This window comes from Pseudomonas hormoni, assembly GCF_018502625.1.
GTDB classification, from domain to species: Bacteria; Pseudomonadota; Gammaproteobacteria; order Pseudomonadales; family Pseudomonadaceae; genus Aquipseudomonas; species Aquipseudomonas hormoni.
The window spans coordinates 1,090,374-1,146,738 of record NZ_CP075566.1 but is presented as its reverse complement, the minus strand read 5'-3'; the positions used below and the strand labels follow the sequence as shown (position 1 = coordinate 1,146,738).

Genomic DNA, 56,365 nt, shown 5'->3' with positions numbered 1-56,365 from the left:
TCGAGCACGTGCCGGACCCATCATCCGTGATCCGCGCCTGCTTCAAAATGGTCAAGCCGGGCGGCCAGGTGTTCTTTTCCACCATCAACCGCAACCCGAAGGCGTACCTGTTCGCCATCGTTGGTGCCGAATACATCATGAAGCTGCTGCCGCGCGGCACGCACGACTTCAAGAAATTCATCCGACCTTCCGAGCTCGGCGCCTGGAGCCGCATGGCCGGCCTGACCGTCAAGGACATCATCGGCCTGACCTACAACCCGCTGACCAAGCACTACAAACTGGCCTCCGACGTGGACGTCAACTACATGATCCAGACCCTGCGCGAGGAGTAAGCCGATGCGTATCAGAGCAGTCCTTTTCGACATGGACGGCACGCTGCTCGACACCGCGCCGGACTTCATTGCGATCTGTCAGGCGATGCGTGCCGACCGCGGTTTGCCGCCGGTAAATGACAAGCACATCCGAGACGAGATCTCCGGCGGCGCCAAGGCGATGGTTGCCGTGACGTTTTCGATGGACCCGGAATCTCCGGGCTTCGAAGAACTTCGTTTGGAATTCCTCGAGCGTTACCTCGCGGGTTGCGCCGTTCACAGCAAGCTGTTCGACGGCATGGCCGAAGTCCTGGCCGACATCGAGAAAGCCAACCTGATCTGGGGCGTGGTCACCAACAAACCTCTGCGGTTTGCCGAGCCGATCATGCAGCAACTGGGGCTGGCCGAGCGTTCGGCGCTGTTGATCTGCCCGGATCACGTGAAGAACAGCAAACCGGACCCGGAGCCTTTGATCCTGGCGTGCAAGATGCTCGACCTCGATCCGGCCAGCGTGCTGTTCGTGGGTGATGACCTGCGTGATATCGAGTCTGGCCGCGATGCCGGCACCCGGACGGCCGCCGTGACCTATGGCTACATTCATCCGGACGATAACCCGCGGCATTGGGGGGCGGATGTGGTGGTTGATCATCCGCTGGAGTTGCGCAAAGTGCTGGATAGCGCACTCTGCAGCTGCTGAGCCGAATCGCTTTTTGTGGCGAGGGAGCTTGCTCCCGCTGGGTCGCGCAGCGGCCCCCAAATTCGTGAATCAGTCGCACCAAGCTGACTGAATCACGACTGCTTCGCAGCCGAGCGGGAGCAAGCTCCCTCGCCACAAGTGCGATGCCTGACTACTGAATTGTTGTGAGGGTTTTTATGTTTGATTATTCCGCCCGCCCTGAATTGCTCAAGGACCGGGTCATTCTGGTCACCGGCGCTGGTCGCGGCATCGGCGCTGCCGCTGCGAAAACCTATGCTGCCCACGGCGCCACCGTACTGCTGCTGGGCAAGACCGAAGCCAACCTGACTCAGGTCTATGACGAAATCGAGGCTGCCGGCCACCCACAACCGGCCGTGATTCCGTTCAACCTGGAAACCGCCCTGCCCCATCAATACGATGAACTGGCGGCGATGATCGAAACCGAGTTCGGCCACCTCGACGGCTTACTGCACAACGCATCGATCATTGGTCCACGTACGCCGATCGAACAACTGTCCGGCGAAAACTTCATGCGTGTCATGCAAGTCAACGTCAACGCCATGTTCATGCTCACCAGCACGTTGTTGCCGCTGCTGAAGCTGTCTCAGGACGCTTCGGTGGTGTTCACTTCCAGCAGCGTCGGCCGCAAAGGCCGTGCGTATTGGGGCGCTTACGGTGTCTCCAAGTTTGCCACCGAAGGTCTGATGCAAACCCTGGCCGACGAAGTCGATACCGTGGCCCCGGTGCGCTCGAACAGCATCAACCCCGGCGCCACCCGCACCAGCATGCGCGCCCAGGCTTACCCCGGTGAAAACCCGCTGAATAACCCGACTCCCGAAGAGATCATGCCGGTCTATCTCTACCTGATGGGCCCGGACAGCACCGGCATCAACGGCCAGGCGTTCAACGCTCAGTAACGCCGTGCGTCGCTTTTGTGCCGTGGCGAATTTCCGTCACGGCACCTGACGAGCGTCATAACTGCGGTTTATTCCAGTCAAACAAATGTCACAAAATCAGCCGAACACCGCCGGCACGCCTCCCAAGATATTGATTTACAAGCCTTTTAATCCAACTGAACCGAATGGCACGACTTTCGCTCTATATCTGCTCAGACACGCCGTGTGAAAGCAGACGGGCCGACGCTCGCGTCGATAGGTTACTAATCTTCGACAAAGCAGATTAGACTTGCTCCAAATGTCCTACGGGACTGATGGACCAGTATGACGCGCAGCCCAAAGCCGCTCTCACCCAGCCTGTAAGACAGCCTTACTGCTTAGGGGCGCACGCCATATGAAATCACCTTCCCAGACCAACGCAATTGACTTCGATAGCGCCAAATTGCAACGCCTGGGCTTTGGTCAACAGCCCCCGCTTCTGAAGAGGCCGGTCAGTCTTGCGCAAGTGCGCCAGCAACTGAGCCTGCAACTGCAAACCAGTCTTGAACCACAACGCATTCTCGGGCTCTTCTACCGTGAAATTCACCGACTCGTGCCGCTCGACGCCTTGAGCTACCAGCACAAGGCCAGCGACTTGCGCCTGGAGTTCGGTCTGCGCGGTCACCACTCGATCAGCTACACCCTCAGCCATGAAGGCGAGCACCTGGGCGAACTGGTTTTCCGCCGCAATCAGCGTTTCAGCGAGGAGGAACAGGGCAACCTCGAGTCGCTGCTGTCCGCATTGCTGTACCCGATGCGCAATGCCCTGCTCTACCGCGCCGCCACCCAAAGTGCCCTGCGCGACCCCCTCACGGATACCGGCAACCGCATTGCCATGGACCAGACGCTACAACGGGAAATCGACATGTCGCGTCGGCATCTGCAACCCTTGTCGCTGCTGATGCTGGACATCGACCACTTCAAACAGATCAACGATACCCACGGCCACAGCGCCGGCGACGATGTACTCAAAGCCGTTGCGGCCTCGATCAAAAGCCAGTTGCGCAACGTCGACATGGTGTTTCGCTTTGGTGGCGAAGAGTTCCTGATTCTGCTGTCCAACACCGGCCGCGAGGCGGCGGCCCTGGTTGGCGAGCGGCTGCGGTTTGCCGCGCAGGCCAAGGATTATATGGCCGATGGCAAGCGGATCGAGCTGACCGTCAGCCTCGGCTGTTCGACCCTGCTGCCCGGCGAGTCAGCCGAAAGTCTGTTGCGACGGGCCGACAGTGCGCTGTATGTGGCCAAGCGTGAAGGACGCAACCGATTGGCGATGGCGGGCTGAAGACTCGCCGGCGGGCTCGCAACCGTAGCGGCCCGCATCGACAGGTATCAGCGCGCAGCGCCACGCAACTCCCCGACCATCCCTTGCAACCTGGCGGGCTCTGCCACCTCGACCGCCACCGCCGGCCCCGCCACCAGGGTCACCCGCGACCACAACCGACGGAACACGCCTTTGTCGGGATCGCGACTGAAGAAACTCCCCCACAGCCCCTGCAATGCCAACGGAATCACTGGCACCGGCGTCTCTTCGAGAATCCGCGTCAGCCCGCCCTTGAATTCGTTGATCTCGCCATCGGCGGTCAATTTGCCTTCAGGGAAGATGCACACCAGTTCACCGTCCTTCAGGTATTGAGCGATGCGCGTGAAGGCCTTTTCGTAAATCTGAATGTCTTCCTGACGCCCCGCAATCGGAATCGTCCCGGCCGTGCGAAAGATGAAGTTCAGTACCGGCAGGTTGTAGATCTTGTAGTACATCACAAAGCGAATCGGCCGACGCACCGCGCCGCCAATCAACAATGCATCGACGAAGGACACGTGATTGCACACCAGCAGCGCCGCGCCTTCATCCGGAATTGCCTCCAGATTGCGATGCTCCACGCGGTACATGGAGTGGCTGAGCAGCCAGATCATGAAGCGCATGCTGAACTCGGGGACGATTTTGAAGATGTAGGCGTTGACGCCGATGTTCAGCAGCGACACCACCAGGAACAGATGCGGGATAGACAACTTGGCCAGGCTCAGCAACACGATCGAAACAATCGCCGAGACCACCATGAACAGCGCGTTGAGAATATTGTTGGCGGCAATCACCCGCGCCCGCTCGTTCTCCGGGGTGCGTGACTGGATCAGCGCGTACAGCGGCACAATGTAGAAACCGCCGAAAACCCCGAGGCCGAGAATGTCGATCAACACCAGCCAGGTGTGACCAAAGCCGAGAATCTCGATCCAGCCATGGCCATTGGCACTGTCGGGAATTCCGCCGGAATGCCACCACAGCAGCAAGCCGAACACCGTCAGACCGAACGAGCCGAACGGCACCAGGCCGATCTCGACTTTGCGTCCGGACAGTTTTTCGCAGAGCAGCGAACCGAGTGCGATACCCACCGAGAATACGGTAAGAATCAGCGTCACCACGGTTTCGTCGCCGTGCATCCACTCCTTGGCATACGCCGGGATTTGCGTCAGGTAAATCGCCCCGACAAACCAGAACCATGAGTTGCCGACAATCGAGCGCGACACCGCCGGGGTTTGCCCCAGGCCCAGTTTCAAGGTGGCCCAGGACTGACTGAAGATGTTCCAGTTCAGGCGCATTTCCGGCGACGAGGCCGCCGCCCGTGGAATGCTGCGACTGGCCAGATAACCCAACACTGCAATGCCGATGATCGCCGTAGACACGATGGGTGCGTAATGCGCGGACGACATCATGATTCCGGCGCCGATAGTCCCGGCGAGGATCGCCAGGAAGGTGCCCATTTCCACCAGACCGTTGCCGCCCACCAGTTCTTCTTCGTGCAAGGCCTGGGGCAGGATCGAGTACTTCACCGGCCCGAACAGCGCCGAATGTGTCCCCATGGCGAACAGCGCCACCAGCATCAGCGACAGATGATCGAAAACGAACCCGACCGCGCCGACCGCCATGATGGCAATCTCCCCGAGCTTGATCAGGCGAATCAACGCGTCCTTGGCGAACTTCTCGCCGAACTGCCCGGCCAGCGCCGAAAACAGAAAGAACGGCAGGATAAACAGCAGCGCACACAGATTGACCCAGATCGAACGATCGCCCTCGATTGTCAACTTGTACAGAATGGCGAGGATCAGCGACTGCTTGAAGATGTTGTCGTTGAACGCCCCGAGGGACTGGGTCACGAAAAACGGCAGGAAGCGCCGGGTGCGAAGCAAGCTGAACTGTGAGGGGTGACTCATCTTCCATGTTCCTGAAGTTGGGAAGCCTGATGATGGCGTGGATACTGTGTTGGAATGTCGATCGTCGATCCAGGCCACACCTTACCTAATCTTTGCAGGTTATTTGTTTAATCCTGCAATGCACGGCGAGACAAACAACTCGCCCCGCCATGCGCCTTGCACCGTGCGTTTGGCAACGATCAGCCACATCACCGTCAGCAGCGCCACCAGCACACAGCCAAAGGCACTGAAAAACGTCAGGTTCAAGGTGCTGGCCAGTTTCAACGTTGCCAGAGAATAGACGCCCAGCGGAAAGGTGAAACCCCACCAGCCAAGGTTGAAGGGAATGCCGGCGCGCAGGTAACGGCCGGTGATCAACAACGCGATCAGCATCCACCACAAACCAAAGCCCCACAGTGTGATCCCGGCCACCAGCCCCAGCCCGGCGGCGATCTCACCAATACCCGGCAAACCGTTGGCGGCAAAGATCGCCGGCGCGTCGGCACCCAGCAGCAACATGCCCAGCGCCCCGGTGCCAATCGGGCCGAGCGCCAGCCAGCTCGAAGCGGCCATGTTTTCGTGGGGCAGCTTGTGCAGCGCCATGCGCAGCAACAGGATCGTCAGAATGCTGAACGCCACCGGCAGGGAAAATGCCCAGAGCACGTAGCTGGTGACCAGCACCACCAGTTGCGAATGAGCGTCGGCCAGGTGCGGCGCCAGCAGACCACCGCTGGCCGCTGCCACTTCTGCAGCCACCACCGGCAACAGCCAAACGGCAGTCATCTGATCGATGCTGTGTTCCTGGCGGGTGAACATCATGTAGGGGATCAGCACACCGCAGGCCAGCGACATCGCCACGTCCAGCCACCACAGCACCTCGGCAACATGAATCACGCCTTCACCCCAGCGCGGCAGACCGAACAACAGGAAACCGTTGATGATGGTCGCCAGCCCCATGGGAATCGTGCCGAAAAACATCGATACCGTGGAATGGCCGAAAATCCGCCGCGCTTCATCGAAAAACAGCACCCAACGTGCCGCGTACAGCGCCGTGAATAAAGCGAACAGAAAGATATTGAACAGCCAGAGGGATTCGGCAACCGCGTGCAAACCTGGGCTCGCGACCGGCAACTGCGCCAGCGCCAGCGCTAAAACGCCGGTGCCCATGGTCGCGGCGAACCAGTTCGGGGTGAACTGACGGATCACCTCGCGCGGATGCTGCAAATGACTGAAGGGTTTGATGCCGGGTCTGGCGGCATTAGGGCATGTCATAGTCGAACTCCTATCCTCTGTTGAGGTGGAGTCCATGGTAGATCCCAATCGTATATCGATATAACGGGTAATATCTCTAACTGTTATCTGTTTTGCAGATATAGCCTCAGACACTGCCTTCCGATTCGATCACCAATATCCTCGCCACACCCAGTGGATGCGCCACATGCTCGGTGCCCACGGAGGCGTAAAAGATATCGCCTACTCTCAACACCACCTCTTTCTCCAGACCCTCTTCGCGGTAGTGCATCCGCACCTGGCCATCGAGCACGACGAACACTTCCTGACCGTCATTGATGTGCCATTTGTAGGGCTGATCGGTCCAGTGCAAACGGGTGGTGATGCCATTCATGTTGGCGATGTCGAGCGCGCCCCAGGCACGGTCAGCGGTGAAGGATTGGCTGCGGATGATTTTCATGGGCGGTCCGTCGATATGAATGGCGGTGCCAAGGCTAGCGATCATTAAACATTGGCGCTACAGACTTTGATGGACTGCTCACGCAGCAACGCCAGTAACGCACCGACAGACAGGATGATCAGCACCGCGCCATAACCATCGGTGGTCGCTACCAAGCCAAACGTCCGCGTCAGACTCCCCGCCAGCAATGACGGCAAACAGAACGCCAGGTAACTGAGCACATAAAATGCCGACATCAACCCCGCCCGTTCATGGGGCAGCGCCAGTGGCACCAGACTGCGCACTGAGCCAAGGAAACCGGCACCGAATCCGCAACCGGCCACCAGCGTGCCAAGGAAAAACAATGGCAGGCTGGCGCTGTGTACGCCCAGTAAAAGCAACACGACGCCCGTTGGCAGGAAGGTGCCGCCCAACCGCAACGCCTTCACGGCGGGTTGGTTACGCAGGGTGAAGATCATCAGCGCACCGGTCAGAGTCAATGCCGCTACTGCCGCCCCACCCATCAGATTCGAGGTCGAGCCGGTGGCCGTGCGTAACAACGAGGGGGCGAGCGAGGCATAAAAACCGCCGAGCGCCCAGGTCGAGAGATTCAGCGGCAACACCCGCCACAAGGTGGAGCGTGCCTGGGTCGGTACATGCAGGGTCGGACGCAACGAGGCCCATGCCCCCGGTTGCGGACTGACGCTTTCCGGCAGGCGCCAGACGTACAGGGCCTGCATCACAAACAGCGCGAGCAGCACCCAATAGGTCAACTGCAACGGCAGCGGCGCAAACTCGGCCAGCAACCCGCAGCCCATGCCGCCAATCGCCATGCCGAGTAACGGTGCAACGCTGTTGACCAGCGGCCCCTGCTGGCGATCGGTGTCCAGCAGCGCGGCACTCAAGACGGCGGTGGCCATCCCGGTCGCAAACCCCTGAAGGACCCGCGCACTGATCAACCACGCCACGCTGTCAGCATTGATAAACAGCAGCATCGCCAGCAGGTTCAGTATGACGGCCGTGAAAATAACCGGCTTGCGTCCCAGATGATCCGAAAGTGAACCGACCGTCAGCAGCGCCACCAGCAAACTGATGGCGTAGACGCCAAAAATCACGGTCAGGGTCGCTGCCGAGAATTGCAGTTGTTCCTGATACAAGTGATACAACGGCGTCGGTGCCGTGGAAGCGGCGAGAAAACTGAGTAAAGTGATCGCCAGAAACCACAGGCTTGAACGGTTGGAAGCTGAATTCGACATGCGTACACTCCGCAAAAGCTAATTTTTCGCTTTTGCGGAGTGTGCTACGCGCTAGCGCTTAAAGCAAATTCTTTGTGTTAAGGTCCGCTCCATGGCTATTAAAGAAGGTTTACGCCCCGGCGGCCGTAGCGCCCGGGTGCAAGAGTCGATTCATTCGGCCGTTCGAGCGCTCCTGGAAGAACAGGACCGTGCCACCGTGACCGTTCCACAAATCGCTGCGCGCGCAGGGGTTACGCCGTCGACCATTTACCGGCGCTGGGGCGATTTGTCGGCGTTGCTGGCGGATGTCGCCCTGGCGCGCATGCAGCCCGACAGTGAGCCGGCCAACACCGGCAGCCTGCGCGGGGATGTGCGAGCGTGGGCGGAGCAGTATCTGGACGAAATGAGCTCGGAACCCGGCCGCAACATGCTGCGCGATGTGCAATCGAGCCTGACGCCGGGCTTTTGCGCGACGCTCATTGGCGGGCAGTTGCAGACGATTCTGGATCGCTACCCTGACCAGCCGAAACCGAGCGCTGATCAACTCATCAATCTGGTGGCGGCGCCGTCGGTGTTTCGCATTCTGTTTTCGAAGGCACCGTTGGAGGTTGAGGAGTTGCATCGGTTGATCGAGATTGCGTTGGGTCAGTGAGGGCCCCTTCGCGAGCAAGCCCGTACCCACATTTAACCGAGTTCTTCCAGGGGAATGCGATCGAATGTGGGAGCGGGCTTGCTCGCGAAGAGGCCAGCGAATACACCCCACATCTCATTGACACACTCCTGCGACACCCCGCCACGCCACGACCTTGGTCGACACTGACTAACGCAGACGGTCGTGCGAGACTGTCTGTCCGGGCGGGAGTCCCGGGTGTCTTTTGTCTGGAGTTCCCATGTCGCTGTCCAGCGGGCTGATCGCCGCCGTCGCCCTGGCTTATATGGCCATTATGTTCGCCATCGCTTTCTACGGTGACCGTCGCAGTGCGCCGTTGCCGCCGCGGGTGCGCGCCTGGGTGTACAGCCTGTCGCTGGCGGTCTATTGCACCAGCTGGACATTCTTCGGCGCCGTCGGCCAGGCCGCCGAACAACTCTGGTCGTTCCTGCCGATCTACCTCGGGCCGATCCTGCTGCTGGTCTGCGCGCCGTGGGTCCTGCAAAAAATGGTGATGATCAGCAAGCAGGAGAACATCACTTCCATTGCCGACTTCATCGCCGCCCGTTATGGCAAATCCCAGTCACTGGCGATTGTCGTGGCGCTGATTTGTCTGGTCGGCGTGCTGCCCTACATCGCGCTGCAGCTCAAGGGCATCGTGCTCGGAGTGAACCTGCTGATCGGTGCCGGTGCCGACGCCATGGGCACTCGCGCCCAGGACACGGCGTTGATCGTGTCGCTGGTGCTGGCGTTGTTTACCATTGTGTTCGGTACGCGCAACCTCGACGCCACCGAACACCACCGCGGCATGGTGCTGGCGATTGCGTTCGAATCGCTGGTCAAGCTGTTCGCGTTTCTCGCGGTCGGCGCGTTCGTGACCTACGGTCTGTACGACGGTTTCGACGACCTGTTCGATCAGGCAATGCTCGCACCGCGCCTCGAAGAGTATTGGAAGGAAACCATCAACTGGCCGTCGATGGTGGTGCAAACCGGCGTGGCGATGATGGCGATCATCTGCCTGCCCCGGCAGTTTCACGTGACGGTGGTGGAAAACATCGACCCACAGGATTTGCGCCTGGCCAAGTGGGTCTTCCCGGCGTACCTGGCGTTGGCGGCATTGTTTGTCGTGCCGATCGCTTTGGCCGGACAGATGCTGCTGCCCAGCTCGGTGTTGCCGGACTCGTTTGTCATCAGCCTGCCACTGGCGCAAGCCCACCCCGCGCTGGCGATGCTGGCCTTTATCGGCGGTGCCTCGGCGGCGACCGGTATGGTGATCGTGGCCAGCGTGGCGCTGTCGACCATGGTCTCCAACGACATGCTGCTGCCGTGGTTGCTGCGCCGCAATAACGCCGAGCGGCCGTTCGAAGTGTTCCGCCAGTGGATGCTCTCGGTGCGCCGCGTCAGCATCGTGGTGATTTTGCTGCTGGCCTATGTCAGCTATCGCCTGCTGGGGTCCACCGCGAGCCTGGCGACTATCGGCCAGATCGCCTTCGCCGCCGTAACCCAACTGGCACCGGCCATGCTTGGCGCGTTGTACTGGAAACAGGCCAACCGTCGCGGCGTGTTCGCTGGCCTCGCCGCCGGGACATTCCTGTGGTTTTACACGCTGATTCTGCCGATTGCCGCCCACAGCCTCGGTTTATCGTTGAGCAGTTTCCCCGGTCTGGCCTGGCTGCACAGCAACCCGCTGAACCTGCCGCTCACCCCGCTGACCCAAGGCGTGGTGTTGTCACTGGCGGCCAACTTCACGCTGTTCGCCTGGGTGTCGGTGTTGTCGCGCACACGGGTTTCGGAACACTGGCAGGCGGGACGGTTCATCGGCCAGGAAATCAGTGCCCGCCCCAGCGCCCGCTCGATGCTCGCGGTGCAAATCGACGATCTGCTGCAACTGGCCGCACGGTTTGTCGGTGAAGAACGCGCCCGCCAGAGTTTTATCCGTTTCGCCTACCGCCAGGGCAAAGGCTTCAACCCGAACCAGAATGCCGACGGTGAATGGATTGCCCACACCGAACGCTTGCTGGCCGGTGTTCTCGGCGCCTCTTCGACACGTGCCGTGGTAAAAGCCGCCATCGAAGGTCGGGAAATGCAACTCGAGGATGTCGTCCGAATCGCCGACGAAGCCTCTGAAGTGCTGCAGTTCAATCGCGCACTGCTGCAAGGCGCGATCGAGAACATCACGCAAGGCATCAGCGTGGTCGACCAGTCGTTGCGACTGGTGGCGTGGAACCGGCGTTATCTGGAGCTGTTCAACTACCCGGACGGCTTGATCAGCGTAGGCCGGCCGATTGCCGACATCATTCGCTACAACGCCGAACGCGGTCTGTGCGGCCCTGGCGAAGCTGAAGTGCACGTCGCCCGACGTTTGCACTGGATGCGTCAGGGCCGCGCCCACACCTCTGAACGACTTTTCCCCAATGGCCGAGTGATCGAGTTGATCGGCAACCCGATGCCGGGCGGCGGTTTCGTCATGAGTTTCACCGACATCACCGCGTTCCGCGAAGCCGAGCAGGCGCTGACCGAAGCCAACGAGGGCCTGGAGCGGCGGGTCACGGAGCGCACCCACGAACTGTCGCAACTCAACGTGGCGCTGACCGAAGCCAAGGGCACCGCCGAGTCGGCCAACCAGTCGAAAACCCGTTTCCTCACGGCGGTCGGTCATGACCTGATGCAACCCCTGAACGCCGCGCGGCTGTTTTCTGCGGCCCTGTCCCATCAGGACGATGGCTTGTCCAGCGAAGCACAGAAACTGGTCCATCACCTGGATTCGTCATTGCGCTCGGCCGAAGACCTGATCAGCGATCTGCTGGACATTTCCCGCCTGGAAAACGGCAAGATCAACCCGGATCCGAAGCCGTTTGTGCTCAATGAACTGTTTGACACGCTCGGCGCAGAATTCAAGGCGCTGGCCCGGGATCAAGGGCTCAAATTCAGGGTTCGAGGCAGTACGTTGCGGGTCGACAGCGACATCAAACTGTTGCGACGGATCTTGCAGAATTTCCTGACCAACGCCTTCCGCTACGCCAAGGGGCCCGTGCTGCTGGGGGTTCGTCGGCACAAGGGTGAACTGTGCCTTGAGGTCTGGGACCGTGGGCCAGGGATCCCGAAAGACAAACTGAAAGTGATTTTCGAAGAATTCAAACGCCTGGATAGCCACCAGACCCGTGCCGAGAAAGGCTTGGGCCTGGGCTTGGCGATTGCTGACGGGCTGTGTCGCGTTCTGGGCCACACCTTGCAAGTGCGTTCATGGCCGGGGCGTGGCAGCGTGTTCAGCGTCAGCGTGCCGTTGGCCAAGGCGCAAATCGCGGCGCCGGCCAACGTCACCGAGCTCAACGGCAAACTCTTGAGCGGCGCCCAGGTGCTGTGCATCGATAACGAAGACAGCATCCTGATCGGTATGAACAGCCTGTTGACCCGCTGGGGTTGTCAGGTCTGGACGGCGCGCAACCGCGACGAATGCGCGGTGTTGCTGAGCAATGGCATGCGCCCGCAACTGGCGCTGGTGGATTATCACCTGGACGATGGCGAGACCGGGACGGACTTGATGGCCTGGTTACGAACCCGCCTGGGCCAGCCGGTGCCAGGCGTGGTGATCAGCGCCGATGGGCACCCGGAAATGGTGGCCCAAGTGCATGCGGCGGGGCTGGAATATCTGGCGAAACCGGTGAAACCGGCGGCATTGCGGGCGCTGTTGAGTCGGCATTTGCCGCTGTAGCGCGCCCTCAAGCTCCCCCAAACCTGTGGCGAGGGCGCTTGCTCCCGCTCGACTGCGAAGCGGTCGTAAAAAACGCAACGCGGATTTCCGCATGGAAAATTGGGGGTGCTGCGCAGCCCAGCGGGAGCAAGCTCCCTCGCCACAGGTCAGCGAAAACCAAAGATTTACTCAGGCAACTCCGCCAACCCGTCGACATCGGTCATCGCCCGCTCCAGCAGGTCCGCCGGCAGGCTCTTGCTCGCCCGCGCGCCGAGCAACTTGAGCTGCTCACTGCGACTGACCAGATTGCCGCGGCCTTCTGTCAGCTTGTTACGCGCAGAACTGTAGGCCTTGTCCAGTTGCTGCAAGCGATTGCCGACTTCATCCAGGTCCTGAATAAACAGCACGAACTTGTCGTACAGCCACCCAGCCCGCTCGGCGATTTCCCGGGCGTTCTGACTCTGACGCTCCTGCTTCCACAGGCTGTCGATGACACGCAGGGTGGCCAGCAAGGTGGTAGGGCTGACGATCACGATGTTGCGGTCGAAGGCTTCCTGAAACAGGGTCGGCTCCGCCTGTAACGCCGCGGAAAATGCCGCTTCGATGGGCACGAACAGTAAGACGAAATCCAGGCTGTGCAAACCGTCGAGACGTTTGTAATCCTTGCCGGCCAAGCCTTTCACGTGAGTACGTAGCGACAGCACGTGCTGCTTGATGGCGATCTGGCCGATGGCATCGTCTTCCGCCGCCACGTATTGCTGATAAGCCGTCAGGCTGACCTTGGAGTCGACCACCACCTGCTTGTCGCCCGGCAAATAGATGATCACGTCTGGCTGGAACCGCTCACCGTCCGGACCTTTGAGATTGACCTGGGTCTGATACTCGCGGCCCTTCTCCAGGCCGGCGTGTTCAAGAACCCGCTCAAGAATCAGCTCGCCCCAGTTACCCTGGGTTTTCTGGCCTTTCAAGGCGCGGGTCAGGTTGGTGGCTTCGTCGCTCAGGCGCAGGTTCAGCTGTTGCAGACGCTCCAGCTCCTTGGCCAGCGAGAAGCGCTCGCGCGCTTCGGCCTGATAACTTTCCTCGACACGCTTTTCAAACGACTGGATGCGTTCCTTCAAAGGGTCGAGCAACTGCCCCAGACGCTGCTGACTGGTTTCGGCGAAACGCTGCTCGCGCTCGTCGAAGATCTTGCCTGCCAGTTCGGCGAACTGGGCACGCAATTCGTCTCGTGAGCCTTGCAAGTCGCTGAGGCGCTGCTGATGGCTTTCCTGTTGCTCGCGCAGCTCGGCGTTGAGGGAGGCGGCCTGGGCGTCCAGACGTCGCAACTCAGCCTCCTTGCCGGCGCGTTCGATGTTCCAGGCGTGGGCGGCGTCGCGGGCGTCATCGCGTTCGATCTGCAGCAGTTCGACTTCACGGCGCATCGCGGCAAGGTCGGCCTGTTTGGCGGCGTTGGCCTGCCCCAGATCAGCGATTTCGTCGCGGCAGGCTTCGAGTTGGGCGTTCAATCCGTCCTGGGCCAGATGGGCCATGGCCAGACGCTCTTCCAGTAGCGCAACATCCGACTGCGAGGAGCTGGCCCGGCGCTGAAGTTGCCAGGCCAACGCCAACAACGGCAGTGCAGCCCCCGCCAGACCGAGCAATATGCTGGTCAAGTCCATCGCCATCGCCATTCCTGCCCATTCGATAAAACTTGAAGGTTAACCAAGGTGTCAGGTCTTGGACAGCTCAGTCTTCGATCAGCCCCAGTTCCTGTTGGGCGCGTCGATCCCCTGCCCGCGCGGCCTGACGCAAAAGGTCCTGGCCAATCCGGCGATCCCGGGCATTACCGCATTCGCGGCACATCAACTGGCCGAGACGGCTTTGCGCGGCCACTACGCCTTCCCGGGCCGGTTGCTTGAGCAAACGCCCGGCGAAGTGTTTGACGTTGCTGTTTTCACCCAGGCGCGGGCTGTCGAGCAGCCACTCGGCCACACGCATCGAAAAGCGCTTGGGCGGGGTAACACGGGGAGGTGTAGAGGTTACGGAAACGGGTACGGAGCGAAACTTCATAAAGCACTGTGGGGCAGATCGGAAGGCGCGCCACTCTACTCTTTTTTTCTTACAGGTAAAGCCTAAAAAACCCGGCACGCCCGTGCTAGAGCAAGCGCTCGGGACAATCCACAGAAGCTGTGGATAACTCAGTGGACAACCGCCCTTGAACTCTCGCAAAGCCCTGTGGAATGGGGCTCGCAGTCAAACTGACGATTTTTTCACCAGTAAAAAAAAGCGATGTTTTTCATTGACTTAAATTTTGGTTACAGGCACCCACTATGCTTGAGGGCAAGATGACAGTGGGGTGACAACTCGCGCAACTTATGTGCACAAGTATCTTCGAGGCAGTTATATCGATGCGCTATTTCGGCGCGTTTTGTTACCCGACCTGGGGATAAACCCTGGCAAACCCTTGGTTCAGGCTCACTCCGACCCGATGAACGTAGCGGACCGACCGTCGGATTTTGGGCTATTGCAGGGCGAAGAAGGCGCTCAAGGCCGCCAATGAACAACGGCGCGGCGGTACTCAGAAAATGTTTTCGGCTAACACACTTCCCTTCTGCAATTCAATCCGTTAGTATCCGCGGCGTTAGTACCAAGCTGAAAGTCAATTCTGGTCGAACAAATCCCCCCGGTCTGCCTTCCTACAAGAAGCTTCAACCGAACAAGCGGGATCGACCACCTCGATGGTTTCCAGGTAAACCTTGCGTCAACACTGCCTTTGAATCGAAAGCAAAGGGTGTTGCGAAGCTCATTTACTCTGACCGAACCAGCCTGCAAATTGATCAGGATCTTCACCCCGGGCCCAGAACCTTTGCCCTTGATGTGTTGCCTGCCCTCCTAAGTACCTACCTGCCAGCCCAAGCGCGCCAATTTAATCAGCGCTTCAAACTGGCTGCTTTGTTCCAGTCGGGTTCTTCGTTCGACCAATGGTGGTCGTCGTCACTGGAACGTTTTAACTTTGCACGATTCTTATCCGTGCCGCTTGTAGGAACACCCATTAATGACTACTCAAATCCACACCCAGGATGCGATCCGCACCCTAACCAACGCTTTTGCACCAATGAACTGCCTGATCATGGCCGCTCGCAAAGGCTGCTTCAGTTTCACTCTGGTCAACGAACACGGCATCGCTCGTCACAGCGAACGCCTGTACCCTGATCAATACTCCAGCGCCGAGCCGCTGCAGGCCGTGATCGAGCGTACCCGTCAGGCACTGGTTGCCTGATACGCCGGAAAGCTGAAACCTCAGAAGCCTCGCTTGAAAAGCGGGGCTTTTTATTGCCCGATATTTCTCTTTTCGCGCCCGCCGCGTAAGCACTAACCGATATAACGGTTATAACTGGCTGCCGGAAATATTTTAAAAACAGTCCTTTACAGCGCGAATATGACACTACACTTCAACTCAAGCGGCCTGAGCCGCTTCCGGCGAGCCTGATTCGATCCACCCGCTGCCAACGCTACCTTCAGGACTCGCCGACCACTTCATGTTCGAGGGTTTTATGGGTATCGCTGCCAGCGAACTGTGCCGTTATGTGATACGTCCGACATTGATTTACCTTGGGCGCCATAGCGCAACCGCCGAATCCCTGCTGCTGGGCATCGCCGCCAGTCAGTCAGCCCTTGGTTCCGCCCTGCACGATCGCCGTGGACATGGCCTGTACCGAATCGCCGAACCCCGCCACCAGGCACTCTGGGACCATTACCTGGCACTTGATCCGGAACGCGCCAGCCTGGTCCGCGGCCTGGCCAGCCAGCATGCTTTTCTCAGTGGCCCGCACCTCGAACTGACCGTCAACCTGCGTTATGCCACAGCCATCGCCTGGCTGCTGGTCGAAGAACAGAACACTCCGCTCCCCGAAGCAGACGACCTGCTGGGAATGGCCCGCATCTGGCGCCAGACCTTCCAGCCTCAAGGGCGCCTGAGAGACTTCACCTACGCCTGGCAAACCTGTGTTTCACCGCTGAACCAGGTCGCCTGCTGACCTCCCCTTTCCGAAGATCGCGCAACACGCCGCGATTTGGTCGGATTGTCCTACAAAACCGCTCTAAATCAAGCGATACAGCCTATGGCGCTGGGACGAAAATGTTGGTAATTTCCGCCCCGGTGATCACCAGGAGTTCTAATAATGAAAAAAGTAATGCTCAAAACCACCCTTAGCCTCGCCGTTGCCCTGGCATCCACCCAGATCTTTGCAAGTGGCTTTGCCATCAACGAACAAAGCATCAGCGGTATGGGTACAGGTTTTGCCGGGCGATCTTCATCTGCCGATGACGCAAGCACCATTTTTGGCAACCCTGCCGGCATGTCTCGCCTCAAGCGCGAACAAGTCACCGGCGGTGCTGCATTTCTCGACGCACATACCGATATCAGCGACGCCCGCGGCAGCCGTGGTGGCAGCAATGACGGTGATATGGTTCCCTTTATCGCCGTTCCAATGGGCTACTACGTCAAGCCAATCGACGACCATTGGGCATTCGGTATCGGTGTATACGCGCCATTCGGCCTGGTGACCGACTACGAGAACAATTTTGCCGGCCGTTATTTCGGTAGCAAAAGTGAAGTCAAAATCGTCACCCTGCAGCCAACCGTCAGCTACGCCTTCAACGACAAGGTATCGATCGGTTTCGGTCCGACCATCAACCGCATTGACGGCAAGCTGGAATCGAGCCTTAACATTTCGCCAAGTCCGCTCGCTCCGGACGGTCAAGTCAAAATCAAGGGTGACGACACCGCACTGGGTTACAACGTCGGCATCCTGGTTCAAGCCACCGACAGCACTCGCGTCGGTCTGACCTACCACTCGAAAGTGAAGTACAAGCTCGACGGTGATACCAAGGTCAACTACAGCGTGCTCGCCGGCCTGGGTCAAAACCCAAACCAGAAGTACGACGCGTCGCTGGACATCACCACGCCTGAGTCGGTCGACTTCTCTGTGACTCACCAGCTGGACGACCAATGGACTCTCTACGCTGGCAGCACCTGGACTCGCTGGAGCCGCCTGAAAGAAATCACCGTCGAGAACAGTGGCGTTCCTGCTGCGCTGAACAGCCGTTTTGGCACCATCACCGAAGAACAGAACTGGCATGACACCTGGGCGCACGCCATCGGTGCTTCCTATCAGGTGAACAAACAATGGGTCCTGCGTACAGGCTTCTCTGTTGACCAGGCACCGACCAACAACCAGAACCGTTCCCCACGCATTCCGACTGGCGATCGCAAGATTTTCAGCCTGGGCGCTGGCTGGAGCCCGACCGACGACCTGACTATCGACGTCGCGTATTCGTACCTGGTCGAAGAGTCGGTCAAGATCAACGACAACAACGGCCGCCAAACCTACAGCGCCAAGTATGAAAACTCGGCGAACGGTTTCGGTGTCGGTGCAACCTACCGCTTCTAATTATTCCCGGCGAACCTGAACCACTCGCCGCCTGAATCAAAAAAGCCCCGCTCTCTTGTACAGAGGCGGGGCTTTTTAGTGGGTGTCGATCAGGGTTGCGAGGCCAGTGCTTTTTCCACCGCCTCGATAAACTCGGGGTCATCAGGCGTGGTCAGGCTGGAAAAATTGGCGATCACCTTGCCCTTGCGATCGACCACGTATTTGTAGAAGTTCCACTTAGGCTCATCGCTCTGCGCGGCGAGGACCTGGAACAGGTGCGTCGCGTCATCACCACGCACTTTCTGCGACTCGGTCATGGTGAAGGTCACGCCGTAATCCACGTAGCAAACCTTGGCGGTTTCCTCGCCGTCCTTGGATTCCTGCTTGAAGTCATTGGAAGGCACACCGATCACCTCCAGACCCTGCCCCTTGTAACGCTGATTCAGCGCCTCGAGGCTTTTGAATTGCGGGGCGAAACCGCAAAAGCTCGCGGTATTGACCACCACCAACGGTTTACCGGCGAAGCGCTGGCACAGGTCGATCGTTTCCTTGGCGCGCAGCTTGGGCAACGAGCCTTGCAAAAGCTCCGGGCATTCCGTGGCTTGTGACAACCCGGTAAACGCCACCAGTAACGCGGGAACGGCAAGCCAGCGCATCAGCATGTCCATGCCTCCTTGAGAAGTCGTCTGAATCGAACTTACTCGCCCTCACATCGTGCTAGCAAGCGCCCATGCCCAATTGCATCAACGCCAGCCCGCCTTGATGCCAGCCCCACCACGCCACGGCCAGCAGCAACACGCCGCCCGTTGCCACGGCGATCCGTGGCCAAAGGCTGTTCATGTCGCACTCATCCGGGTTTGCAGGCGCTCCACCGGCTGCTCACGCACCGGCCAGTTCAGGGCAGCCGCCAACAGACTCAAGAGAATCGCTACCTGCCAGATCAAATCGTAGCTCCCGGTCCGGTCATACACCACCCCGCCCAACCAGCCGCCAAGGAATGATCCGAGCTGGTGGAACAGGAAAACTATCCCACCGAGCATGGACAGATTTCGCACACCAAACAAGGTTGCCACGGTGCCATTGGTCAATGGCACCGTCGACAACCACAGGAAGCCCATGGTCATGCCAAACAGGTAAGCAGTAGTTGTCGTGACCGGCGCCCATAGAAACAGCGCAATCACCACGGCCCGCACCAGATACAGACCGGTGAGCAAACGCGGCTTGGACATCCGTCCGCCGAGCCAGCCTGCCGTGTAAGTCCCGAGGATGTTGAACAAGCCGATCAGCGCCAGCACGGTGGTTCCGACACTAGCAGGCAGGTGCTGATCCACCAGATACGCCGGCAAGTGCACGCCGATGAACACCACCTGGAAACCGCAGACAAAAAAGCCGAACGACAGCAGCCAGAACCCCGAATGGGAACAGGCTTCGTGTAGCGCTTCGGTCAACGTTTGCTCATGACCGAGGACCGGCAGAGGATTGTCCTTGAGCATGCTCACCAGCGGCACGATCAGTGCCACCAGCAGGCCCAGCACCAGCAATGCCGCCGACCAGCCGAGCCAGCCGATCAACCCCAGCGTACCGGGCAACATGGCGAACTGGCCGAAGGAACCGGCGGCACTGGCAATGCCCATGCCCATGCTGCGTTTCTCCGGCGGCACTGCGCGGCCGACCACGCCGAGGATCACCGAGAACGAGGTGCCCGACAGACCGAGACCGATCAACAGACCGGCGCTCAACGACAGGGTCACGGCCGAGTCCGACAGGCCCATGAACACCAGGCCCAATGCGTAGAGCACGCCACCGACCAGCACCACTTTCGCCGCGCCAAAGCGGTCGGCCAGTGCGCCGGTAAAGGGCTGCGCCAGTCCCCAGATCAGGTTCTGCAAGGCGATGGCAAACGCAAACGTCTCACGCCCCCAGCCGAATTCGGCACTCATCGGCGCCAGGAACAGCCCGAAGCCATGTCGCACCCCCAGAGACAACGCAAGGATCAGCGCACTCCCCACCAACACCCAACCGCAAGTACGCCACATCGATGTCATTCTTATTCTCCGGTAGCGGGTATATACCCGCTTAAGATCGGAAAAACCGGCGTCAGGCCAGTTCGTCCAGCAACTTCAGCAAGATTTCGCGCTTTTCGGCACCCAGTCGATCAACCAATCGCTGCTGCGCCGCCTCCCAGGCTGGCAAAGCCGCTGTCAGGCGTTCAGCGCCAGCCTCGGTCAGCTTGACGATGCGATTACGCATGTCTTCGCCCTCGACCAGCCTGACCAGGCCTTCGCCCTCCAGCACTCGCAGATTGCGACCGAGGGTGCTGCGGTCCAGGCCCATGGCTTCCGCCAGGATGGAAATACTCGGTTCATTCAGACGCTGCAGATTACACAGCAAAGAATACTGGGCAACGTTGATTCCGAAGCCGTCGAGAGCGCCGTCGTAATGCCTGCTGACGCCACGGGCGGCGCGACGCAGGTTGATGCATAAACATTGGGAGTCGAGCATGGTGCGTGTATATACCCGCGGTTAAATGAAAGCAAATGTTTAAGACATGTTACCTGTAGGAGCGAGCGGTGCGGCGATCCGACTTGCCCGCGAAGAACGATTACCCGTTTTGCCTGCAAGCCTGCGGTGTGCCCTTCGCGGGCAAGTCGGATCGCCGCACCGCTTGCTCCTACAAAAACAAAGCAATACCCACCAGCACCGCAACCTCCAGCAATTCCAGCAACGCCCCCGCCGTATCGCCCGTGGTCCCACCTAATCGTCGCAGCATCACCTGTCGCAACCAGACGAAAACCAGTGTAGCGAGCACCAGCGCCAAAACACCGCTAAGGCCTGCAATCAGCACACAACCCAACGCACTGACCACCAGCACCCACTTGCCCGCCAATCGCGGAAGATGATCCGCCAGCGCCTGCCCCAAACCACCGGCCCGTACATACGGCGTGGTCAGGAACAATCCCAACAACGCGGCACGGCCAATCAACGGAACGATGATCAGGAAAACGCTGTGTTGCTGCTCGATCAATGCCAGCATCGCGGCGAACTTGAGCAGCAACACCAGCACCAGCGTCACCACCGCGATTGGACCGCTGCGTGGATCTTTCATGATCGTCAGCGTGCGTTCACGGTCGCCGAATCCACCGAGCCAGGCGTCAGCGCTATCAGCCAGACCGTCGAGGTGCAACGCTCCACTGAGCAACACCCAAACCGTCAACAACAACACCGCGTGCAGCAACAACGGTGTGCCGAGCAACAGCCAATTCAGCACCCACAAAATGCCGCCAAACAGCAGCCCGACCAGTGGATAGAACAGCAGCGAACGCCCCAATTCCTGCGGCGCCGGCATGCCTGGCAGACGAATCGGCAGACTGCTCAAAAATTGCAGGGCGATCCAGAACGGCAACATGATCAGCTCGCTTCCTTGAGAATGACGCCAGTCTCGACGCTCAGAGAAAACAACGCACCATGGCCGACTTCAACGTTGAGCAATTGCTCACGAGGCAAACCCCGCGCCTGCGCCAGCAACAAACGCATGACGCCGCCATGGCTGATCAGCAACACACGTTCGCCCGCATACGCCACCTGCAACCGAGCGACCGCCGCCAATACCCGCGTCGAAAAATCCTCGACCCGCTCCCCTTGAGGTGGCGTAAACGAATAAGGGTCGGCCCAAAACAGGCCCAGCGCTTCGGCATCGGTTTCCATCAACGCCGCCGCGCTCTGCCCTTCCCACGCGCCGAAATGCAGTTCCTGCAGATCTTTATCCAGTTGCACCGGCAAGCCCAGTTGCGCCCCGAGCTCTTCCGCGAACCGCGCACAGCGTTGCAACGGCGAACTGACCAGTCGATCCCAAGGCCCCTGCTCGACCACCGCCGCGCGCATCTGCGCCCAACCTGTGTCGGTCAACGCATCGTCGAGGCTGCCGCGCAAGCCGCCACCGAGTTCGGTTTCGCCGTGGCGCAACAGGTCAAGACGCAGGGTCATGCCGGACGATCCGCCACGGCCGCTTCGGCGAACGTCGCCATTTGCCCGTGAAGGTCGCAGGCCAGACGCAGCAGCGGCACGGCCAACGCGGCGCCGCTGCCTTCGCCCAGACGCAGACCGAGGTCGAGCAAGGGTTCGGCATTCAGGGTTTCCAGCACGTGGCGATGACCCGGCTCGGCGCCGCGATGACCGAACAACAGCCACTGCCGACAGTCAGGATTCAAGCGCACTGCCACTAGCGCGGCGACACTGCAAATGAACCCGTCCACCAGCACCGCGACGCCTTCCTGGGCACACGCCAGATACGCGCCGACCAGCGCTGCAATTTCGAAACCGCCGAGGTTGAACAGGGTTTGCAACGCGTCGCCACGCTGAGCGCAGTGCAAGGCCAAAGCGCGTTCGATGACCTGGGCTTTATGGCTGACACCCGCCGCGTTCAGGCCAGTGCCCGGCCCGGTCAAGTGCAGCACCGGGCAATCCAGCAACGCACAGGCCAACGCACTGGCGGCCGTCGTGTTGCCGATGCCCATTTCGCCACCGATGAACAACTGCGCACCGGCAGCGATGGCACGCTGCACGCTGTCACGACCGGCCTGCAAGGCGAGTTCGCCCTGCGCTTGAGTCATGGCCGCGCCTTCAACAAAATTCGCGGTGCCCGCGCCGATGTTCAAGTGCCGCACGCCTGGCAGATTCAATGATGGGGTCACCGTGCCGAGGTCGACCACTTCGAGGGACGCGCCGAGTTGGCGCGCCAGCACACTGATCGCTGCGCCACCGCTGACGAAGTTGTGCAGCATCTGCCCGGTGACTTCCTGTGGAAACGCTGACACGCCTTCGGCGACGACGCCATGGTCACCGGCAAAAATCGCGATCCACAGCTGATCCAGGTTCGGCTTCACCTGCCCCTGCAACCCGGCCAATTGCACCGCCACCGACTCGAGCCGCCCGAGGGAACCGGCGGGCTTGGTCAGCTGCTGTTGCCGTGCTTGAGCCTGTTCGACGGCTTGAGCGTCAACCGGCTTGCACGGGTTCAGCCACCAGGATTGAGTCATAACGCAGTTCCTTTCAAAGTAAGGGGCAGGCCGGCGACGGTCAGGACGACTCGCTGACAGCGCTCGGCCAAGGCTTGATGCAGCCAACCGGCTTCATCGACATAGCGGCGAGTCAATTCGCCCAGCGGCACGACACCCATTCCGGTCTCGTTGCTGACAAAAATGATTTCACCCGGCAATTCAGCCAGGCAGTCCAGCAAGGCTTCGCGCTCCGCGGTCAGGCGCTCGCTGTCGTCGAGCATCAGCAGATTGGTCATCCACAGGGTCAGGCAATCCACCAGCAGGCAACGATCGGCGCGGGCGGTTTCACGCAGGACACGGGCGAGTTCCACAGGCTCTTCGATCAACGCCCATTCGGCCGGACGACGAGCGCGATGATGGACGACCCGTTCGTTCATTTCACCGTCCAGGGGTTGGCTGGTAGCGATGTAGGTCACCGGGAGCCGGCTGTCTGCTGCCAGTTTTTCGGCCAGGCGACTTTTGCCGGAGCGGGCGCCGCCGAGGATCAGTTGCAGCATGGTTCATTCCTTAAAATGTGCGGTGTGGCGGCGGGCCTCTTCGCGGGCAAGCCTCGCTCCTACGGGTTTGCGCTGCTTTCGATCCTGTAGGAGCGAGGCTTGCCCGCGAAGGGGCCGGAACAACCGCCTCAAATCCCGCAGAGCTCACGCAACAGCCGGGTATCAAGATGCTTCTCCACCAAATCCGCCAACCGCTCGATATCCCGCTCGCGCAACCCGTGGTAATCCACTTCCTGTACATCCTGCAAACCCGCCCAGCGCAACAGCGCGCTGCACGCCGCCGGCGATTCGAACAGACCATGCAGATAGGTGCCGAAAATCTGCCCGTCACCACTTTGCGCGCCGTCGCAACGACCATCATCCAGCTGCACGGCGGCATTTTCCAACGCCGGCCCGGTGGTGACGCCGGCGTGAATTTCATAGCCGCTGACTTCAGCGTTCTCCAGCGTCAGTCGCCCGCGCACATTGCGCAGTTGTTTCTCTTCTTCGAGCTGCGTTTCGAACGCCAACAAACCCAGACCGGCGCTGGAGCCCGGCACACCTTCGAGGCCCAACGGGTCGTGCACCTGCTCGCCGAGCATCTGCAGACCGCCGCAAATCCCCAACACCTTTCCGCCGTAGCGCAAATGTCGGGCGATGGCGGTGTCCCAGCCATTGGCGCGCAAGTACGCGAGATCACTACGCACGCTTTTCGAGCCAGGCAGAATGATCAGGTCAGCGGGTGGAATGGCCTGGCCGGGGCCGATGAATTGCAGGTCCACTTGCGGGTGCAGGCGCAGTGGATCGAAATCGGTGTGGTTACTGATGCGCGGCAACACCGGCACCACCACTTTGAGCACTTGATCGGCCTTGTCGGTCTGGCGCTGATCAATGCCGTCTTCGGCCTCCAGGTGCAGGTCCATCACGTAGGGCAGCACGCCGATCACCGGTTTGCCGGTGCGCTCTTCCAGCCAGTCGAGGCCCGGTTGCAGCAAGGCAATGTCGCCGCGAAAACGGTTGATGATGAAGCCTTTGACCCGTGCCTGCTCGCTCGGCGACAGCAGTTCCAGGGTGCCCACCAGATGCGCGAAGACCCCGCCGCGATTGATGTCGGCGATCAGCACCACCGGGCAATCCACTGCCTCGGCGAATCCCATGTTGGCGATGTCGCCGGCACGCAGATTGATCTCGGCCGGCGAACCTGCGCCCTCGACCATCACCACCGGATACGCCGCACTCAACCGTTCATGGGAAGCGAGCACCGCTTGCATGGCGATGGCTTTGTAATCGTGATAGGCGACCGCGTTCATCGTCGTGACGGCGCGCCCGTGAATGATCACCTGGGCGCCGGTGTCGCTGTTGGGTTTGAGCAGCACCGGGTTCATGTCGGTGTGCGGTTCGAGATGAGCGGCCTGAGCCTGCACCGCTTGCGCACGACCGATCTCGCCACCGTCGGCGGTCACGGCACTGTTGAGCGCCATGTTCTGCGGCTTGAACGGCACGACGCGTACGCCCTGCCGCGTGACCCAGCGACACAGCGCCGTCACCAGTGTGCTTTTACCGGCGTCGGAGGTGGTGCCCTGCACCATCAACGTAGTCATCGGGTTTCCTTGGCGTAGGCGTCGAACGCTTGATCGAGTCGGGCCCAGTCGGCTTCTTCGCCGGGCAGGCCAAACCGCAGGCTGCTGTTGTGGGTGAACAACCGCAGCAAAATGCCGTTCCGGGCCATGAACTCATGCAGTGCTTCGGCGCGTTCGGTGGTCAGCCACTGAAACAGGGCACAACCGCCCTGAGGCTTGAAACCGTGTTTTTCCAGCAGCGCAGCCAAACGCTCGCTGGCCGCTTCGGTACGCACCCGCTGTCTGGCGTGGCCTTCGGTATCCTGCAGACAGGCTTGGCCCAACACGCGAGTCGGTCCGCTGACGGCCCAGGGCCCGACTTGTTCGGCGAGCAATTTGAGCAGCTTGCGCTCCGCCAGCACGAACCCCAACCGCACACCGGCCAGACCAAAAAACTTGCCGAAAGAACGCAACACGATCAAGCCGACCTGATGGGCACACGGTGCCAGGCTCAGCTGGGGTGTGTTGTCCATGAACGCTTCGTCCACTACCAGCCAGCCACCGCGCTGGGCCAGTCTGGAATGCCAGTCGAGCAGACGGCTCGGGGTCAGGCTCAGGCCAGTGGGATTGTTCGGGTTGACCACCACCAGCACGTCGAGGCTGTCGAGGAAGAAGTCGACTTCCTGCTCCAGCACTTCGCGCACGATGTAGCCGCTGCGGCGCCAGGCTTCGGCGTGCTCGGCGTAACAGGGCGACAGCACGCCGACCTTGCCGACCCGGCGCAAACGCGGCAGCAACTGGATCGCCATTTGCGAACCGGCCACCGGCAGCACCTGCGCGGCACCGTAGTATTCGCAGGCGGCTTGTTCGAGTCCGTCATCGGTTTCCGGCAACCGCGCCCAGGCGCGCAACGGAATGTCCGGGATCGGAAACGGCCAGGGCGCGAGGCCGCTGGACAGGTCGAGCCAATCAGCTTCAGCGATGCCGTACTCGAGTGCCGCCTTGCGCAACCGTCCACCGTGTTCAAGCATAGAATTCAGCCCCCACGCAGAGAATCAGCAGCCACAACCATACCCCGCGCTGGACCAATTGCCAGCCTCGGTCGATGGAGTCGGCGTCCGCCGGCGCGCCTTCGCCCAGTTGCGGACGCTGATGCAATTCACCGTGATAAATCGCCGCCCCGCCCAACTCGACACCCAGCGAACCGGCACCAGCGGCCATCACCGGACCGGCGTTCGGACTGTCCCAGGTCGGGCCTTGGGTGCGCCAGCATTTCAGGGCGAGTCGGGTTTTTCCCAGCAGCGCGTAGGTCAATGCCACCAGTCGCGCAGGAATGTAGTTGAGCACGTCGTCGATCTTCGCCGCGGCCCAGCCGAAGCGTTCGAAGCGCTCATTGCGATAACCCCACATCGCATCCAGCGTATTGCTCAATCGGTAGAGCACCACGCCGGGCGCGCCGGCCACAGCAAACCAGAACAGCGCGGCAAACACCGCGTCGCTGCCGTTCTCCAGGACGGATTCGGTGGCGGCGCGGGCGACTTCGGTTTTATCCAGTTCACTGGTCTGGCGACTGACCAGGTATCCGACACGCGTGCGCGCTTCCTCCAGATCATCACTGCGCAGCGCCTTGGCCACCGGCGTGACGTGCTCACCGAGGCTACGCATGCCGAGCGCGCAATAGAGCACGAGAATTTCGACGATCCAGCCAACATAAGGCGCCCAGGAAAAGGCCGTGGCGAGCAAGGTCAGCGGCACAACCGCGATCACCCAGGCGGTAACGCCGTGGCTGCGCCAGCCGCGTCCACCGCCGTTAAAACGTTGTTCGATGCGGTCGGCAAAACGGCCGAACGCCACCAGCGGATGCCAGCGTTTGGGTTCACCCAGCAGCGCATCCAGCGCAACCGCGGCGACACTCAACAACGCCACACTCATTGACTCACTCCCCAATAATTCTCATACAGTAATTCGCTTAGCGGACGCGCCTGCGCCCAGCCTTCGAGTACCAGCATCGGCGCCGGATAGAATTCCTTGACCGGCCCGAGGCAAAGAATCGCCAAAGGCTTGGCCCCGACGGGTAAACCCAGCAGGTCGGCCAGGGCTTGCGGCTCGAATAAAGAGACCCAGCCCATGCCCAGTCCTTCGGCACGGGACGCCAGCCACAGGTTCTGGATTGCGCAGGACAGCGAGGCCATGTCCATTTCCGGCAAGGTGCGGCGGCCGAAGATGTGGCGTTCGCGATCGTCCATTAGCGCGGCGACCAACACCTCGGCACAGTCGTTGATGCCTTCGACTTTCAGCTTCATGAATTCGTCGGTGCGTTCGCCGAGCGCTTCGGCGGTGCGGATGCGTTCTTCTTCCACCAGCAACTGGATTTTGCCGCGCAGGGCGCGATCGCTGATGCGAATGAATCGCCAGGGCTGCATCAGGCCGACGCTCGGCGCCTGGTGCGCGGCTTCGAGCAGGCGCCGAAGCAACTCGGGTTCGACGGTGCCGCCGCTGAAGTGGCGCATGTCGCGGCGTTCGCCTATCGCGCGATAAACCGCTGCGCGCTCGGCTTCACTGAATGCGTTGTCGGTCATGTCCTCATCGCTGGCAGGCCAGCTCCCACAGGGATCTGCGTTTCTTCAGGTAATACACGGTCAACTGTGGGAGCTGGCCTGCCAGCGATGGCGGCTTCACGGTCAGGCGCAAACAGCGCAGCTACAGCGCTCGGATTCGACGGGAAATAGAAGTGCACATAAGAGGCCGTCATCCGCCCCTCACGATAAACCGCCTCCGCCCCACGCCCGCCGTTAGGGCTCAGGCCACGGGCAATCGGCTCAAGCTCCGTACTGGTCAACGAATGGTGATAGGTATGCCCACGCAGCGAACCTTCCGGTAACTCGACCGCCTGCAACGCCAGTGCCGCCAGCCGTTTCTGCATCACCGCATCACCGGCCAGCAAACCGACCAGCTCTGCGCGAGTGCCTTCGACATCGGTCAGCGAATCGAGCAGATAGAGCATGCCGCCACACTCGGCCAACAATGGTTTGCCCGCCGCGTGGTGAGCGCGAATGGCGTTGAGCATCGGGGTGTTCTGTGCCAGCGCCACATGGTGCAATTCCGGGTAACCGCCCGGCAGATAGAGGCTGTCAGCCTCCGGCAATTGCGTGTCGCGGATCGGCGAGAAAAACCGCAGTTCGGCGCCCATGGCTCGCAGCAAATCCAGGCTCGCGCCGTAGGTGAAGGCGAAGGCTTCGTCGCGAGCCACGGCAATCCGCACGCCGGCCAGCAACGGCTCGGCAGCGATCACGTCCGGCGCGGCGAATTCCACTGCGGGTGGCAGCGCGACTTCGCAACTGCTGGCCAAGGCATCGGCCGCCGCATCGAGGCGCAGATCGAGATCATTCAATTCACTGGCCTGAACCAGACCGAGGTGCCGACTCGGCAATTCAATCCCGGTTTCCCGGGACAACGCGCCGTACCAGCGCAAGCCTTCAGTGAGGCTACCTTCAAGCAATTGCGCATGGCGCAAGGTGCCCACACGGTTGGCCAGCACTCCGGCGAACGGCAAGTCCGGCTGATACTTCGCCAACCCCAACGCCAGCGCGCCAAAGGTCTGCGCCATCGCCGTGCCGTCGATCACCCCCAAAACCGGCACACCAAAATGCCGCGCCAGGTCAGCGCTGGAAGGCGTGCCGTCGAACAAGCCCATGACGCCTTCGATCAGGATCAGATCCGCTTCGCCGGCGGCTTCCCACAATAGCCGACGACTTTCCTGCTCGCCGACCATCCACATGTCCAATTGATAGACCGGCGCACCGCTGGCGCGCTCCAGAATCATCGGGTCGAGAAAGTCCGGACCGCATTTGAACACGCGCACCTTGCGCCCCTGATTGCGATGCAAACGGGCCAGCGCGGCGGTGACGGTGGTCTTGCCCTGACCGGAGGCCGGCGCGGCAATCAAGACCGCCGGGCAATGACGTGGTTGACTCACAATTCGACGCCTTTTTGCGCTTTGATCCCGGCCTGGAAGGCGTGCTTGATGACGCCCATTTCAGTGACGGTGTCGGCCAGTTCGATCATCTCCGGCTTGGCGCCGCGACCGGTGACCACCACGTGCTGCATCGGCGGACGCGCCTGCAAGTCGCTGAGCACCTGATCGAGGTCGAGGTAACCGTGCTTGAGTGCGATGTTCAATTCATCCAGCACCACCAGACCGATCGATGGATCACGCAGCAATTCACGGGAAACGGCCCACGCGGCTTCGGCGGCGGCGATGTCACGCTGGCGGTCCTGGGTTTCCCAGGTAAAGCCCTCGCCCATCACATGAAAACGCACCTGCTCGGGAAAGCGCCGGAAAAACAGTTCTTCACCCGTGCTGTTGCGGCCCTTGATGAACTGCACCACGCCGCACTGCATGCCGTGGCCCATGGAGCGGGCGAGCATGCCGAACGCCGAGCTGCTTTTGCCTTTGCCGTTGCCGGTCAGCACCAGCAGCAGGCCGCATTCATTCGGCGAATTGGCGATGCGTTCGTCGATCACGGCTTTTTTGCGCAGCATGCGCGCCAGATGGCGTTCGTCACGATCGGGAGTATCAGTCATGGGGGAGCTCTCCGTTGAGGCTGGATAACGGCGGGCAGGCACAAGAATAGACGGCAAGAAGCCTGGCATCGCCCACCGTGATGCCGCTGGATGGATCAGGCCGGTCTCCGGGCTCATGAGCGGCGTTTCGCCTGACTGCGCGCCTTCCCATGTCATACCGACACAGTGGCTCAAGGCACAGTCTTCACTCATTTACCGTTGCGGGGGCAGCGCCGGGATCGTGATGGTTCATGAATTGAACGAACGCACTCACCGGCTTCCCTGTTTCACTCTGTCGACCAACGCCACAGAGCACCTGAAACAAGCCGCGAAGGTTAGAGGGTTGGGGGTGGAGCGTCAATTAAAGCCGGGACACCGTCGGGCGAATAACTGCCGTCGATCAATTAACTGACGCCAATCTTGTGCCACACTCTCAGCAGTGATATCAAAGCGCCACAACCTGACAACACAATAATAAGGGTGAGCCACATGCAAGGCATGATCATCAGCAATCCGAAGCTGGAATTCCTGCGCCCGGTGCTGGAACGCTGGTTTGACTGTATCGACCGCTACAACGCCGTGCGCGGCGACAACGATACGCCTTACTGGTACGACGAAAAAGCCAACCTCGGCTTGCTCTCCGCCGCGGCGTGGATGGCGGAAATGGTCACGCTGCAACAGACACCGACCCGCAAACAGAACGAGGAAGGCGAACGCAACGCCCGCGCCGACCTGTTCATCGCCACCCGCGAAGAGCGCGCCTACCTTCAAGCCACGCAGAGATGGCCACGGGTCAACAGCCTGAACCTGACACAAGCGCTGGCCGATATCACCAGCGACGCCAGGCGAATCAGCTACGCCAGCGACCTGAAACTGGGCTGCCTGTTCGTTGCACCGCAAAAAGCCCAGCACGGCGCTACCCCGGAAGAACTCCAGGACATGGTTGACGATCTGCAAAAGGAACACACCTGCGCCGTCGCCTGGTATTTCCCCTACGCCTACCGCAAGTTACGCAACGAAGCCGGCCACTATCACCCCGGCATCGCCGTGCTGTTCAAGGAAGCCCGCGGCTGACCAGTTGAACCATCGCGGGTTTGCGCTTCTCTATTAATCAGGTCACTGCATTTATAGGGAAGATCAGCATGCGCAAGCCCCCGCTCGTTCTCGTCATCGCCCTTGCCGGAGGGCTCGCCGCCTGCGGCGAAACCTCCAGACTGCAAGTCTCCGACGGCACCGGCCCATCGCCCAAACTGCCCGAACCAAACAAAACCCTGATCCCGACGATGAACATCGCCCCAGCGATCGGCTGGCCGGACGGTGCGAAACCCACCGCCGCAGCGGGCACTCAGGTGGCGGCGTTCGCCGAAGGCCTCGATCACCCGCGCTGGCTGTATGTGCTGCCGAATGGTGACGTGCTCGTTGCCGAAACCAACGCGCCGCCTAAACCTGATGACGGCAAAGGCGTTAAAGGCTGGGTCATGAAGAAAGTCATGGGCCGCGCGGGTGCCGGCGTGCCGAGCCCGAACCGCATTACGCTGTTGCGGGACAAGGACCACGACGGCATTGCCGAAACCCGCACGGTGTTTCTCGAAAACCTCAACTCGCCCTTCGGCATGACCCTGGTCGGTAATGACCTGTATGTCGCCGACACCGACCGCTTGTTGCGCTTCCACTATGAGAATGGCGACACGGCCATCAAGTCGCCGCCAATCAAAGTGGTTGATCTGCCGGGCGGTACGTTGAATCACCATTGGACCAAAAACGTCATCGCCAGCAAGGACGGCAGCAAGCTGTACGTTACGGTGGGCTCCAACAGCAACGTCGCCGAAAACGGCATGGATCAGGAAGAAGGTCGCGCGGCGATCTGGGAAGTGGATCGCGCCACCGGCAATCACCGGATCTTCGCCTCGGGGATTCGCAATCCAAATGGTTTGGCCTGGGAGCCGCAAAGCGGCGCACTGTGGACGGCCGTCAACGAGCGGGATGAAATCGGCAGCGACCTGGTGCCGGACTACATCACTTCGGTCAAGGACGGCGGGTTCTACGGCTGGCCTTACAGCTATTACGGCCAGCACGTCGACATTCGTGTCGAGCCGCAAAATCCGGACCTGGTCGCCAAGGCCATCGCGCCGGACTATGCAGTCGGGCCGCACACCGCGTCGCTGGGCCTGACGTTTGCTGAAGGCAACACGCTGCCAGCGCAATTCAAGGAAGGCGCCTTCATCGGCCAGCACGGCTCGTGGAACCGCAAGCCGCACAGTGGCTACAAAGTGATTTTCGTGCCGTTCAGTGCCGGCAAGCCGAACGGGCAACCGGTGGATGTACTCACGGGGTTCCTCAATGACCAAGAAAAAGCCATGGGCCGGCCAGTAGGTGTGGTGATTGATCAGCAGGGTGATTTGCTGGTGGCGGATGATGTGGGGAACAAGGTGTGGCGGGTTTCTGCGGCGAAGTAACTGCCACACACAAGACCTGTGGGAGCTAGCCTGCTAGCGATGGGTCAGCACATCCAACATTGATGTTGCCTGGCGCACCGCTATCGCCGGCAAGCCGGTCTCGCTGCGTTTAGCGCTTGCGGCAGAGCGTGAGCCCATCGCCCAACGGCAACAGCGACAGATCCACACGCGAGTCATCCTTCAAGGCGAGATTAAGCGCCTGGATGGCTCGGGTGTCTTCACTCTCGGGATTCTGCTCAAGCACCCGCCCGCTCCACAGCGTGTTATCGAACACCGCCAGGCCTCCGACGCGCAGCAGACGCAGCGCGTGCTCCAGGTAGGCCAGATAGTTAGCCTTGTCGGCATCAATGAAAATCAAATCGAATTGCTCGGGCTGACCCAACTGAGCCAGGGTTTCCAGCGCAGGCGCCAGGCGCAGGTCAATGCGCTTGGCAAGCCCCGCTTCCTGCCAGTAACGGCGCGCCGTGGCGTTGTAGTCACCAGGAATGTCGCAGCAGATCAGTGAACCGTCATCCGGCATTGCCGCCGCCATGCACAACGCGCTGTAACCGGTGAAGGTGCCGACTTCCAGCAAGCGTTTGGCGCCGGAGAGCTTCACCAGCAATGCGAGGAACTGTCCCTGCTCCGGCGCTATCTGCCAGCGCGCCATCGGCAGCGCCTGGGTTTCATCGCGCAAGCGTTTGAGCAGCGGCGTTTCCCTCAGGGAAACGTCGAGCAGGTATTGATACAGGGAATTGTCGAGATTGAGCGTGCGAGCGGTCATGACGACCTCTGCGAATTAAGGGTTACGCGCCAGATGCTCAGGTTGCAGGACACGCTTGGCGCTGAGGTAGGCTTTCTGCCAATAAGCTTTGGACAAGCTGTCGAGCTTCACCGTGCCGCCCGTGGCCGGCGCATGGACGAAGCGACCTTCGCCGACGTAGATCCCGGCGTGGCTGACCTGAGAGCCGCCATTGGTGGCGAAGAAAATCAGGTCGCCCGTTTGCAGGCCTTCCTTGCCGACATTGGCCGCTTGCATGCTGATCATCTCGCGGGTGGTGCGCGGCAGAGAGATGCCGGCGACGTCACGGTAGACATAACCGATCAGGCCGCTGCAATCGAACCCGGAGTCCGGTGTGTTGCCGCCCCAGCGATAAGGCGTGCCCACCAGGCCCAACGCGCGAAACAGCACGTCTTCTGCTTCAGGCGAAAAAGGTTGTGGTGAACCGAAAACAATCGGCGCGCGAACCACCGGCGCAGGCGGCGGTGTGCGGCTGGCGCAGGCGCTGAGCAGCGCTGCGAAGAACATGAGTGCGAGGCGGGCCGACATCGACATAAGCAGAACATCCTGATCTGGCTGCGGCTTTTTTCTGCCGACAGGACAGAAAAGAAAACCGCCTGCGCAGGACGCAGGCGGTTTGCCATCAATAATAGATCAGGATTCTAGCGGCTATGGGCCAAACTTCAAGTAAGACTTTAAGTTCGCCTTACAAGTTGTCCGCCTACTCTGTTGCAGAGTGGCTTTTTGTCGCCACCGAGGTGGCGACAGGCTGAAGCATTACTTGCGCGCCGTGACCACGGTCGGGGCCATCGCAAGTGCGCGCTTGGCTTCGATGAAGGTCTTGCTCCAGTAGCTGTCGCCCAGGCTATCGACCCGGACACCACCGCTTTTGCGGCTGCTGGAGTGGATGAACTGGTTATCACCGAGGTAGATCCCCGCGTGACTGACACGACCGCGACGGCCGTTGGTGGCGAAGAACAGCAGATCGCCCGGCTTGAGCGCACTGCGAGCAACCAATGGCGCGTCCACGTTGATCATTTCGCGAGTGGAGCGCGGCAGGTTCATGCCGGCCTCTTCGCGGAACAGATAACCGATGAAGCCGCTGCAATCAAAGCCAGCCTCGGAGGTGCCGCCAAAACGGTAACGGGTACCGATCAGGGACATGCCACGTTCGAGGATGCTGTCGGCCAGAACCGGAAGCTGGTACGACTTGCCGTCGGCGAAGTCAGCCAGTTCTTTATCGGTGGCCAGTTCTTCCTGGAAAAGAACGGAAGACGATTGCGCAGTAACTGAATTTTTAACCTGCTGTTGAGGCGCTTGCTCCGACACTGGAGAGTGGGCAGCGCAACCGAACAAAAGGGTAACGAGTGCGAGAGGCACGAGGGGTGCAAAGCGATTTAGCATGGGCACGACCGTGGCTGATAGTTGTAAAGAAGCCGAGACTATGCCCGCTATCATCCTCATTTGCAAATTCAATCGAACTTTATGTGACTTTCCGGTTTCGCGTTTCCATCTAAGCGCTTAAGCCCCATTTAGACGCTTGCGCGGCCTACACCCTGTAGGAAAGCGAACTTTTTGGCGCCTGAAATATGCCAAAAACCTTGTAGGACTTGGGTATTACCAGCCCAGCGTCTCTTTTAGAAACGGGATGGTCAGCTTGCGCTGAGCTTGAAGGGAGGCCTGATCGAGACGCTCAAGCAGCTCGAACAGCGCACTCATACTGCGAGTGCCACGGGTCAGGATAAAATGCCCGACTTCGTCGGTCAGGTGCAATCCACGACGGGACGCACGCAATTGAAGGGCGCGCAATTTGTCTTCGTCGGACAGCGGTCGCATCTGGAAGATCAGCGCCAGCGTGAGACGGGACTTCAGATCCGCCAGCTTCACCGGCAATTCACGCGGGGACGTCGATGCTGCAATCAGCAGGCGCCGACCGCTGTCACGCAGGCGGTTGAACAGATGGAACAACGCCTCTTCCCAGTCCGCCTTGCCGGCAATCGCCTGCAGATCATCCAGGCAGACCAGTTCGTACTGTTCGAGGTTGTCGAGAATTTCGATGCCGCGATCCATCAACTCGGCCAGTGGCAGATACACCGCCGGCTCACCCATCTGTTCGAAGCGCAAGCAGGCTGCCTGCAACAGATGCGTGCGCCCTACCCCGTGCTTGCCCCAGAGATAAATCAGGCTTTCGGTCCAGCCGGCGTCGGCTTCGCACAGCCGCTCGACATAGCCGAGTGCAGCGGCATTGGCGCCTGGGTAGTAATTGATAAAGGTAGCGTCATCACGCAGACGCACACCTAGGGGCAGCTGAATCGGTTTCATGCTGACTGAACAGTTCCAAAGGAACCGTTAGTGGCCTCTGTGTAAAGTTTGCGAAGTTTATACCCGTGAAGCTGACCGCACAATGCGACAGACCATAAGCAAAATCAAAGGTTTGCGTTATCGCACCGGTTTCATGAGCGTTTCTTTGGCGGCGCATGTGACAGCCGCCCATGGGACACGGGCCAGCCTGGCACTGAACCAGGCCGTCCGCAACGCGTCATCGGCGCCCCCTAGAGCTCAGGTTCGTCGACGCCACCGTACATATCCGAATCTTTATACAAATCATGCACATGCCGCACCAGCACCATGATCACCGCCGCCACCGGGAGCGCCAGCAGCACGCCGGTAAAACCGAACAGCTCACCGCCGGCCAGAATCGCAAAGATCACCGCCACTGGGTGCAGACCGATCCGGTCGCCCACCAGCAACGGCGTCAGTACCATGCCCTCAAGCGCCTGGCCAACCATGAATACCGCGACGATGCCAACCATGGGGTACAAGTCGCCACCGAACTGGAACAGGCCGGCAATCAGCGCCGCGCCAATCCCAATGACAAACCCCATGTACGGCACAATCGCCGCCAGGCCGGCGATCATCCCGATCAGCAACCCCAGCTCGAGCCCGACCAGCATCAGGCCCGCCGAATAGATCACACCCAGCGCCACCATCACCAGCAACTGCCCGCGCACGAACGCGCCGAGCACTTCATGGCATTCGTCCGCCAGGATAACCACGCGCTCTTCACGGTCACGAGGCAGCAGGCTGCGGATCTTGGCCATCATCAGGTCCCAGTCCCGCAACAGATAAAAGCTCACGACCGGGATCAGCACCAGATTGGCCAGCCAACCGATCAATGCAAGGCCGGATGCGGTCGCCTGACTCAGCACCACGCCGACAATGTCGGTGGTCTGGCCCATGTGTTCGCTGATCGTCGCTTTGAGCTTGTCGAACTTCCAGAAATTGTCCGACAGCCCGAACTTTGACTGCGCCCACGGCAATGCGGTGTGCTGCAACCAGTCGAGCATCTGCGGCGCCAGTTCATACAAGCGAAACAACTGCTTGGCGAGCATTGGCACCAGCACCAGCAACAACGTGGTGAAGATCAAGGTGAACAGCGCGAACACCGCCACTACGCCCCAGGTCCGGGACAGGCCGGCCTTTTCCAGCCGATCGACCAGCGGGTCGAACAGATACGCCAACAACAGCGCCACCAGAAACGGCGTCAGAATCGGATGCAACAGCCAGATAAACGCGCAGAGCAGAACCACCCCACCCAACCAGAACCAACGCCGCGTATCGGCCATGTACCACTCCATTTGTATCTATATAAAGAAAGAAAACCTTACCAACGGTAACGCAGCTGCGGCACCGGTGCAGGCGTTGGCGCGACAGCAGGCGCCGAGCCCTCCGCCACCGGCTGAACAGGCACGGTCGGTGCCGGGGCCTCACCTGCCGGAATTTCTTGCAACTTCGCCAGCGACAACTGTGACCGCAACTGCTCGGCACTGCCATTGACCCGGTACAGAATCCGGTCAGCGTCAACACTTTGCAGGCGCGCGCCAAACGGCTCCAGCAAACGCCCCAGCGTCGCGTAGCGCTCCAGATTCATGCCCTGCACTTCCAGCAACTGCTCGCCCGAAACCCCGGGCTTGACCACAAAGCGTGGCGCCAGGCGCTGACTGACCGCCAGCATCACCGCGTCGGCCACGGCGGCCTGATCCGCGCCCTGCACGCTGCCTGCTTCCTTCTGATCGTCGAGCCACAAATGCCATTTGGCCTGCCACTGGCCACCTTCTTCACGGGCATGCACGGCCAGCAGTGCGTCAGCGTTGTAACGATCCGATGCGCCGCGCAAAGGTGCCGCATCGGTGCCTTCAAGATTCGGTGCCGTGGCGACCAGTTGCTCGCTCAGGTCCGCCAGCGGCAGACGCAGCGGCAGACCACGGTGTTGTGCCGCGCGACGTAACGGCGCAGCACTGGCCTGACCGTCACCGACCAAACTCGAACCTTCGGTTGAGTCGCTCAGCCACCACGTCAGAATCGATGGCCGGTTCGCGCCCCACAACGACAGCCCGGCACGGCGTAACGCCTGCTCGGTGCTGGCGGGGTCGAAATCGACTTTCAGCACTTCTGGCGGACCGGCATCGAAACCGTACTGGCTGATGATCTGCTGCGGATCCTTGCGAATGGCCGCCAACCCCGGACTTTGCACGGCCTTGGGATCGCCGGTCAGGCGCAACACCAGCGTGTCGAGCGCACGCTGAGTGGCTTGATCGCGCTCTTCTGGCGCCTGACTGGTGACAGGCTCGCGCACCTGATAAAGGCTTTTGACGGTTTCGGCATGGCTCGCCAGGCTGACCAGAGACAAACAACCCACAAACAATGATCTAAAAAAACGCATGGAAGATTCCTGACGACAAGAGCGGCTGGAACTGACCGCATGAAGACAATCGAGCAAGGCTGTGACCATCACCCGACGCAAAACATTCACACGTCCCGGTTAAGTTTTTCGCACTGCCATAACGATAGACGGTTAATCGCGATACCTTATACAGCCAAGCGGGAGGCGACCAACACGGGCAATAACGGTTTTTTTGTATCGATATGCCCCTGCTGTCGGCCTGAGGATGGCCGCTGCCCCTCAAGCCTGATAAAATCGCGCGCCTTCGCAGACCGGCAACAGCCGGGCACCCTGAAATTCGCGCAAGGCACATGCCCTTCGTTTGTTTCGGCGGTCCCACTGGACTCGGTCGTTACCCCTGAATCCCCCCTAAAGGCCTGGATCATGAGCAAGCAACCCTCCCTGAGCTACAAGGACGCCGGTGTAGACATCGACGCCGGTGAAGCATTGGTCGAACGCATCAAGAGCGTCGCCAAGCGCACTGCGCGCCCGGAAGTCATGGGCGGCCTGGGCGGTTTTGGCGCCCTCTGCGAGATCCCGGCCGGCTACAAGCAGCCTGTGCTGGTTTCCGGCACTGACGGCGTCGGCACCAAGCTGCGTCTGGCGCTGAACCTGAACAAGCACGACAGCATCGGCATCGACCTCGTCGCCATGTGCGTGAACGACCTGGTGGTCTGCGGCGCCGAGCCGCTGTTCTTCCTCGACTACTACGCCACCGGCAAACTGAACGTCGAAACCGCGACCCAGGTCGTGACCGGCATCGGCGCAGGCTGCGAACTGTCCGGCTGCTCCCTGGTTGGCGGCGAAACCGCTGAAATGCCGGGCATGTACGAAGGCGAAGACTACGACCTGGCCGGCTTCTGCGTCGGCGTCGTGGAAAAATCCGAAATCATCGACGGTTCGAAAGTCGCTGCCGGCGATGCCCTACTCGCCCTGCCGTCTTCCGGCCCGCACTCCAACGGCTACTCGCTGATCCGCAAGATCATCGAAGTGTCCGGTGCCGACATCGAAAACATCCAGCTCGACGGCAAACCGCTGACCGACCTGCTGATGGCCCCGACCCGCATCTACGTGAAGCCGCTGTTGAAGCTGATCAAGGAAACCGGCGCAGTCAAAGCCATGGCCCACATCACCGGTGGCGGCCTGCTGGACAACATCCCGCGCGTGCTGCCTAAAGGCGCTCAAGCGGTGGTTGATGTTGCAAGCTGGACTCGCCCTGCCGTGTTTGACTGGCTGCAAGAGAAAGGCAACGTCGACGAAAACGAAATGCACCGCGTACTGAACTGCGGCGTCGGCATGGTCATCTGCGTGGCTCAAGAGCACGTTGAAACCGCGCTGAACGTGCTGCGTGAAGCCGGCGAGCAGCCTTGGGTCATCGGCCAGATCGCTACCGCTGCCGAAGGCGCGGCCCAGGTTGAACTGAAGAACCTCAAGGCTCATTGATGTCTCAGACCTGTGATGTGGTGGTGCTGTTGTCCGGCACCGGCAGTAACTTGCAGGCCCTGATCGACAGCACGCGGACCGGCGACAGCCCGGTCCGCATCGCCGCGGTGATTTCCAACCGCGCCGACGCCTACGGCCTGCAACGCGCCAGGGATGCGGGTATCGACACCCGCTCCCTGGATCACAAGGCGTTCGAAGGCCGCGAAGCCTTCGATGCCGCGCTGATCGAACTGATCGACGCCTTCAATCCCAAACTCGTGGTCCTGGCCGGTTTCATGCGCATTCTCAGCGCTGACTTCGTGCGCCACTACGCGGGTCGCCTGCTTAACATCCATCCCTCGCTGCTACCCAAATACAAAGGGTTACACACGCATCAGCGCGCGCTGGAGGCCGGCGACACTGAACACGGCTGTTCCGTGCACTTTGTCACCGAGGAACTCGATGGCGGACCACTGGTCGTACAGGCAGTAATACCGGTAGAGTTGCACGATTCGCCGCAGAGTCTGGCGCAGCGAGTTCACACCCAGGAACACCTGATCTACCCGATGGCCGTACGCTGGTTTGCCGAAGGCCGTTTATCACTTGGTCAACAAGGTGCTTTACTGGATGGCAAGTTACTCGCGGCCAGCGGCCACTTGATTCGAACCTAGGAGATTTTATGCGTCGCGCCCTGCTCTTCGCTTGCGCTCTGCTTGCCCTGCCTTTCGCGCAGGCAACAGAACTTCAACCCTTCTCCGCCAGCTACACCGCCGACTGGAAGCAGCTTCCAATGAGCGGCACTGCCGAGCGCAGCCTGACCAAGGAAGCCAACGGCGTCTGGAAGCTCAGCTTCAAGGCCTCGATGATGATCGCCAGCCTGACCGAAGAAAGCACCCTGACCCTGGACAAGGACACCCTGCTGCCACAGTCCTACCACTTTGAACGCGGTGGCCTGGGCAAAGCCAAAAAGGCTGACCTGGATTTCGACTGGACCGCCAAAATGGTCACCGGCACCGATCGCGGCGACGCGGTCAAGATCCCGCTCAACCGCGGCATGGTCGACAAATCCACCTATCAGCTGGCCCTGCAACACGACGTGGCCGCCGGCAAGAAAAGCATGAGCTACCAGGTGGTCGATGATGGTGAAGTCGATACCTATGACTTCCGCGTGCTGGGTTCGGAAAAAGTCGACACCAAGGCTGGCCAGATCGACGCGATCAAGGTCGAGCGCGTGCGCGACCCGACACAAAGCAAGCGCATCACCGTGCTGTGGTTCGCCAAGGACTGGGATTACCTGCTGATCCGCCTGCAACAGGTCGAAACCGACGGCAAGGAGTACAACATCATGCTCCTGGACGGTAAGGTCAACGGCAAGGCTGTCAAAGGCAGCTGATCCGGATCGAAACAAGAAGCCCCGCTAATGCGGGGCTTTTTTTCGTCTGACGCATAGGAACTTGTGGCGAGGGAGCTTGCTCCCGCTGGGCTGCGCAGCAGTCCCCTTCTTTTTGGAAGGAAGGGGGGCCGCTTCGCGGCCCAGCGGGAGCAAGCTCCCTCGCCACAGGGATTGCGATTACTTCAACAAGAAAAGTGGAACGCGAAACAGAAGGAATGCTCTATAACTTCAACGTCTTTTTTGATCGAATGACTCTTCCTACTGCTGAGGTTTCCCATGACAGTCACCGTCAATACCGTTTCCGCCGAAGGTTTTCGTCACAGCGTACAAATCGATGACCACGAACTCTTTGCCGACGTACCGACCTCCGTCGGCGGTGATGGCTCGGCACCCGAGCCACATGATTACTTCGATGCAGCGCTCGGCGCGTGCAAGGCCCTGACCCTGAAGATGTATGCGAAGAAAAAAGACATTCCGCTGACGGGTGTTGGCGTGGAGGTCAAACGCGACAACAGTGAAGAGCAGAAAGGCAAATACGCCCTGCACGTCAAACTGACGCTCAAGGGTGTGCTTACCGATGCCCAGCGCGACGAACTGCATCGCGTGGCCGACCGTTGCCCGGTGCACAAGCTGATGACCACCACTGAAGTCAGCATCGAAACCCATCTCTCCGAAGGCGCGTTCAGCCAATAGCGGCAAGGGCCGGGCAAGCGGGTTATGCTCCACGCGTCACCCGCTCAGCCTGGAATGCACCATGAACACTCCCCTCGTGATCCGCCCCCGCGCCGAAGATGTCGAAGGCCAGCCGATTCTTCGTCCCCTGCCGTCAGCCAAATGCCGCAGCGTCGGGCCTTTTGTGTTTTTCGACCACATGCTGGAGACCCGTTATCCGGCGGGCAAAGGCATGAACATCCGTCAGCATCCGCACATCGGTCTGTCGACCCTCACCTACTTGTTCGAAGGAAAAATCCAGCACAAGGACAGCCTCGGTTCCGATCAGGTGGTAGAGGCCGGTGACGTCAGCTGGATGACCGCCGGCAGCGCGATTGCCCACGTCGAGCGGACGCCCGAGGCATTGAAGGACAGCGGATTCACGATGCACGGCTTGCAGATATGGCTGGCATCGCCGAAGGAACATGAACAGGGTCCGGGGCACTACAGTCACCATCCGGCGGCCACACTGCCGGTCAGCGATAATCTTGGGGTAAAGATCCGGATGATCGCCGGGTCAGGCTTTTGTCTGGAATCGCCGGTGCCGGTGCTTTCTCCTACGCTGTACGCGGAACTGATCCTACAGACAGCGACCACGCTGCTGATTCCCACCGAGCATGAAGAACGGGCGCTGTATGTGTTGAGCGGCGAGGTGCAGCTCGATGGCGAGCTGATAGAACCGCATTCGCTGGTGGTGCTGCCTGCGGGGGAAGAGATGACGTTGTTCGCCGAGAGCGACAGTCATGCGGTGTTGTTTGGTGGCGCGCCGCTGGATGGGCCGCGAAGGATCAACTGGAATTTTGTGGCGAGCGATCCGGCGGCTATCGATGAAGCACGCCGGCGCTGGGCGGCTGGGGATTGGCCGACGGTGCCGGGGGAAGTTGAGCGGATCGAACTGCCTTAGGCTATTCGCTGTAAGTTATACCGCCTTCGCGGGCAAGCCCGCTCCCACAGGGTCAGCGGTGTTGCCCAAAATGAGGAACACCACCAAACCTTGTGGGAGCGGGCTTGCCCGCGAAGGGGCCCTGCCTGCCACCGCCAACTAAAAGTCCAAGCATAAAAAAACCCGCCGAAGCGGGTTTTTTGTACAACGCCGTTAAACCGACAGTTCAACCAGCAGCTTGTTGAGGCGGCGCACATACGCGGCCGGGTCTTTCAAGCTGTCGCCGGCCGCGAGGGCCGCCTGATCGAAGAGGATGTGCGACAGGTCGCCGAAGCGCTCTTCGCTTTGCTCGCTGTCGAGTTTCTCGATCAGCGGGTGAGCCGGGTTGAACTCGAAGATCGGCTTCGAATCCGGCACCTTCTGACCGCTGGCTTCGAGGATCTGACGCATCTGCATGCCCAGGTCCTGCTCGCCGATGGCCAGAATCGCCGGGGAGTCGGTCAGACGGTGGGAAACACGCACTTCGGCAACGGAGTCGCCCAGCGCGGTTTTCAGACGCTCGACCAGACCTTCTTTGGACTTGGCGACTTCTTCCGCGGCTTTCTTGTCCTCTTCCGAGTCCAGGTTGCCCAGGTCCAGGTCACCGCGCGCCACGTCGACGAAGCTCTTGCCGTCGAAGTCGCTGAGGTAGCTCATCAGCCACTCGTCGATGCGGTCGGTCAACAGCAGCACTTCGATGCCTTTCTTGCGGAAGACTTCCAGGTGCGGGCTGTTTTTGACTTGCGCGTAGGTTTCGCCGGTCAGGTAGTAAATCTTGTCCTGACCTTCCTTGGCGCGAGCCAGATACTCGGCCAGACCCACGACTTGCTCGCCTTCTTCGCCCTGAGTGGACGCAAAACGCAGCAGGCCAGCGATTTTCTCTTTGTTGGCGAAGTCTTCTGCCGGGCCTTCTTTCATGACCTGACCGAAGTTTTTCCAGAAACCCTTGTATTGCTCAGGCTCGTTCTTCGCCAGTTTTTCCAGCATGTCCAGCACGCGCTTGGTCAGCGCCGACTTCATGGAATCGATGATCGGGTCTTTCTGCAGGATTTCCCGCGACACGTTCAGCGACAGGTCATTGGAATCGACCACGCCTTTGATGAAGCGCAGGTACAGCGGCAGGAACGACTCGGCCTGATCCATCACGAACACGCGCTGCACGTAGAGCTTCAGGCCTTTCGGCGCTTCACGCTGGTACAGGTCGAACGGAGCACGGGTCGGAACATAAAGCAGCGAGCTGTACTCGAGCTTGCCTTCGACCTTGTTGTGGCTCCAGCTCAGCGGGTTTTCGAAGTCATGAGCGATGTGTTTGTAGAACTCCTGGTATTCCTCGTCCTTGATCTCGGTGCGAGGACGGGTCCACAGGGCGCTGGCGCGGTTGACGGTTTCCCATTCAACAGCAGGTGTCTCTTCGCCGTCAGCAGCTGCCACTTCTTTCGGCAACTCGATCGGCAAAGCAATGTGGTCGGAGTACTTCTTGATGATGTTGCGCAGGCGCCAGCCGTCGGCGAACTCGTCTTCACCGGACTTCAGGTGCAGCACGATGCGAGTGCCGCGCTCGGCTTTCTCGACGGTGGCCACTTCAAAATCGCCTTCGCCCTTGGACGACCAATGCACGCCTTCGCTGGCGGCAGCACCGGCCCGACGGCTGAACACGTCGACTTTGTCGGCGACGATGAATGCGGAGTAGAAACCCACGCCAAATTGACCGATCAGGTGCGAATCTTTTTTCTGATCGCCAGACAGGTGTTTCATGAAATCAGCGGTGCCGGATTTGGCGATGGTGCCCAGGTGGGTAATCGCGTCTTCACGGCTCATGCCGATACCGTTGTCTTCGAGGGTGACGGTTTTAGCGTCCTTGTCGAAGCTCACACGGATTTTCAGTTCGGCGCCACCTTCCAGCAACTCAGGCTTGGACAGGGCTTCGAAACGTAATTTGTCGACAGCGTCAGAGGCGTTCGAGATCAATTCGCGAAGGAAGATTTCCTTGTTGGAATACAACGAATGGATCATGAGGTGCAGCAGTTGCTTCACCTCGGTCTGGAAGCCCAGGGTTTCCTTTTGAGTTTCCACACTCATGGTCATCAAACTCCAATCAGATGGCAGTGGCCGCGACCTTGAGGGTCGGCGGCGGGTTGTCATCAAAGTTGGGGGCTCGGATCAGGATTTCAAGGGCTCATCGATTTTGAAGTGGGCACGGGCGGTGGCAATGGGCTCGGCTTCGGTGCTTTGCCAGGCGGTTACTGCCACGTTTGCGACACGCCGCCCCTGACGGCACACCTGACATCTGGCCCAGGTGTCGCGAAACTGCCCCGCGCGCAGGTAGTCGAGGGAAAAGTCGATAATCTTCGGCACGCCCGGCGAACCGGTGAGAATCAGCAAGTGCAAGGCGGCGGACAGCTCCATGAACCCGGCAATCACGCCGCCATGAATCGCCGGCAATAAAGGGTTACCAATATTGTCCTTGTTCGCCGGGAGGCGAAACAACAGGTCATCGCCGACCCGCGAGCATTCGACACCGATCAGTTTGGCGTAGGGAATCAGGTGCAGCAGCGCGGCGTAGTCGCCCTGCTCATGGGCCTTTTGCAGTTGTTCCTTGAAATTGTCGGTCATTTCGCCCCTCCGGCGATGACGCCACCAAACCCTTTGGTGCCTTTGACGCCCTTGCCCATGCGCATGAACGTGCCCACGACGTGGGCGATGGGCTGTTCGGGATCGTCCTTATAGGCAAAACCACGGGCGAAGATCACGTCCGTGGTGACCCGATAGCATTGGGCAAAGCCATACACATCCTTGTGCGGTTCGGCTGCGTGCATGTAGTCGATGCGCAGGTCGAGGGTCGGGCAAACTTCGAACTCGGGCAATACGCAAAGGGTGGACATGCCACACGCGGTGTCCATCAAGGTAGTCAGCGCACCGCCGTGGATCACGCCAGTTTGCGGGTTACCAATGATTTGCGGGCTGTACGGCAGAATCACGGTGAGTCCGTCACTGCTGGCGCTGTGAACTCGCAGCCCGAGTACCTGACAGTGGCGCAATGCCGATAGAAATCGCGTCGCGCGCTCAAAAACGGGGTTTTCGGCCATTTGATAAAAACTCTTCTTAGTATTCCGACATCGCACTAGGCGTGTTCGGTAAAAGTTCCCGTGGGAATAATCTTATATATCTGAACGAATTGAGGAACTTAACCCTGTTGGCTGTGCTCGAAAGGCCAAGTAGATATTTTTCCCAAGGAGAAACACCCCATGCGTAAGACTTTAGCTATTGCCTTGATGTTGACCGCTTCCCTCGGTCTCGCTGCCTGCGATAAAAAATCCGAGGACAAAGCTCAAGATGCCAACCAACATGCTGAACAGGCTCAGCAAGACATGAACAAAGCTCAGGATAAAGTGAACGACGCAGCGAAAGAAAACGCCGAAGCTGCCAAAGCTCAGGCTGAATCGAACGAAGCCGCTGCAAAAGAAGCACCTAAAAACTAAAACAGTTTTTAGCGTGATAAAGAAAACCCGCCAAGAGCGGGTTTTCTTTTGCTTGTCATTTTCCACGTTAGAGCAAAATAGTTCTAAAAGTCGGACTAATCATCAACAGCAACGAACACACTAATCCGACAAACCACACCAGACTTCGTTGCCAGGCGAGATCGCCCCAATAACACAATAAGTAAATGATGCGCGTAATCACGAAGATGATTGCCAGCGAATCAATCAGCCATCCCGCCGTCTGTGTGGTGTGCGCCATCAACACCCCCACCGCGAACAATATGAAGGCTTCGAAGCAGTTCTGATGGGCCGCCACCGCTCGGGCACCGAAACCGGTGAGTTGTGCCTGCTGCTGGCGTGGCAGATGGTTGTTGTAACCGCCCTGCTCTTTCATGGCCTTGGCCACCGGCATGCGGGCCACGTAAATCAGCAAGGCGCTGATAAACACACACCAGAACGGAATACTCATCAAGCAGCCTCTTTGATCGCTTCAGGCAAGGGCGCCTCTGTAGGGGTATAGACCATCACGTCGAGAACGTCGGAATGAAACTCCCGGCGATAGAGCACCAACACCACGCCGGCACTCATCAACATGAACAACCAGGGGCTGACAAACCAGGCCAGCATGGTCATGCCGAAGTAGTAGGAGCGCAGGCCAAAGTTGAACTGGTTGGCGGCCATTGAGATGACCCGCGCCGCCCGGGCCGCAAAGGCTTTTCGCTCCTGCTCCGAGACATGGCGCTCGCCGACCATGGGTGCCGAACCGATCAGAATGGCCGCGAAGTTGTATTGGCGCATGCACCAGCTGAACGTAAAGAACGCATACACAAACACCAGCGCCAGGCACAGCAACTTGATCTCGGACATCCCCTGGGAGGCCTGCTGCACCATCGGGATATCCGCCAGCAAAGACACGGCTCTTTCTGACGCCCCCAGCACCGTGAGAATGCCGGCCAGGATAATCAGCGTGCTCGAGGCGAAGAACGAAGCGTTGCGCTCAAGGTTGCCGACCACACTGGCGTCGGCGATGCGGTTGTCGCGCAGCAGCATGCGGCGCATCCAGTCTTCGCGGTACAGGTGAAGCACACTGGCCAGGCACGCGGTGTCGCGGCCCTTCCACGTTGCATAACGGGTGTAGCCACCCCAGCAGATGGCAAACCAGACGGCGGCGAGAATGTGGATCAGGTTGGCGTGGATGAACGACATGCAGGTCCTTGTGATGTGTTTGCGGAGGATCCGAAACCCTGTGTGGCAAGGGAGCTTGCTCCCGCTCGGCTGCGAAGCAGTCGCAAAGCTTTTGGGGCCGCTTCGCGACCCAGCGGGAGCAAGCTCCCTCGCCACACAGGCTCGCTCCCACAGGGGGGGATTGTAGTGGTTCGACGTTAGCTCAAGGAAAAAGACACTGCATCACGCGCATAAAAAATGCCCCGTATCGATTGATACGGGGCATTTCTGTTGTAGCTCAAGACCCGCTTTTGACGGGTTTGAAGCGACTTAAGCCAACGCTTCTTCGCGCTTGCCCAGCAGGCGGTCACAAACCACTGCAACCACCAGCGTCATGACCGAAGGCACCAGCCACGCCAGACCTTGCTCGCTCAGCGGCAGGTGAGCCAGTTGCGCCGGCATCCACTCCGCCAGACCCGCCCCCTTGAGCGCGTCGATCAGGCCGAAGATGAACGACACCAGCATCACCGGACCGACGATGCGGCCCTGCTCATGCCAGAAGTCCTTACAGAAGCTCAGGGCGACCAGCGCGATGCACGGCGGGTAGATCGCGGTGAGTACCGGGATCGAGAACGCGATCAGCTTGGTGAGGCCCAGGTTGGACACAAACAGGGAAAACACGGCCAGGATAATGACCAACGTCTTGTAGGACAGTGGCAGTACACGGCTGAAGTATTCGGCGCAGGCGCAGGTCAGACCGACCGCTGTGACCAGGCAGGCCAACGAGATCAGCACCGCAAGGAAACCGCTGCCCAACGATCCAAAGGTGTGTTGAACGTAAGCGTGCAATACCGCCGCGCCGTTGGTCGCGCCGGCAGCCACTTCATGGCTGCCCGAACCGAGGCGGAACAGGCTGACATACACCAGCGCCAGGCCAACACCCGCAATCAACCCGGCAATGATCGCATAGCGAGTGATCAACACCGGCGACTCGACACCACGGGAGCGGATGGCGTTGACGATGACAATGCCGAACACCAGCGCACCGAGGGTATCCATGGTCAGGTAACCATTGATGAAGCCCTGGGAGAACGGTGCTGCGACATACTCAGGCGTCGCCACGCCGATATCACCGGCCGGCAGCGCGAACGCGGCGATGCCGAGAGCGGCCAGGGCGATGATCTTCAGCGGCGCGAGAAACCGTCCGACGGTATCCAGCAAACGGCCCGGGTAGAGCGAGATGAAGAACACCAGCAGGAAGTACACCGAGCTATAGAGGAACAGCGCCAGCGGGCTTTCGCCGGTCAGCGGCGCCAGGCCCACTTCGAACGATACGGTCGCGGTGCGCGGCGTCGCGAACAGCGGGCCAACGGCGAGGTAGCACGCAGCGGCCAGCAAACCACCCGCGACTTTGCCGATCGGACTGCTCAAGGCATCCATTGCGCCGCCGACCTTGGCCAGGGCCACCACGGTGATCACCGGCAGACCGACCGCGGTGATCAGAAAGCCCAGCGCCGCCATCCAGACATGAGGCCCCGACTGCAAACCGACGATAGGCGGGAAGATGATGTTGCCAGCCCCGACGAACAGGGCAAACGTCATAAAACCAAGTGCCAGGATGTCCTGGCCTTTCAACACTTTCATTAAGGAAATACCACACTACTGAATCGGAATTTAGAGAGGGATTTCCCTTATGGGTGAGGGAAATGCTGTCGGTCCGCATAGGATCGACCCTTTAGCGCGAAGCAACCTTGTGGGTCGCGGACGCAAAAATGGCGGCTAGCCTAACGAATTTGCGCGACAAACGCACTGTTAGAGGGCGAACATTCCGATCTGCGACATTTCCGTGTCGCGTTTACATATCTAAATTTCCGACATCGAACCCTGTGGCGAGGGAGCTTGCTCCAGCTGGGGTGCGAAGCGCCCCCAAAACCTGCACTTGTATTACATAAGGCAGTTTGTGCTTGTTCGTTTTGCGTCTGCTGCGCAGCCGAACGGGAGCAAGCTCCCTCGCCACAAAAAGCCCTGTGGAGATCTCGAATTCCGGAAACGACAAAGGCCACCCGAAGGTGGCCTTTGTCTGGTGAAGCGTCAGCTAAGCGCGAGGCTTACTTGACAGCCCAACCGGTCAGCTCGGACAAAGCCTTGCCGATGTCTGCCAGCGAACGCACGGTTTTAACGCCTGCGTCTTCCAGGGCAGCGAACTTCTCGTCTGCAGTGCCCTTGCCGCCAGAGATGATTGCGCCAGCATGGCCCATGCGCTTGCCCGGAGGAGCAGTCACACCAGCGATGTAGGAAACAACCGGCTTGGTCACGTGTGCCTTGATGTAAGCAGCCGCTTCTTCTTCAGCCGAACCGCCGATCTCGCCGATCATGACGATCGCTTCGGTCTTCGGGTCTTCCTGGAACAGCTTCAGGATGTCGATGAAGTTCGAACCCGGGATCGGGTCACCGCCGATGCCGACGCAAGTCGACTGACCGAAACCGGCGTCAGTGGTCTGCTTGACAGCTTCGTAGGTCAGGGTGCCGGAACGGGAAACGATACCGACCTTGCCTGGCAAGTGAATGTGACCTGGCATGATGCCGATCTTGCATTCGCCTGGAGTGATCACGCCTGGGCAGTTAGGGCCGATCAGGGTGATACCCAGCTCGTCGCACTTGACCTTGGCATCCAGCATGTCCAGGGTAGGAATGCCTTCAGTGATGCAAACGATCAGCTTGATGCCGCCGAATGCTGCTTCCAGGATGGAGTCCTTGCAGAAAGGAGCTGGAACGTAGATCACGCTGGCGGTGGCGCCAGTGGCAGCTACAGCGTCTTTCACGGTGTTGAACACTGGCAGACCCAGGTGCTCGGTGCCGCCTTTGCCTGGAGTTACACCACCAACCATCTTGGTGCCGTACTCGATGGCTTGCTGGGTGTGGAAACTACCTTGCGAACCGGTAATACCCTGGCAGATAACTTTGGTGTCTTTATTGATCAGGACGCTCATTATTTGCCCTCCGCAGCTTTAACGACTTGTTGAGCAGCGTCGGTCAGGCTGGTAGCAGCGATGATGTTCAAACCGCTTTCTGCCAGTACTTTAGCGCCCAGCTCAGCGTTGTTGCCTTCAAGGCGAACAACAACCGGGATTTTCACGCCGACTTCTTTCACAGCGCCGATGATGCCTTCGGCAATCATGTCGCAACGAACGATGCCGCCGAAGATGTTGACCAGTACTGCAGCGACGTTAGTGTCGGACAGGATGATCTTGAACGCTTCGGTAACGCGTTCTTTGGTAGCACCGCCGCCCACGTCGAGGAAGTTGGCTGGTTTGCCGCCATGCAGGTTGACGATGTCCATGGTACCCATGGCCAGGCCAGCACCGTTGACCATGCAACCGATGTTGCCTTCCAGCGCTACGTAGTTCAGTTCGAACTTGGCAGCGTGCGCTTCGCGCGGATCGTCTTGCGACGGATCGTGGAAAGTCTTCAGCTTAGGCTGACGGTACATGGCGTTGGCGTCGATGTTGATCTTGGCGTCGAGGCAATGCAGATCGCCGTCAGCCTTGATCACCAGCGGGTTCACTTCCAGCAGAGCCAGGTCGTGATCCTTGAACAGCTTGGCCAGACCTACGAAGATCTTGGCGAACTGAGCAACCTGCTTGCCTTCCAGACCCAGCTGGAATGCCAGCTCGCGACCCTGGAATGGCTGAGCGCCAACCAGTGGATCGATAGTGGCCTTGAGGATTTTCTCAGGGGTGTCGTGAGCGATTTTCTCGATGTCCACGCCACCTTCGGTGGAAGCCATGAACACGATGCGACGGCTCGAACGGTCAACGACAGCGCCCAGGTACAGCTCTTTAGCGATATCAGTGCACGATTCAACCAGGATCTTGGTGACTGGCTGACCATTGGCATCAGTCTGGTAAGTCACCAGACGCTTGCCCAGCCACTGTTGTGCGAATGCCTTGGCGTCTTCTTTGCTGCGAACCAGCTTTACGCCGCCCGCTTTACCGCGACCACCAGCGTGGACCTGGGCTTTGACGACCCACTCGGTGCCGCCGATTTTGTCGCAAGCTTCTGCTGCTGCTTCCGGGGTGTCTACCGCATAACCGGTGGAAACTGGCAGGCCGTACTCAGCGAACAGCTGCTTACCCTGATACTCGTGAAGATTCATGCTTATTACCGTCTTCGTTAGGTACTGCGCATTCGGTGCTGCACTTGTTCAAGTGCCGCACCACCTGTGACTGCTGCTTGCGTAGCCTTTCCGGACAACCGGTGCAGCTACGCAAGACTGCGTCCAGCGGATATTCCGCGGTGAGTCTTGCATGCAAGGCTCACGACGGGCCATACCGCCGTGGTTTCTTATTGTCTTAACGCTTCTTGCGGTTGGCGATGTGAATGGCGCCGCCATTCACTGCCAGAGCTGCTTCGTGCAAGGCTTCAGACAGGGTCGGATGGGAGAAAACCATCATGCCCAGGTCTTCAGCGCTGGTGCCGAATTCCATGCCGATCGCGCCCTGCTGAACCAGTTCTGCGGCGCTCGGGCCAATCACGTGGACGCCCAATACGCGGTCAGTCTTGGCATCGGCAATGACTTTCACGAAACCGCCGGTGTCGTTGGCTGCCATGGCACGGCCACTGGCTGCGAACGGGAAGGTGCCAACGTTAACTTCAACGCCTTCAGCCTTCAAGGCCTGCTCGGTTTTGCCGACCCACGCGATTTCCGGGTGAGTATAAATAACAGACGGGATCAGGTCATAGTTGATTTGGGCTTTGTGGCCCTTGATGCGCTCAACCACCATGATGCCTTCTTCGGACGCCTTGTGCGCCAGCATCATGCCGCGAACCACGTCACCGATCGCGTAAACGCCCGGTACGCTGGTGGCGCACTGGTCGTCAACGAATACGAAACCGCGCTCGTCGATGGTCACACCGCTGTCGGCAGCCAACAGTTCGGTGGTCACTGGACGGCGACCAACGGCAACGATTAGTTTGTCGAAAGTGATGTTCTGTTCGCCGTTGGCATCGGTGTAGTTCACAACGACTTCGTCGCCGTTCACTTTGGAACCGGTAACACGAGCGCCCAGCTTGATGTCCAGACCTTGTTTGGTCAGGGTTTTGAAGGCTTCCTTGGAAACCGCGTCGTCAGCGGCTGGCAGGAACTTCTCCAGCGCTTCCAGAACAACGACTTCAGCACCCAGACGCGACCAGACCGAACCCAGTTCCAGACCGATCACGCCGGCGCCGATGACGCCCAGACGTTTTGGTACGGTTTGGAATTCCAGCGCGCCCGTCGAATCGACGATCACGTTCTGGTCAACCGGAGCCGGTGGAATGTCGATCGGACGGGAGCCCGAAGCCAGGATCACGTTCTCGGCTTCGATGATTTCAACGGTGCCGTCTGGCTTGGTCAGTTCAACTTTCTTGCCGGCCAGCAGTTTGCCGTGGCCTTGCAGGGAAGTGACGCCGTTCGCCTTGAACAGGGTGGCAACGCCAGAGGTCAGGCCTTTGACGATGTTGGCTTTACGGCCAACCATTGCCGCCACGTCCATGGTCACGCCAGCGTGATTGATACCGTGGATCGCAAAGCCTTCTTTGGCTTCCTTGTATTTCCAGGAGCTGTCCAGCAGCGCCTTGGATGGAATGCAACCGACGTTCAGGCAAGTACCGCCGAGGGCCAGTTTGCCTTCCTTGTCGGTGTATTTCTCGATGCAGGCAGTGGTGAGGCCCAGTTGCGCTGCTTTAATGGCAGCCACGTAGCCGCCAGGGCCCGCGCCAATCACTACCACGTCGAATTTCTGAGTCATGTGTCATTCCTTCTCGAATCAAACCGGACAGTCCCTTTTGGGGACTGTCGTGGGACGAAGCTGGTCATTACAGATGGGCCGCCCGTCAAGCAGCGGCCCGTGCAACGAAATCAGATATCCAGCAGCAAACGAGCCGGGTCTTCCAGCAGGTTCTTGATGGTAACCAGGAAGGTCACAGCTTCTTTGCCATCGATCAGACGGTGATCGTAGGACAGAGCCAGGTACATCATCGGACGGATCACGACCTGACCGTTGATCGCCATCGGACGCTGCAGAATGTTGTGCATGCCCAGGATTGCCGCTTGCGGCGGGTTGACGATCGGAGTCGACATCATCGAACCGAAGGTACCACCGTTGGTGATGGTGAACGTACCGCCGGTCATTTCGTCCATCGACAGTTTGCCGTCGCGAGCCTTCTTGCCGAAGGTGGCGATGCCGCCTTCGATTTCAGCCAGGCTCATCAGTTCGGCGTTACGCAGAACCGGTACAACCAGACCGCGGTCGCTGGAAACAGCGACACCGACGTCAGCGTAGCCGTGGTAAACGATGTCGGAACCGTCGATCGACGCGTTGACAGCCGGGAAGCGTTTCAGCGCTTCGGTGGCCGCTTTCACGAAGAACGACATGAAGCCCAGGCGTACGCCGTTGTGGGACTTCTCGAACAGGTCCTTGTACTTCGAACGCAGGGCCATGACTTCGGTCATGTCGACTTCGTTGAACGTGGTCAGCATCGCCATGTTCGATTGAGCTTCTACCAGACGCTTGGCCACGGTAGCGCGAACGCGGGTCATCGGTACGCGCTTCTCGATGCGGTCGCCAGCGGCGAACACGGGAGCGGAAGCAGCAGGAGCAGCAGCCTTGGCAGGTGCGGCAGCCGGAGCGGCTTTCTTCGCGGCAACAGCAGCGACCACGTCTTCCTTGGTCACACGACCGCCTTTGCCGGTGCCGGCAACGGAAGCGATGTTGATGCCGTTTTCTTCAGCCAGCTTGCGAGCAGCCGGTGCAGCAACAGGATCGTCTTCGCCTTCGGCGGCTGGAGCAGCAGCCTGTGCCGCGGCCGGAGCAGCAGCGGCAGCCGGAGCAGCGGCAGCAGCGCCGCCCGTTTCGATGGAGCCCAGGACTTCGTCGGACAGAACGGTGTCGCCTTCGTTCTTGACGATAGCGCCCAGCACGCCGTCAGCAGTCGCCAACACTTCCAGCACAACCTTGTCGGTTTCGATGTCGACGATCAGGTCATCACGCTTTACAGCGTCGCCCGGTTTTTTGTGCCAGGTGGCAACGGTGCCATCGGCAACCGATTCCGGGAAAGTGGGGGCTTTGATTTCGATAGCCATTATCTGTGGGTCCTTAAATTCGGTTTCAGGTGCGCGAAGGCGTTAAACAGTAAAGGCGTCTTGCAGCAGTTTTTCCTGCTGCTCAGCGTGCATCGATGCATAACCACAAGCAGGTGCAGCAGAAGCATCACGGCCGGCGTATTCGAGTACGAGCGACTTGTTGTGATTGCCAACGATGCGGCGCATGTGGTGTTGGCTGCAGTACCAGGCACCCTGGTTCATCGGCTCTTCCTGACACCAAACGATATGTTTGAGGTTGGTGTAAGGAGCCAGGACTTCGTTCAAGTCGTCCTCAGGGAATGGGTACAGCTGCTCGATACGCACGATGGCGATGTCATCACGACCTTCGGCACGGCGTTTTTCCAGCAGGTCGTAGTAGACCTTGCCGCTACACAGAACAACGCGCTCGACCTTTTTCGGGTCCAGGGCATCGATTTCCGGGATAACGGTCTGGAACGAACCTTCCGCCAGATCTTCCAGTGTCGAGATGGCCAGTTTGTGACGCAGCAGCGACTTCGGAGTCAGGACGATCAACGGCTTGCGCAGCGGGCGAATCACCTGACGACGCAGCAAGTGGTAGATCTGAGCCGGCGTAGTCGGTACGGCTACCTGAATGTTGTGCTCGGCGCACAGCTGCAGGTAACGCTCCAGACGAGCCGAAGAGTGCTCCGGACCCTGACCTTCATAGCCGTGCGGCAGCAACATGGTCAGACCGCAGAGACGGCCCCACTTGTGCTCGCCGCTGGTGATGAACTGGTCGATAACCACCTGGGCACCGTTGGCGAAATCGCCGAACTGGGCTTCCCAGATCACCAGCGCTTCAGGCGTGGTGGTCGAGTAACCGTATTCGAACGCCAGCACGGCTTCTTCGGACAGGAACGAATCGTACAGGTCGAAACGTGGCTGGCCGTTGTACAGGTTTTGCAGCGGGACATAGGTACCCGCGTCTTTCTGGTTGTGCAAGACAGCGTGACGGTGCGAGAACGTACCACGACCGATGTCCTGACCCGTCATGCGAATCGGGTGACCTTCGAACGCCAGGGTCGCGTACGCCATGGTTTCGGCGTAACCCCAGTTGATCGGCAGGCCGCCCGCTTGCATTTTCTGACGGTCTTCGTAGATCTTCGAGACCTGGCGCTGAACCACGAAGCCTTCTGGAATTTCCAGCAGCTTGGCAGACAGTTCCTGCAAGGTTTTCAGATCGAAACGCGTGTCGTGACGCGCGGTCCAGGCATGACCCAGATACGGACGCCAGTCCACGAACAACTCTTTGTTCGGCTCTTTGACCAGGCTTTTTACAACATGCAGACCGTTGTCCAGCGCGTTGCGGTATTCGTCGACTTTCGCCTGAACACGCTCTGCGTCGAGTACACCGCCCTGGGTCAGACGATCGGCATACAGCTCACGGGTGGTGCGCTGTTTGGTGATCTGCTGATACATGATCGGCTGGGTGCCACTTGGCTCGTCGGCCTCGTTGTGGCCGCGACGACGGTAGCAGACCAGGTCGATCACCACGTCACGCTTGAACTGCATGCGGTAGTCGATGGCCAGCTGGGTCACGAACAATACGGCTTCCGGATCATCACCATTCACATGGAGGATCGGCGCCTGGATCATCTTCGCAACGTCGGTCGCGTACTCGGTGGAACGCGAGTCCAGCGGGTTGCTGATGGTGAAACCGACCTGGTTGTTGATCACGATGTGTACAGTGCCGCCGGTCTTGAAACCGCGGGTCTGCGACATCTGGAAGGTTTCCATGACCACGCCCTGACCGGCGAATGCCGCGTCACCGTGGATGGAAATCGGCAGAACCTTCTCGCCGGTAGGGTCGTTACGACGATCCTGACGGGCGCGAACCGAACCTTCGACCACTGGAGATACGATTTCCAGGTGGGACGGGTTGAACGCCATGGCGAGGTGAACTTCACCACCGGTAGTCATCACGTTGGACGAGAAGCCCTGGTGATATTTAACGTCACCGGAACCCAGCTCGACCTTCTTCTTGCCTTCGAACTCGTCGAACAGCTCGCGCGGGTTCTTGCCGAAGGTGTTGACCAGCACGTTCAGACGGCCACGGTGGGCCATGCCGATGACGATTTCCTTGGTCCCGTAGGAACCGGAACGCTGGATCAGCTCGTCGAGCATCGGAATCAGGCTCTCGCCGCCTTCCAGACCGAAACGCTTGGTGCCCGGGTATTTGGTGCCCAGGTATTTTTCCAGGCCTTCACCGGCAGTGACACGCTCGAGCAGGTGGCTCTTGATGTCGGCGGAGTACGTCGGACGACCACGCACGCTTTCCAGACGCTGCTGGAACCACTGGCGCTGCTCGGAATCGGTGATATGCGTGAATTCAGCGCCGATGGTGCGGCAATATGTCTGCTGCAACGCTTCGTGAATTTCGCGTAGGCTCGCCTCCTCTTTGCCGATGAACAGGTCCCCGGCACGGAAGGTCGTATCAAGATCGGCATTGGTCAAGCCGTAATGATTGATCGACAGGTCTGCAGGTGCAGGACGCTGCCACAGCCCCAGCGGGTCAAGCTGGGCTGCCTGGTGGCCACGCATACGGTAGGCCTGGATCAATCGCAGCACTTCAACTTGCTTCTTCTCGTGCTCACTGCTCACGCTGCCGGCGGAAACCGGTTGTGCGCGGCGCTGGTTCTTTGCCAGCAAGACGAAATGATCGCGAATTGTGGAGTGCGAAACATCGGTGGCAGAGTTGCCGTCAGTCGGCAACTTCTGAAAGTAGGTGCGCCACTCTTCTGGCACAGCGTTAGGG

General features: G+C 59.8%; 54 protein-coding genes and 1 riboswitch (2 of these 55 only partly in view). Of the genes, 17 read left to right on the top strand and 37 right to left on the bottom strand.

What is annotated here, in order from left to right; translation table 11 throughout:
* The 4 genes from ubiG to KJF94_RS05315 form a co-directional block, all read left to right on the top strand.
* Positions 1 to 332: the end of a bifunctional 2-polyprenyl-6-hydroxyphenol methylase/3-demethylubiquinol 3-O-methyltransferase UbiG gene (gene ubiG / locus KJF94_RS05330; RefSeq protein WP_038982154.1), read on the top strand. Its footprint begins 367 nt before the window's first position; only the last 332 of its 699 coding nucleotides appear in the window; the start codon falls outside the window, past its left edge; it ends in the stop codon at positions 330 to 332.
* A 4-nt stretch (positions 333 to 336) separates the two neighbouring features.
* Positions 337 to 1,008 (top strand): N-acetylmuramic acid 6-phosphate phosphatase MupP, encoded by a 672-nt coding sequence (mupP, locus tag KJF94_RS05325; RefSeq protein WP_214381707.1) that lies wholly within the window; start codon positions 337 to 339, stop codon positions 1,006 to 1,008.
* A gap of 176 nt (positions 1,009 to 1,184) precedes the next feature.
* Positions 1,185 to 1,925, top strand: coding sequence for a YciK family oxidoreductase (locus KJF94_RS05320; protein ID WP_008031809.1), 741 nt, complete (start codon positions 1,185 to 1,187; stop codon positions 1,923 to 1,925).
* 373 nt (positions 1,926 to 2,298) lie between these two features.
* Entirely contained in the window at positions 2,299 to 3,225 is a 927-nt protein-coding gene (locus KJF94_RS05315) for a GGDEF domain-containing protein (protein ID WP_214381705.1), read from the top strand.
* Between the two features lie 47 nt (positions 3,226 to 3,272).
* On the opposite strand, the gene KJF94_RS05310 is transcribed toward KJF94_RS05315, so the two are convergent.
* From KJF94_RS05310 to KJF94_RS05295, 4 genes are all read right to left on the bottom strand, one after another.
* Positions 3,273 to 5,147, bottom strand: a complete 1,875-nt coding sequence (locus KJF94_RS05310; RefSeq protein WP_214381703.1) for an MFS transporter — start codon at positions 5,145 to 5,147, stop codon at positions 3,273 to 3,275.
* Positions 5,148 to 5,246: 99 nt separating this feature from the next.
* On the bottom strand, positions 5,247 to 6,398 hold the full coding sequence (locus KJF94_RS05305) for a TDT family transporter (protein WP_214381701.1): 1,152 nt from the start codon (positions 6,396 to 6,398) through the stop codon (positions 5,247 to 5,249).
* A 106-nt stretch (positions 6,399 to 6,504) separates the two neighbouring features.
* Positions 6,505 to 6,816: a cupin domain-containing protein gene (locus tag KJF94_RS05300; protein ID WP_214381699.1), complete on the bottom strand. Its 312-nt coding sequence runs from the start codon at positions 6,814 to 6,816 to the stop codon at positions 6,505 to 6,507.
* A 44-nt stretch (positions 6,817 to 6,860) separates the two neighbouring features.
* The gene (locus KJF94_RS05295; protein ID WP_214381697.1) at positions 6,861 to 8,051 is read right to left on the bottom strand and encodes an MFS transporter; all 1,191 of its coding nucleotides are present in this window, start codon (positions 8,049 to 8,051) and stop codon (positions 6,861 to 6,863) included.
* A 91-nt stretch (positions 8,052 to 8,142) separates the two neighbouring features.
* On the opposite strand from KJF94_RS05295, the gene KJF94_RS05290 reads away from it, so the two are divergent.
* Complete coding sequence (locus tag KJF94_RS05290) at positions 8,143 to 8,682, top strand: TetR/AcrR family transcriptional regulator (protein ID WP_214381695.1); 540 nt, start codon at positions 8,143 to 8,145, stop codon at positions 8,680 to 8,682.
* A gap of 238 nt (positions 8,683 to 8,920) precedes the next feature.
* Entirely contained in the window at positions 8,921 to 12,391 is a 3,471-nt protein-coding gene (locus tag KJF94_RS05285) for a hybrid sensor histidine kinase/response regulator (RefSeq protein WP_214381693.1), read from the top strand.
* Between the two features lie 164 nt (positions 12,392 to 12,555).
* Here the strand turns inward: KJF94_RS05285 and KJF94_RS05280 are convergent, their stop codons facing one another.
* Both KJF94_RS05280 and KJF94_RS05275 read right to left on the bottom strand, forming a co-directional pair.
* The gene (locus KJF94_RS05280) at positions 12,556 to 13,899 is read right to left on the bottom strand and encodes a DNA recombination protein RmuC (protein WP_214384728.1); all 1,344 of its coding nucleotides are present in this window, start codon (positions 13,897 to 13,899) and stop codon (positions 12,556 to 12,558) included.
* A 196-nt stretch (positions 13,900 to 14,095) separates the two neighbouring features.
* The gene (locus KJF94_RS05275; protein ID WP_017337282.1) at positions 14,096 to 14,419 is read right to left on the bottom strand and encodes an SEL1-like repeat protein; all 324 of its coding nucleotides are present in this window, start codon (positions 14,417 to 14,419) and stop codon (positions 14,096 to 14,098) included.
* Between the two features lie 985 nt (positions 14,420 to 15,404).
* Between KJF94_RS05275 and KJF94_RS05270 the strand changes: the two genes are divergently transcribed.
* From KJF94_RS05270 to KJF94_RS05260, 3 genes are all read left to right on the top strand, one after another.
* A complete protein-coding gene (locus tag KJF94_RS05270; protein ID WP_008031832.1) occupies positions 15,405 to 15,629 on the top strand; it encodes a hypothetical protein in 225 nt (74 codons plus the stop codon).
* 274 nt (positions 15,630 to 15,903) lie between these two features.
* Complete coding sequence (locus tag KJF94_RS05265; RefSeq protein WP_008033583.1) at positions 15,904 to 16,386, top strand: hypothetical protein; 483 nt, start codon at positions 15,904 to 15,906, stop codon at positions 16,384 to 16,386.
* A gap of 144 nt (positions 16,387 to 16,530) precedes the next feature.
* A complete protein-coding gene (locus KJF94_RS05260; protein WP_214381690.1) occupies positions 16,531 to 17,802 on the top strand; it encodes an OmpP1/FadL family transporter in 1,272 nt (423 codons plus the stop codon).
* 89 nt (positions 17,803 to 17,891) lie between these two features.
* Here the strand turns inward: KJF94_RS05260 and KJF94_RS05255 are convergent, their stop codons facing one another.
* From KJF94_RS05255 to cobO, 14 genes are all read right to left on the bottom strand, one after another.
* Positions 17,892 to 18,443, bottom strand: a complete 552-nt coding sequence (locus KJF94_RS05255) for a glutathione peroxidase (protein ID WP_214381688.1) — start codon at positions 18,441 to 18,443, stop codon at positions 17,892 to 17,894.
* 55 nt (positions 18,444 to 18,498) lie between these two features.
* Positions 18,499 to 18,621: a hypothetical protein gene (locus tag KJF94_RS30355; RefSeq protein ID WP_284681139.1), complete on the bottom strand. Its 123-nt coding sequence runs from the start codon at positions 18,619 to 18,621 to the stop codon at positions 18,499 to 18,501.
* Complete coding sequence (locus tag KJF94_RS05250) at positions 18,618 to 19,826, bottom strand: MFS transporter (RefSeq protein WP_214381686.1); 1,209 nt, start codon at positions 19,824 to 19,826, stop codon at positions 18,618 to 18,620. The genes KJF94_RS30355 and KJF94_RS05250 overlap by 4 nt, the downstream gene beginning before the upstream one ends.
* Before the next feature lie 52 nt (positions 19,827 to 19,878).
* Positions 19,879 to 20,283, bottom strand: coding sequence for a MarR family winged helix-turn-helix transcriptional regulator (locus KJF94_RS05245; protein ID WP_214381684.1), 405 nt, complete (start codon positions 20,281 to 20,283; stop codon positions 19,879 to 19,881).
* A 169-nt stretch (positions 20,284 to 20,452) separates the two neighbouring features.
* The gene (locus tag KJF94_RS05240) at positions 20,453 to 21,187 is read right to left on the bottom strand and encodes an adenosylcobinamide-GDP ribazoletransferase (RefSeq protein WP_214381682.1); all 735 of its coding nucleotides are present in this window, start codon (positions 21,185 to 21,187) and stop codon (positions 20,453 to 20,455) included.
* A 2-nt stretch (positions 21,188 to 21,189) separates the two neighbouring features.
* A complete protein-coding gene (gene cobC / locus KJF94_RS05235) occupies positions 21,190 to 21,765 on the bottom strand; it encodes an alpha-ribazole phosphatase family protein (protein WP_214381680.1) in 576 nt (191 codons plus the stop codon).
* Positions 21,762 to 22,817 carry a nicotinate-nucleotide--dimethylbenzimidazole phosphoribosyltransferase gene (gene cobT / locus KJF94_RS05230; protein ID WP_214381678.1) on the bottom strand — a complete coding sequence of 352 codons (1,056 nt, stop codon included), beginning with the start codon at positions 22,815 to 22,817 and terminating at the stop codon, positions 21,762 to 21,764. The genes cobC and cobT overlap by 4 nt, the downstream gene beginning before the upstream one ends.
* Complete coding sequence (gene cobU, locus KJF94_RS05225; RefSeq protein ID WP_214381677.1) at positions 22,814 to 23,335, bottom strand: bifunctional adenosylcobinamide kinase/adenosylcobinamide-phosphate guanylyltransferase; 522 nt, start codon at positions 23,333 to 23,335, stop codon at positions 22,814 to 22,816. Before cobU ends, cobT begins: the two co-directional genes overlap by 4 nt.
* A 128-nt stretch (positions 23,336 to 23,463) precedes the next feature.
* On the bottom strand, positions 23,464 to 24,915 hold the full coding sequence (locus KJF94_RS05220; protein WP_214381675.1) for a cobyric acid synthase: 1,452 nt from the start codon (positions 24,913 to 24,915) through the stop codon (positions 23,464 to 23,466).
* Entirely contained in the window at positions 24,912 to 25,904 is a 993-nt protein-coding gene (gene cobD / locus KJF94_RS05215; RefSeq protein WP_214381673.1) for a threonine-phosphate decarboxylase CobD, read from the bottom strand. Before cobD ends, KJF94_RS05220 begins: the two co-directional genes overlap by 4 nt.
* Positions 25,897 to 26,805 (bottom strand): adenosylcobinamide-phosphate synthase CbiB, encoded by a 909-nt coding sequence (gene cbiB, locus KJF94_RS05210; protein WP_214381671.1) that lies wholly within the window; start codon positions 26,803 to 26,805, stop codon positions 25,897 to 25,899. The genes cobD and cbiB overlap by 8 nt, the downstream gene beginning before the upstream one ends.
* On the bottom strand, positions 26,802 to 27,452 hold the full coding sequence (bluB, locus tag KJF94_RS05205; RefSeq protein WP_214381669.1) for a 5,6-dimethylbenzimidazole synthase: 651 nt from the start codon (positions 27,450 to 27,452) through the stop codon (positions 26,802 to 26,804). Before bluB ends, cbiB begins: the two co-directional genes overlap by 4 nt.
* Complete coding sequence (locus KJF94_RS05200) at positions 27,449 to 28,849, bottom strand: cobyrinic acid a,c-diamide synthase CobB (RefSeq protein ID WP_214381666.1); 1,401 nt, start codon at positions 28,847 to 28,849, stop codon at positions 27,449 to 27,451. Before KJF94_RS05200 ends, bluB begins: the two co-directional genes overlap by 4 nt.
* Positions 28,846 to 29,457, bottom strand: a complete 612-nt coding sequence (cobO, locus tag KJF94_RS05195) for a cob(I)yrinic acid a,c-diamide adenosyltransferase (RefSeq protein ID WP_074874701.1) — start codon at positions 29,455 to 29,457, stop codon at positions 28,846 to 28,848. Before cobO ends, KJF94_RS05200 begins: the two co-directional genes overlap by 4 nt.
* A gap of 81 nt (positions 29,458 to 29,538) precedes the next feature.
* A riboswitch (cobalamin riboswitch) is annotated at positions 29,539 to 29,771 on the bottom strand.
* Between the two features lie 154 nt (positions 29,772 to 29,925).
* On the opposite strand from cobO, the gene KJF94_RS05190 reads away from it, so the two are divergent.
* Together KJF94_RS05190 and KJF94_RS05185 are read left to right on the top strand one after the other, a co-directional pair.
* Entirely contained in the window at positions 29,926 to 30,510 is a 585-nt protein-coding gene (locus KJF94_RS05190) for a hypothetical protein (protein WP_214381664.1), read from the top strand.
* Positions 30,511 to 30,578: 68 nt separating this feature from the next.
* Entirely contained in the window at positions 30,579 to 31,892 is a 1,314-nt protein-coding gene (locus tag KJF94_RS05185) for a PQQ-dependent sugar dehydrogenase (RefSeq protein ID WP_214381662.1), read from the top strand.
* A gap of 109 nt (positions 31,893 to 32,001) precedes the next feature.
* Here KJF94_RS05185 and KJF94_RS05180 read toward each other — a convergent pair whose 3' ends face one another.
* The 6 genes from KJF94_RS05180 to KJF94_RS05155 all read right to left on the bottom strand — a co-directional run bounded on the left by KJF94_RS05180 (position 32,002) and on the right by KJF94_RS05155 (position 37,375).
* Complete coding sequence (locus tag KJF94_RS05180) at positions 32,002 to 32,655, bottom strand: O-methyltransferase (protein ID WP_214381660.1); 654 nt, start codon at positions 32,653 to 32,655, stop codon at positions 32,002 to 32,004.
* 15 nt (positions 32,656 to 32,670) lie between these two features.
* Positions 32,671 to 33,207 carry a C40 family peptidase gene (locus tag KJF94_RS05175; protein ID WP_214381659.1) on the bottom strand — a complete coding sequence of 179 codons (537 nt, stop codon included), beginning with the start codon at positions 33,205 to 33,207 and terminating at the stop codon, positions 32,671 to 32,673.
* Between the two features lie 222 nt (positions 33,208 to 33,429).
* Entirely contained in the window at positions 33,430 to 34,056 is a 627-nt protein-coding gene (locus KJF94_RS05170; RefSeq protein WP_017337261.1) for a C40 family peptidase, read from the bottom strand.
* A 213-nt stretch (positions 34,057 to 34,269) separates the two neighbouring features.
* Positions 34,270 to 34,974: a DnaA regulatory inactivator Hda gene (hda, locus tag KJF94_RS05165; protein ID WP_214381657.1), complete on the bottom strand. Its 705-nt coding sequence runs from the start codon at positions 34,972 to 34,974 to the stop codon at positions 34,270 to 34,272.
* Positions 34,975 to 35,204: 230 nt separating this feature from the next.
* Entirely contained in the window at positions 35,205 to 36,278 is a 1,074-nt protein-coding gene (locus KJF94_RS05160; protein ID WP_214381655.1) for an AI-2E family transporter, read from the bottom strand.
* Between the two features lie 38 nt (positions 36,279 to 36,316).
* The gene (locus KJF94_RS05155; RefSeq protein ID WP_214381653.1) at positions 36,317 to 37,375 is read right to left on the bottom strand and encodes a DUF8605 domain-containing protein; all 1,059 of its coding nucleotides are present in this window, start codon (positions 37,373 to 37,375) and stop codon (positions 36,317 to 36,319) included.
* Positions 37,376 to 37,759: 384 nt separating this feature from the next.
* Between KJF94_RS05155 and purM the strand changes: the two genes are divergently transcribed.
* The 5 genes from purM to KJF94_RS05130 all read left to right on the top strand — a co-directional run bounded on the left by purM (position 37,760) and on the right by KJF94_RS05130 (position 41,805).
* Positions 37,760 to 38,818, top strand: a complete 1,059-nt coding sequence (gene purM / locus KJF94_RS05150; protein ID WP_008013877.1) for a phosphoribosylformylglycinamidine cyclo-ligase — start codon at positions 37,760 to 37,762, stop codon at positions 38,816 to 38,818.
* Positions 38,818 to 39,468 carry a phosphoribosylglycinamide formyltransferase gene (gene purN, locus KJF94_RS05145; protein WP_214381651.1) on the top strand — a complete coding sequence of 217 codons (651 nt, stop codon included), beginning with the start codon at positions 38,818 to 38,820 and terminating at the stop codon, positions 39,466 to 39,468. Before purM ends, purN begins: the two co-directional genes overlap by 1 nt.
* An 8-nt stretch (positions 39,469 to 39,476) precedes the next feature.
* Positions 39,477 to 40,190, top strand: a complete 714-nt coding sequence (locus KJF94_RS05140; protein WP_214381649.1) for a DUF3108 domain-containing protein — start codon at positions 39,477 to 39,479, stop codon at positions 40,188 to 40,190.
* A gap of 276 nt (positions 40,191 to 40,466) precedes the next feature.
* Positions 40,467 to 40,883 carry an OsmC family protein gene (locus KJF94_RS05135; RefSeq protein WP_214381647.1) on the top strand — a complete coding sequence of 139 codons (417 nt, stop codon included), beginning with the start codon at positions 40,467 to 40,469 and terminating at the stop codon, positions 40,881 to 40,883.
* Between the two features lie 61 nt (positions 40,884 to 40,944).
* Positions 40,945 to 41,805 carry a pirin family protein gene (locus tag KJF94_RS05130; protein ID WP_214381645.1) on the top strand — a complete coding sequence of 287 codons (861 nt, stop codon included), beginning with the start codon at positions 40,945 to 40,947 and terminating at the stop codon, positions 41,803 to 41,805.
* 192 nt (positions 41,806 to 41,997) lie between these two features.
* Here KJF94_RS05130 and htpG read toward each other — a convergent pair whose 3' ends face one another.
* The 3 genes from htpG to KJF94_RS05115 all read right to left on the bottom strand — a co-directional run bounded on the left by htpG (position 41,998) and on the right by KJF94_RS05115 (position 44,909).
* The gene (gene htpG, locus KJF94_RS05125; RefSeq protein WP_214381643.1) at positions 41,998 to 43,902 is read right to left on the bottom strand and encodes a molecular chaperone HtpG; all 1,905 of its coding nucleotides are present in this window, start codon (positions 43,900 to 43,902) and stop codon (positions 41,998 to 42,000) included.
* An 81-nt stretch (positions 43,903 to 43,983) separates the two neighbouring features.
* Positions 43,984 to 44,436 (bottom strand): PaaI family thioesterase, encoded by a 453-nt coding sequence (locus tag KJF94_RS05120; RefSeq protein ID WP_214381641.1) that lies wholly within the window; start codon positions 44,434 to 44,436, stop codon positions 43,984 to 43,986.
* Positions 44,433 to 44,909, bottom strand: a complete 477-nt coding sequence (locus KJF94_RS05115) for a PaaI family thioesterase (protein WP_214381639.1) — start codon at positions 44,907 to 44,909, stop codon at positions 44,433 to 44,435. Before KJF94_RS05115 ends, KJF94_RS05120 begins: the two co-directional genes overlap by 4 nt.
* 159 nt (positions 44,910 to 45,068) lie before the next feature.
* Here KJF94_RS05115 and KJF94_RS05110 point away from each other — a divergent pair, with 159 nt between their 5' ends.
* Positions 45,069 to 45,302 (top strand): hypothetical protein, encoded by a 234-nt coding sequence (locus KJF94_RS05110; protein ID WP_064679026.1) that lies wholly within the window; start codon positions 45,069 to 45,071, stop codon positions 45,300 to 45,302.
* Between the two features lie 67 nt (positions 45,303 to 45,369).
* Here the strand turns inward: KJF94_RS05110 and KJF94_RS05105 are convergent, their stop codons facing one another.
* From KJF94_RS05105 to KJF94_RS05070, 8 genes are all read right to left on the bottom strand, one after another.
* On the bottom strand, positions 45,370 to 45,771 hold the full coding sequence (locus KJF94_RS05105; RefSeq protein ID WP_214381637.1) for an MAPEG family protein: 402 nt from the start codon (positions 45,769 to 45,771) through the stop codon (positions 45,370 to 45,372).
* Positions 45,771 to 46,508 (bottom strand): DUF599 domain-containing protein, encoded by a 738-nt coding sequence (locus KJF94_RS05100; RefSeq protein ID WP_214381635.1) that lies wholly within the window; start codon positions 46,506 to 46,508, stop codon positions 45,771 to 45,773. The genes KJF94_RS05105 and KJF94_RS05100 overlap by 1 nt, the downstream gene beginning before the upstream one ends.
* A gap of 288 nt (positions 46,509 to 46,796) precedes the next feature.
* The gene (gene brnQ, locus KJF94_RS05095; RefSeq protein ID WP_214381633.1) at positions 46,797 to 48,110 is read right to left on the bottom strand and encodes a branched-chain amino acid transport system II carrier protein; all 1,314 of its coding nucleotides are present in this window, start codon (positions 48,108 to 48,110) and stop codon (positions 46,797 to 46,799) included.
* A 464-nt stretch (positions 48,111 to 48,574) separates the two neighbouring features.
* Positions 48,575 to 49,456 carry a succinate--CoA ligase subunit alpha gene (gene sucD, locus KJF94_RS05090; protein ID WP_214381631.1) on the bottom strand — a complete coding sequence of 294 codons (882 nt, stop codon included), beginning with the start codon at positions 49,454 to 49,456 and terminating at the stop codon, positions 48,575 to 48,577.
* Positions 49,456 to 50,622 (bottom strand): ADP-forming succinate--CoA ligase subunit beta, encoded by a 1,167-nt coding sequence (sucC, locus tag KJF94_RS05085; protein ID WP_007898980.1) that lies wholly within the window; start codon positions 50,620 to 50,622, stop codon positions 49,456 to 49,458. Before sucC ends, sucD begins: the two co-directional genes overlap by 1 nt.
* Positions 50,623 to 50,818: 196 nt before the next feature.
* Positions 50,819 to 52,255, bottom strand: coding sequence for a dihydrolipoyl dehydrogenase (gene lpdA, locus KJF94_RS05080; RefSeq protein WP_214381629.1), 1,437 nt, complete (start codon positions 52,253 to 52,255; stop codon positions 50,819 to 50,821).
* Between the two features lie 110 nt (positions 52,256 to 52,365).
* Positions 52,366 to 53,589 carry a 2-oxoglutarate dehydrogenase complex dihydrolipoyllysine-residue succinyltransferase gene (gene odhB, locus KJF94_RS05075; protein WP_214381627.1) on the bottom strand — a complete coding sequence of 408 codons (1,224 nt, stop codon included), beginning with the start codon at positions 53,587 to 53,589 and terminating at the stop codon, positions 52,366 to 52,368.
* A gap of 42 nt (positions 53,590 to 53,631) precedes the next feature.
* Positions 53,632 to 56,365, bottom strand: partial view of a 2-oxoglutarate dehydrogenase E1 component gene (locus tag KJF94_RS05070; RefSeq protein WP_214381625.1) — the 3' portion only. Its footprint extends 98 nt past the window's final position; only the last 2,734 of its 2,832 coding nucleotides appear in the window; the start codon falls outside the window, past its right edge — the gene reads right to left on this strand; its stop codon occupies positions 53,632 to 53,634.

Excerpts from the sequence above, each read along its gene's own strand:
- mupP (WP_214381707.1), top strand. The coding sequence starts at position 337 with ATGCGTATCAGAGCAGTCCTTTTCGACATGGACGGCACGCTGCTCGAC.
- KJF94_RS05320 (WP_008031809.1), top strand. The coding sequence starts at position 1,185 with ATGTTTGATTATTCCGCCCGCCCTGAATTGCTCAAGGACCGGGTCATT.
- KJF94_RS05315 (WP_214381705.1), top strand. The coding sequence starts at position 2,299 with ATGAAATCACCTTCCCAGACCAACGCAATTGACTTCGATAGCGCCAAA.
- KJF94_RS05310 (WP_214381703.1), bottom strand. The coding sequence starts at position 5,147 with ATGAGTCACCCCTCACAGTTCAGCTTGCTTCGCACCCGGCGCTTCCTG.
- KJF94_RS05305 (WP_214381701.1), bottom strand. The coding sequence starts at position 6,398 with ATGACATGCCCTAATGCCGCCAGACCCGGCATCAAACCCTTCAGTCAT.
- KJF94_RS05300 (WP_214381699.1), bottom strand. The coding sequence starts at position 6,816 with ATGAAAATCATCCGCAGCCAATCCTTCACCGCTGACCGTGCCTGGGGC.
- KJF94_RS05295 (WP_214381697.1), bottom strand. The coding sequence starts at position 8,051 with ATGTCGAATTCAGCTTCCAACCGTTCAAGCCTGTGGTTTCTGGCGATC.
- KJF94_RS05290 (WP_214381695.1), top strand. The coding sequence starts at position 8,143 with ATGGCTATTAAAGAAGGTTTACGCCCCGGCGGCCGTAGCGCCCGGGTG.
- KJF94_RS05285 (WP_214381693.1), top strand. The coding sequence starts at position 8,921 with ATGTCGCTGTCCAGCGGGCTGATCGCCGCCGTCGCCCTGGCTTATATG.
- KJF94_RS05280 (WP_214384728.1), bottom strand. The coding sequence starts at position 13,899 with ATGGCCCATCTGGCCCAGGACGGATTGAACGCCCAACTCGAAGCCTGC.
- KJF94_RS05275 (WP_017337282.1), bottom strand. The coding sequence starts at position 14,419 with ATGAAGTTTCGCTCCGTACCCGTTTCCGTAACCTCTACACCTCCCCGT.
- KJF94_RS05270 (WP_008031832.1), top strand. The coding sequence starts at position 15,405 with ATGACTACTCAAATCCACACCCAGGATGCGATCCGCACCCTAACCAAC.
- KJF94_RS05265 (WP_008033583.1), top strand. The coding sequence starts at position 15,904 with ATGGGTATCGCTGCCAGCGAACTGTGCCGTTATGTGATACGTCCGACA.
- KJF94_RS05260 (WP_214381690.1), top strand. The coding sequence starts at position 16,531 with ATGAAAAAAGTAATGCTCAAAACCACCCTTAGCCTCGCCGTTGCCCTG.
- KJF94_RS05255 (WP_214381688.1), bottom strand. The coding sequence starts at position 18,443 with ATGCTGATGCGCTGGCTTGCCGTTCCCGCGTTACTGGTGGCGTTTACC.
- KJF94_RS30355 (WP_284681139.1), bottom strand. The coding sequence starts at position 18,621 with ATGAACAGCCTTTGGCCACGGATCGCCGTGGCAACGGGCGGCGTGTTG.
- KJF94_RS05250 (WP_214381686.1), bottom strand. The coding sequence starts at position 19,826 with ATGACATCGATGTGGCGTACTTGCGGTTGGGTGTTGGTGGGGAGTGCG.
- KJF94_RS05245 (WP_214381684.1), bottom strand. The coding sequence starts at position 20,283 with ATGCTCGACTCCCAATGTTTATGCATCAACCTGCGTCGCGCCGCCCGT.
- KJF94_RS05240 (WP_214381682.1), bottom strand. The coding sequence starts at position 21,187 with ATGTTGCCGTTCTGGATCGCCCTGCAATTTTTGAGCAGTCTGCCGATT.
- cobC (WP_214381680.1), bottom strand. The coding sequence starts at position 21,765 with ATGACCCTGCGTCTTGACCTGTTGCGCCACGGCGAAACCGAACTCGGT.
- cobT (WP_214381678.1), bottom strand. The coding sequence starts at position 22,817 with ATGACTCAATCCTGGTGGCTGAACCCGTGCAAGCCGGTTGACGCTCAA.
- cobU (WP_214381677.1), bottom strand. The coding sequence starts at position 23,335 with ATGCTGCAACTGATCCTCGGCGGCGCCCGCTCCGGCAAAAGTCGCCTG.
- KJF94_RS05220 (WP_214381675.1), bottom strand. The coding sequence starts at position 24,915 with ATGACTACGTTGATGGTGCAGGGCACCACCTCCGACGCCGGTAAAAGC.
- cobD (WP_214381673.1), bottom strand. The coding sequence starts at position 25,904 with ATGCTTGAACACGGTGGACGGTTGCGCAAGGCGGCACTCGAGTACGGC.
- cbiB (WP_214381671.1), bottom strand. The coding sequence starts at position 26,805 with ATGAGTGTGGCGTTGTTGAGTGTCGCCGCGGTTGCGCTGGATGCGCTG.
- bluB (WP_214381669.1), bottom strand. The coding sequence starts at position 27,452 with ATGACCGACAACGCATTCAGTGAAGCCGAGCGCGCAGCGGTTTATCGC.
- cobO (WP_074874701.1), bottom strand. The coding sequence starts at position 29,457 with ATGACTGATACTCCCGATCGTGACGAACGCCATCTGGCGCGCATGCTG.
- KJF94_RS05190 (WP_214381664.1), top strand. The coding sequence starts at position 29,926 with ATGCAAGGCATGATCATCAGCAATCCGAAGCTGGAATTCCTGCGCCCG.
- KJF94_RS05185 (WP_214381662.1), top strand. The coding sequence starts at position 30,579 with ATGCGCAAGCCCCCGCTCGTTCTCGTCATCGCCCTTGCCGGAGGGCTC.
- KJF94_RS05180 (WP_214381660.1), bottom strand. The coding sequence starts at position 32,655 with ATGACCGCTCGCACGCTCAATCTCGACAATTCCCTGTATCAATACCTG.
- KJF94_RS05175 (WP_214381659.1), bottom strand. The coding sequence starts at position 33,207 with ATGTCGATGTCGGCCCGCCTCGCACTCATGTTCTTCGCAGCGCTGCTC.
- KJF94_RS05170 (WP_017337261.1), bottom strand. The coding sequence starts at position 34,056 with ATGCTAAATCGCTTTGCACCCCTCGTGCCTCTCGCACTCGTTACCCTT.
- hda (WP_214381657.1), bottom strand. The coding sequence starts at position 34,974 with ATGAAACCGATTCAGCTGCCCCTAGGTGTGCGTCTGCGTGATGACGCT.
- KJF94_RS05160 (WP_214381655.1), bottom strand. The coding sequence starts at position 36,278 with ATGGCCGATACGCGGCGTTGGTTCTGGTTGGGTGGGGTGGTTCTGCTC.
- KJF94_RS05155 (WP_214381653.1), bottom strand. The coding sequence starts at position 37,375 with ATGCGTTTTTTTAGATCATTGTTTGTGGGTTGTTTGTCTCTGGTCAGC.
- purM (WP_008013877.1), top strand. The coding sequence starts at position 37,760 with ATGAGCAAGCAACCCTCCCTGAGCTACAAGGACGCCGGTGTAGACATC.
- purN (WP_214381651.1), top strand. The coding sequence starts at position 38,818 with ATGTCTCAGACCTGTGATGTGGTGGTGCTGTTGTCCGGCACCGGCAGT.
- KJF94_RS05140 (WP_214381649.1), top strand. The coding sequence starts at position 39,477 with ATGCGTCGCGCCCTGCTCTTCGCTTGCGCTCTGCTTGCCCTGCCTTTC.
- KJF94_RS05135 (WP_214381647.1), top strand. The coding sequence starts at position 40,467 with ATGACAGTCACCGTCAATACCGTTTCCGCCGAAGGTTTTCGTCACAGC.
- KJF94_RS05130 (WP_214381645.1), top strand. The coding sequence starts at position 40,945 with ATGAACACTCCCCTCGTGATCCGCCCCCGCGCCGAAGATGTCGAAGGC.
- htpG (WP_214381643.1), bottom strand. The coding sequence starts at position 43,902 with ATGAGTGTGGAAACTCAAAAGGAAACCCTGGGCTTCCAGACCGAGGTG.
- KJF94_RS05120 (WP_214381641.1), bottom strand. The coding sequence starts at position 44,436 with ATGACCGACAATTTCAAGGAACAACTGCAAAAGGCCCATGAGCAGGGC.
- KJF94_RS05115 (WP_214381639.1), bottom strand. The coding sequence starts at position 44,909 with ATGGCCGAAAACCCCGTTTTTGAGCGCGCGACGCGATTTCTATCGGCA.
- KJF94_RS05110 (WP_064679026.1), top strand. The coding sequence starts at position 45,069 with ATGCGTAAGACTTTAGCTATTGCCTTGATGTTGACCGCTTCCCTCGGT.
- KJF94_RS05105 (WP_214381637.1), bottom strand. The coding sequence starts at position 45,771 with ATGAGTATTCCGTTCTGGTGTGTGTTTATCAGCGCCTTGCTGATTTAC.
- KJF94_RS05100 (WP_214381635.1), bottom strand. The coding sequence starts at position 46,508 with ATGTCGTTCATCCACGCCAACCTGATCCACATTCTCGCCGCCGTCTGG.
- brnQ (WP_214381633.1), bottom strand. The coding sequence starts at position 48,110 with ATGAAAGTGTTGAAAGGCCAGGACATCCTGGCACTTGGTTTTATGACG.
- sucD (WP_214381631.1), bottom strand. The coding sequence starts at position 49,456 with ATGAGCGTCCTGATCAATAAAGACACCAAAGTTATCTGCCAGGGTATT.
- sucC (WP_007898980.1), bottom strand. The coding sequence starts at position 50,622 with ATGAATCTTCACGAGTATCAGGGTAAGCAGCTGTTCGCTGAGTACGGC.
- lpdA (WP_214381629.1), bottom strand. The coding sequence starts at position 52,255 with ATGACTCAGAAATTCGACGTGGTAGTGATTGGCGCGGGCCCTGGCGGC.
- odhB (WP_214381627.1), bottom strand. The coding sequence starts at position 53,589 with ATGGCTATCGAAATCAAAGCCCCCACTTTCCCGGAATCGGTTGCCGAT.